Below are 56,683 nucleotides of genomic sequence, written 5' to 3' on the forward strand. Positions count from 1 at the left end.
GGCGCAGCGCGCGCAGGTCGGCCAGAGCGTCGACGCGCCGCTGCCGTTCGGCGGCGAGGTCGCGCCCGGCCCGCGCTACGCGCAGGTCCATCCCGACGACATCCAGCGCATCGCGCACACGCTGTCGGCGGGCAGCCAGCGCGTGCGCGCGCGCTCGGACGACAGCGGCGGCGAGTTCCGCCTCACGCAGTGCCAATGCGATCGATTCACCACGCACGCGGGCGATTTCCTCGTGCTGCGAGCGGAGGAGCAAGGCTGAGATGGCGACCCTCGACCTCACGACCGCCGGTGCCGCGAGCCGCCCGGCCCGCGCCTCGGCCGCCGCGCCGATCTTCGGCGAGGGCGACGGCCACGCCGTGCTGCTGCTGCACGGGCTGTCCAGCTCGCCGCTCGAGTTGCGCTACCTGGCGCGCTACCTGCACGAGGAAGGCTTCACGGTTTGCGCGCCGGTGCTCGACGGCTACAGCGCGGGCTCGGCCGAGCAGCCGATGGAGCGCTGGATCGAGGGCGCGGTGCGCGAGTTCGATGCGCTCGCGGCGCGCTACGAGCGCGTCTCGGTGTGCGGGCTGTCGATCGGCGGGGCGCTCGCGCTGCGGCTGATCCAGGAGCGCCCGCGCGCGCAGGCGCTGGCGCTGCTGTCGCTGACGCTGACCTACAACGGCTGGGCGATCCCGTGGTATCGCTTCATCCTCGACCTGGCCTACTACACGCCGCTGCGGCACCGCTATCGGTACCGCGAGGCCGAGCCGTTCGGCCTGCGCAACGAGGCGCTGCGCGCCAAGATCGCGCGCGCGATGGAGCGCGACGCGTTCAGCGAGGTCGGCCCGTCGGAAATCTCGCTGCCGGCGCTGCATCAGGCCAACCGGCTCGCGCGCCTGGCGCGCCAGGGGCTCGGCCGGATCGAGAACGACACGCTCGTGATCCACGCGATCGACGACGAGACCTCGAGCCCGCGCAACCCGAATTTCATCATCGAGCGGATCGGCGCGAGCTTCCTGCGCACCATCTGGCTCGACGACTCCTATCACATGATCACCTCGGACAACGAACGGGAAATCGTCGCGCGCGAGACCGCGCTGTTCCTCCGCGAAAGCGAGATCACGCACGGCGCCGACAGCGGGGCGAACCCGCCCGTGGTGTCGAAGGCGCTCGCGCGGCGGCTGCGCCAGCTCGCGGCGGTGGCCCGCAAAAGCAAATAAAGGAAGCCCATGCCCCTCTGGAAGACGGCGGCGCCGCTCGCCGCGATGTTGCTTGCCTCGGCCGCGCACGCCGACACGGGCGGCGCGGCGGACGGCAGCGCCGGTGCCGGCACCGCCGCGTCGCCGTGGAAGATCACGGTCGGCCCGGGCGTCTACGTCGCCCCGCAGTATCCGGGCTCGCGGCACCTGAAGGCCTATCCGTTCCCGGCGCTCGACATCTCCTACCGCGACACGTTCTTCTCGCAGGGCCCGGACGTGCTCGGCTGGAACGTGCTCGGCAACGATACCTACCACCTCGGCGCGGCGATCAGCTTCGATTTCCAGTCGCGCGACGCGAAGGACGACAGCCGGCTGCGCGGCCTGCCCGACGTCCACGACGGCCCGAAGCTGAAGCTGTTCGCCGACTACACGGTGTGGGCGTTCACCGGGGCGCTGGCCGTCTATCGCGACGTGGTCGGGTACGGGCAGGGCACCACGGCCAGCGCCGATCTCTACGCCTCGCTGCCGCTGAAGGGCTGGCTGTTCTCGGTCGGCCCGGGCCTGACCTGGGCCAACGGTGCCTACACGCGCACGCTGTTCGGCATCTCGCCGTCGGAGAGCGCCGCCTCGGGGCTGCCGCAATACGGCACCGGCGCCGGCATCCGCGACGTCCACCTGAACTTCTACATGACGCACGACTTCTCGCGCCACTGGGTCGGCACCGTCAACTCGACGCTCGGGCGGCTGCAGCGCTTCGCGGCGAACAGCCCGGTCACGGAGCGCCGCACCGAGTGGACGACGTTCGCGTCGCTCGGCTACCGGTTCTGAGTTCCGGGGCCCGGGTCCCGGGTTCCGGCACGCGGCGCCGGCGCGCGGGCCGGCCCGCTCGCGAACGGGCGCGCGCGGCGATTCGCCGGTAGCATGTGGCACTGGCGGCAGCGGGCAGGGCGCCCGCGCCGCTCGCCGCTCGCCGCCTTGGCCCGATGCGCCCTCGACTCCCGATCCACTGAACGCGATGAACGAATCCCTCTCCCTTGGCCGTCTGCTCGCGCAGGCCTTCACGAGCCACACGCAGATCGACACGCTGCCCGACGCCGTCCTGCCGCGCGACGCGGGCGCGGCCTACGACGCGCAGCACGAGATCGTCGCGGCGCTCGACGACACGATCGGCGGCTGGAAGGTCGGCGCGAAGACGCCCGACGGCCCGCGCCAGGGCGCACCGCTGCCGAGGCACGGCGTCTCGCTCGACGACACGGGGGTCTACACGGCCGACGCGCGCCGGCCGTTCGGGCTCGAACTCGAGTTCGCGTTCCGCTTCGGCCGCCGCTTCGAGCCGACCGATCGCGCCTATCCCGACGCCGAGGTCGAGGCGGCGATCGCCGAGGTCGGCGCCACCATCGAGGTGGTGGCGAGCCGCTTCGCCGGGTTTCCCGCCGTCGATCGCCTGCTGCAGCTGGCGGACCTGCAGAACCACGGCGCGCTCGCGGCCGGCGAGTTCGTGCCGTATCGCGCCGATCTGCAATTCGTCACGCCCGAGCTGTCGTTCACGTTCAACGGCCAGCCGCTGTTCTCGGGCACCCCGGCGAACCCGGCCGGCGATCCGCGCCGCCTGCTGAGCTGGCTCGTCAATCACGCCACGGTCGAGCGCGGCATCGCGATCACGCCCGACCAGCTCGTCACCTGCGGCAGCTATGTCGGCCTCGTGAACGTGGCGGGCAGCGGCGTGGCCGTCGGGCAGATCGGCGGCCTGCCGCCGGTGACGCTGACGATCGCCTGAGGGCCGGCTGCGCCGCCGGCGGCTTCGGCTCCGGACGGGCGGCGCAGGCCTTGCCGGACCGCTGGTTTTCATCGACTCGCTGCCTTTGCGCGCGCCCGGCTTGACGGTTCGCGCGCGCTCCCGCTTCCGTCTCGGTCTGCGTCCGGCCTCCTCCACGACATGACGCGCGCCGCCGCTGTCATGCCGGATCGAGCCGAGTCGCGTCGTGCCGATAAGCATTGCAGCAATCGGGATTTGGCCCGCGCGCGGGTTTGATTACCATCGGCGCTCCGGGCGGACGATCGCGATCGTCCGCCGGCGTCCGTGACCGGTCGAGCGGTACGGCATGGACGTTCCGACGAACCGAACACGGACACCAGGCAACGATGCGACGCGGGCTCCCGACCTCCACCATGATTTCCACGACCGACGAACCGCGCGCCGCGGCCGACGGCACGACCCGGCGCGACTGGCTGAAGGCGGCGGGCGCCGCCGCGACGCTCGCGCTCGCGCGGCCGGCGGGGCTCGCCGGACTCGGCGCGCTGGCCGCGAGCGGTAGCGCGTTCGCCGCTGGCGATGCCGCCACGCTGCGGATCGGCTACCAGAAATACGGCAATTTCGTCGTGCTGAAGGCACGCGGCACGCTCGAGAAGCGGCTCGCGCCGCTTGGCGTGAGCGTGCGCTGGATCGAATTCCCGGGCGGCCCGCAGCTGCTCGAGGGGCTCGCGGCCGGCGCCGTGGACGTCGGCACCGTCGGCGAGACGCCGCCGATCTTCGCGCAGGCCGGCAAGGTGGATTTCGTCTACATCGGCGCCGAGCCGCCCGCGCCGAAGGGCGAGGCGATCGTGGTCCTGCACGATTCGCCGATTCGCGGCGTGGCCGGCCTGCGCGGCAAGAAGGTCGCGCTCAATCGCGGCTCCAACGTCCACTACCTGCTGGTGAAGGCGCTGCAGGCGGCCAGGCTCGACTATCGCGACATCGAGCCCGTCTATCTGGCGCCGGCCGACGGGCGCGCCGCGTTCGAGCAGCACGCGATCGACGCCTGGGTGATCTGGGATCCGTATCTGGCGGCGGTCGAGCGCCAGACCGGCGCGCGCACGCTGGCCAGCGGCGAGGGGCTGGTCCGCAACACGCAGTATTACCTCGCGAGCCGGCCGTTCGCGACGGCGCGGCCCGAGATCGTGCGCGCGGTGCTGGCCGAGATCGACGCGACCGACGTCTGGGCGCGCGATCACGTACCCGAGGTGGCCGCGCAACTCTCGCCGCTGGTCGGGCTCGACGCGCCGACGCTGGAGCTGGCGCTCGGCCGCGCCACCTATCAGGTGGAGCCGGTCACCGACGCGACGTTCGCCTACCAGCAGCAGATCGCCGACGCGTTCACCGCGCTGAAGCTGATTCCGGGCAGGCTCGACGTGACGCAGGCGCGCTGGACGGCGCGCTGAGGCACGGGCTGCGGGTGGGTGCCGGCTTCGTTGCGGATGCAACAAGATGAGGCCGGCGTCCGATGCGCGGGACGGATGAAGCCGGCCCGCGTCATCCACCGGCGCCCGCTCGTGCTGCTTCGCGCGCTGCCCGTCAGGCGCCGGCCGGCTCCGCGCGCTTCGCCGCGAAGTCCCAGCGCTGCGCCTGCCGCGTGTCGACGCGCGCCGGCAGCAGGCCGGCCTTCAGGAACGCGTCGGCGATCTGTTGCTGCTCGCCGAAGTGGTCGGCCGTGACGGCGCGCACCGCGTAGCTGCGCCGCGCGTTGGCGCGCTCGATGGTCGCCGCGTCGAGGCCCCAGATCGGCGCGAGCAGCGCGGCCGCGTCGGCCGGATGGGCGCGCAGCCACTCGCCCGCGCGCGTCAGTTCGTCGAACAGCACTTGCAGCACCGCCGGATGCGCGGCGGCATAGTCGCTCGACGCGAGGTAATAGCGCTGATACGAGGCAAGGCCGGTGCCGTCGGCCAGCACCTTCACGTCGGGGCGGCGGTCCACCGAGGCGACGTAGGGATCCCAGGTGATCCACGCGCCCACGCTGCCGCGCTCGAACGCGGCGCGGCCGTCGGCCGGCGTCAGGTAGTGGACCGACACGTCGGCCGGCGCGAGCCCCGCGCGGGCCAGCGCGGCGAGCAGCAGGTAGTGGCTGCCGGCCGCCTTGGTGGTGGCGATGTCCTTGCCCTTCAGCGCGGCCAGCGTGTCGATGCCGCCGCCGCGCTTGACGAGGATCGCCTGCGCGGCGGGCGACGGCGCTTCCTGCGCGACGTAGACGAAACGCGCGTGCGCGGCCTGCGCGAACACCGGCACCGTGTCGGCCACGTCGGCGCTGAAATCGACGGCGCCCACGTTGAGCGCCTCGGTGAGCGGCAGACCGCTCGCGAACTCGTGCCATTCCACGCGCGTGCGCAGCGGCGCGAGCGCCTGGTCCAGCGTGCCGCGCGCCTTCAGCAGCGTGATCAGCGTCGACGATTTCTGGTAGCCGATCCGCAGCACGCCGGCGGCCGGCTGCTGCGCGCGCGCGAGCGGGCCGGCGGCGGACAGCGCCAGTGCCAGCAGGGAACGGGAGAACGCGCGGCGCGACAGTCGGGACATGAGGCGGATTCCGGATGATCGGGGAAAGGGAATCCGCTACGTTACCGGGTTCGACTGCTGCGGCGAACCGATCATTTCAGCTATCGATTCGAGCGGCGGGACTATCGCGCGCATCGCTCGTCGGAGCCGGGCGCCAGGCTCAGATATCGACCTGGAACGACTTCCACCGATGCATGCGTTCGCGCAGGTCGAAGATCTCGCCGTCGGCGGTGAACGTGCCGTCGCCGCGATGGTGCAGCACGCGGCGCTCGTCGCGCGCGTCGTTGACGCCGGCCGCCACCGCCCGCAGCACGAACAGGTCGTGGCGTTCGGCGAGCGAATCGTCCTCGACCACGCATTCGAGGTTGTAGAGGCAGTCGGCGAGGCGCGGCGCGCGCACGCGCTTCGACGGCGCGGTGGCGAGCCCGAAGCGTTCGAACTTGTCGAGATCGGCGCCGCTGCAGTTGCCGATGTCCACCAGCGCGCCGGCCCAGTCGGCGCCCGGCACCGCGATCACGCATTCGCCGGTGTCGCGCAGCGCCGCGTGGCTGTGGTCCCACGGGCCGATGATCGCGCCGATCAGCGGCGGGGCGTGGCGCATCACCATCATGAAGCCCATCGTCATCACGTTCGGGCGCTCGCCGTCGTGCGTGACGACCAGCACCACCGGGCCGGATTCGAGCATCCGGTAGGCCTTCGACGGATCGGTGTCGCGCATCGCCGGGTCTCCTTGTCGGACGGATGAGGCGAGTCTACGCGCGCGGCGGCGCGCCGGCCTGCCATCGGTGTCGCCACGCAGGCCCGCCCCGGCGACGCCCTCGCTCGCGCAAGGCCGCCACGGCTGGCCGGCGCAGCGCGCCTCGCGCCAGGTCATGGCCGCCGCGAGCATTTCCCGTGCGCCGTGCGAAGGCCCGGCCGCGCCGTGAATCCGCACGCGCGCGATGGTAAATTGGCACCGTTGCGATTCCCGCCTCACGGCCGCCCCCGCATGACCGATCGAACCGACCGCGCGCCGCGGCGTGCCGCCCCGCGGACCGAGGTCCGCATCTGGCGCGCGCCCGAGCTGGCCGCCGAGTTGCTGCTCGGCGACTTTCACGATTTCTCCTACGACGTCCATACGCACGACACGGCCTGCTTCGCGCTGATCACCTCGGGCGCGATCCGGATCCGGATGCGCGGCAGCGAGTTCGTCGCGAAGCAGGGCGACCTCTACGCGATCGACGCCGACGAGCCGCACGCCGGCTGGCCGGTGGACCAGGCCGGCTGGCGCCAGCGCACCGTGTACGTGCGCACCGAGCACCTGCGTTCGCTGCTCTCGGACGAGGCCGGCGGCCGGGCGCGCGGCGCGGTGCTGCGCGGGCCGATCATCGACGATGCGCGGCTCAGCGCGCTGCTGCGACGCGTGCATCACGATTCGGAGACCCAGGGCGGCGACGTGCTGGCGCGCGAGGAACATTACCTGCGCTTCGTCGAGCGGCTGTTCGAACGGCACGTCCACGAGCCGGTCGCGCCGCGCGCGGCGGGCGCCGCGCCGCGTGCCGTGCGTCTCGCGCGCGAGTTCCTCGACCACCGGCTCGACCAGCAGGTGCATCTCGACGAGATCGCGGGCGCGGCGGGACTGCCGATGTTTCGGCTGTTTCGCGCGTTCGAGCGCCATCTCGGCATGAGCCCGCATGCCTACCAGCGGCAGGCGCGGGTGCGCTCGGCGATCGCGCTGATCCGGCTCGGGCGGCCGCTGAGCGAGGTCGCGGCCACCGCCGGCTTCGCCGATCAGGCGCATCTGACGCGTTCGTTCCGGCGCATGATGGGCGTCACACCGGGCGTGTTCCGCGACGCGGCGCTCGGGCGGGCGCCGCGCGGCTGAGTGCAGGTGACGCCGACGGCTTCGGCGCGCCGGCGTCAGCCTTCCTTATTTGAGCAGGCCCAGGTTCGCGACCAGCTTGCCGATCGCCTTGCGCGCGCCCACCAGCGCGATGCCGACGTAGCGCAGATCGGCCGTCGCGACCTCGGCAACGGCGGCGCCGAACGCCGCGTAGTCGGTGGTCTGCTGGCCCTGCACGGGAAAATCGACGACGTCGCAGCCGGCTGCGGCGGCCTTGTCGCGGATCGCGCTCAACGCGTCGGCCTCGGCCGCCAGCACCGTGATGCCGATCGGGATCAGCCCCGGATGCACGAGGCCCGAGGCATCGACGAGCGGCGCGCCGACCAGCGCCGGCTGGCGCTGCCCGACGGTCAGCGCCAGCACGGCGGCGGCGTTGGCCGCGCGGCCCGGCGGCAGCCGGCCGTCGACGACGATCACGCAGCGTTCCGCCAGCAGGGCGGGTTGGGCCGCGGCGAGCGGGAAAACTTCCTGGGTCATGCTTGGGTCCTCCGGAACCGTCTGAAGAGGACGCCATTATTCGGCGCGCCGCGCCGCCGGTCTTGAACGCCATTGCAGCGCCCATGCCGCGCACGCCGTCGCCTGCCGGGCAGGCCGAGGTGGAAGCAAGCGGTGGAAAGCGCCGGGCTCAGTGGCTCCAGAGCTGCCAGAGCAGCGCGACGTTGAGCACGAGGATCAATGCGGTGCAGGCCCAGGTCGCCGCGTGGACCCAGCCGCGTATCCGCCAGCGGCCCATCAGATCAGGATCGGCCGCGAAGCGCACCAGCGGGATCACGGCCAGCGGCAGCTGCAGGCTCAGCACGACCTGGCTCGCCACCAGCAGCTGCGCCGAGCCGTGATCGCCGAACGCGGCCACGGCCACCAGCGCCGGCCCGATCGCGAGCGCGCGCGTGAGGATCGCGCGCCGCGTGGGCGAGATGCGCAGCTTCAGGAAGCCCTCCATCACGATCTGCCCGGCGAGCGTGCCGGTCACGGTGGAGTTGAGCCCGCAGGCGAGCAGCGCCGCGGCGAACAGCAGGCTCGCCCAGCCGCTGCCGACCAGCGGCGCGAGCAGCCGGTGCGCGTCGGCCAGATCGTCCACGCTGGTGTGGCCGCTCGCATGGAACACGGCGGCGGCCACGATCAGCAGCGCCGCGTTGACGACGAACGCGAAACCGAGCGAGCCGAACGTGTCGAAACCGACGCCGCGCATCGTGTCGGCGATCTCGGCGTCGCGCTCGCGGTGGCCGGCGGCGCCGTCGCGCGCGTCATGGCCGCCGCCGGCCGGCGGCGCGTGGCGCTTGACGAGCGCCGAGTGCAGGTAGAGGTTGTGCGGCATCACCGTGGCGCCGACGATGCCGGCCGCGAGCCAGACCATGCCGGCGTTGCGGACCAGCTCGGTGGACGGCACGAAGCCGCCGAGCGCGGCGGCCCAGTCGGGCCGCGCGAGCGCGACCTCGGCCACGAAGCACAGCGCGACGAACAGGATCAGCGCGGCGACGCAGGCCTCGAGCGTGCGGTGGCCGCGCCGCTGCAGCGCGAGCATCGCGAAGGTGCCGACCGCCGAGATCAGCACGCCGGCCAGCAGCGGCACGTGCAGCAGCATCTGCAAGGCCACCGCGCAGCCCACCACCTCGGCCACGTCGCAGGCGATGATCGCGGCCTCGGTGGCGAGCCAGAGCGCGAGCGTGGCGCGCGGCGAGAGCCGTTCCCGGCACAGCTCGGCCAGATCGCGCCCGGTCACCACGCCGACCCGCGCGGCCACCCATTGCAGCAGCACGGCGATCACGCTCGCGAGCGCGACCACGCTGAGCAACTGATAGCCGAACTGCGCGCCGCCCGCCAGCGCGGTGGCCCAGTTGCCCGGATCCATGTAGCCGACCGCGACCAGCGCGCCGGCCCCGGCGTAGCGGGTCCATGGCGTGGGCGGGCGAAGGGGGCGCACGGGCGAGGGCAGGGAGGGCATTAGCGGGTCGGGCATCGGTCGGGGTCCGGCTGCAATCGGAAGAATAGCGGCACGCCGCAGTGAGTTTTGATAATGATAATTATTCTCATTCGTATCTGGCAATGAAAAATATCGATTTCCTCGATAGCGGTGCCGGCATCGGGAATGGGGAGTGATCGCTAGGACGCGCCGGGAGCGGGTGGCGTGATGGGGGAAGCGGTGCCGGGCAGCGGGCGGACGGCGGCGATCGTGGCGGATGCCGGAAATCACGGCGCAAGGCTCGAGCCTGCCGGGGAACGTCCCTCGTCGGATCAATCGAAGGACGGCGCGCGTGCCGGGTAGTGGCGAGGCGGGCGGTTCGCGTGCGTCGCGCGAGCGGCGCGAAGCGGGGTAGCGGGGTAGCGGGGCAGCGGGGCAAGCGCCGGGCGGGCGGCCCGGATGCGCCCGCCCGCCCGGCTACCCGGTCGCGTCAGGCTTGCGCGCGCCGCGCCTCGTAGGCGCAGAGATTCGCGTAGGCCACGCGCAGCAGCGACAGCGTGGTGGCGTCGTGCTGTTCGAGCCCGCCGCGCGAGATCAGGTCGCCCACCACGTGCGCGGCCTCGATCGGCGCGCCGTTGAGCATGTCGCGCAGCATCGAGGCCGTCATCGGCGAACCGGGCGCGTAGAGCATCGCGGTGGCGCGTTCGATGGTGGCCGCGCCGGCCGCGAAGCCGTTGTGGCGCGCGATCGACAGGCATTCGTCGAAGATCGAGCCGATCAGCCGCTTGCCGTCCGGCGCGGCGAGGATCTCGCCGAGCGAGGCGCGGCAGAGCGTGGTGCTGCAGGCGAGCGTGGCGAGGAACACCCACTTGTCCCACATCCGCTGGCGGATCGCCTCGTCGGCCTGCACCTCGAAGCCGGCGCCCGACAGCTCGCCGAGGATTGCCGTCACGCGTGCGTCGGGGCCGCCCGCGAGCGCGCCGAACGTGATCGCGTGCAGTTCGTTCAGGTGCGCGATCTCGTGGCGTTCGTTCAGCGTCGCCGCGATCACGCACTGGCCGCCCAGCACGCGCGCCTCGCCGAACTGCCGGGTCAGCACGTCGATGTGGCGCATGCCGTTGAGCAGCGGCAGGATCCGCGTGTCCGGGCCGACCGCCGGCGCGAACGAGGCGATCGCGCCGTCGAGGCCGTAGGCCTTGCAGCTCAGCACGATCAGGTCGTAGTGGCCGTCGATCGCGGCGGCGTCCACGGTCTTCACGTCGGCCAGCGTCAGGTCGCCGTGCGGGCTGCGGATCACCAGCCCGTCCGCATGCAGTTGCGCGGCGCGGGCGGGGCGCACCAGAAACGAGACGTCGCGGCCCGCGTTCGCGAGCCGCCCGCCGAAATACCCGCCGACGGCGCCGGCGCCTACTATCAGAATTCGCATCGTCACTCCAGGGTGGATCGGTGGCGCCGGGCAGGGCCGGCACCATCGAGGATTGTCGCAGACCGGGCCGGCTCGTGCCGCGAGCTTGGGTGGGCACGAGCGCGGATGCACGACGGGCCCGGGGGGGCAAAGGTGACGAATCCGGTGGTGGTTGCCCGGAAGCCTGCCGCGCTTCCGGCGCGACGGGGAGCGGCCGGGCGGACGGCGAGCGGTGACGACCGGACCAGCTGCGATGACGAAATGCGCCGCCGGCGCAGCCCGGCGGCGGTCCGGTTCGGGCGCGCACGCGTTCAGCGGCGCCGTGATACCGTCTCGACGGGACGCGGCACGATGGCCGGCCGGCACCGGCAGGCGGCGTGCCGCGCGATCGTGAGCGAATGCGGACGGCCGCGCGGCGGCCGGCGGGCAGCGGAGGATGGTGGCTTGATGCGGATCTTTGCGTTATCGGACATCCACGTCGATTTCGACGGCAACGCGGAGTGGGTCGCGTCGCTGTCGCGCGACGACTATCGCGACGACGTGCTGATCCTGGCCGGCGACGTGTCCGACCTGGCCGGCCGGCTCGAACAGTGCCTCGACGCGTTCGCGAGCCGGTTTCGCCAGGTGTTCTTCGTGCCGGGCAACCACGATCTCTGGGTGATCCGCGACGCACCGGCCATGACGTCGCTCGACAAGTTCGAGCAGGTCGCGCGCATCGTCGAGAACTGCGGCGCGACGATGCGCGCCGGCGTGGTGGGCGGCGTCTCGATCGTGCCGCTGTTCGGCTGGTACGACGGATCGTTCGGCCTGCCCGGCCCCGAGCTGACCGACGCGTGGATGGATTTCCACGCCTGCCGCTGGCCCGCCGGATGGTCCGCCGGGCACATCACCGAGCACTTCATCGGCAGCAACGAGCCGGTCGCGCCGCGCGCCGGCGCGCTCACCATCACGTTCTCGCACTTCCTGCCGCGCATCGACCTGATGCCCGACTACATCCCGCAAGCACGCCGCATGCTCTATCCGGTGCTCGGCAGCAGCCGGATCGAGGCGTTGATCCGGCGTGTCGACTCCGACATCCACGTGTACGGCCACAGCCACGTCAATCGCGACGTGTCGATCGACGGCATCCGCTACGTCAACAACGCGTTCGGCTATCCGCACGAGACGCGGATCACGCAGAAGGCGTTGAAGTGCATTCATGAGGTGGGTTGAGGGCGGCGAGCCGGGTCGGCTCGATTACCGGATGTGTAACCAGTAAAATAAATATTGAAAAGTTACTTGATCTGGTTAAAATGGGCGCCTCCTCGGTCGGCGGAGGTGCTTGGACGCTCATGAGGCAATGCCACCGGCATCGCTCGCGGATGGGCTCCGATGCACGCATGCCAATGATCAGGATGACGAAACGATCGATTCGGAGCAGGCGATAAATGGCCGGCACCCGGATCGCGATCCGGCTGATCCGGTGCGTCCGGCGACGACGGACGCCGGATTCCGCGACGATGGCTTCGCTGCCATCGTCGCAACGATTTATCTCGAAATTTTCATCGAACGGAAACGACATGCGCGGCGATCCTCCCACGACGCATTACCCCACCACCCGCGAGGCGGGCGGCGCCGCGATCGCGCCGCCAGTCAAGGCCGCCGAAACGGGTGCGTCCGGCGGCCGGCGGGGCGAATGGAGCCTGATCGTCGCGATCGTGCTGGTGGCGATCAACCTGCGGCCCGGGATCGTCTCGATCGGCCCGGTGCTGCCCGCGATCCAGCACGAATTCGGCGTTTCGCACGCCACCGCCTCGCTGCTGACGGCGATTCCCGACCTGCTGATGGGCCTGCTCGCGCTGCCCACGCCATGGCTCGCGCGCCGCTTCGGCCGCAACGCGGTGCTGCTGGCCGCGCTGGTGCTGCTGTCGATCGCCAGCGTGGCGCGGGCGTTCGCGCCGGACACGTCCGTGCTGCTGGCGACGACGGTGGGCGTCGGCGCCGGCATCGCGATCTCCGGCGCGCTGTTCGGCGGCCTGATCAAGGCGAAATTTCCGACCCGCGCGGCGATGTTGATGGGCCTCTACGCCACGGCGCTGTCGTTTGGCAGCACGATCGCGGCGGCGGCCACCGGCTTCGTCGCGGCCCACGCGGGCAGCTGGCGCGCCGGGGTCGGCATCTGGGGCGTGCTCGGCATCGTCGCGATCGCCGGGGCGCGGCTGGCGGCGCGCCCGGACGGCCGCGACGCGAAGCCGGCCAGCGCCGCGCGCGCGCCTCGGCTGCCGTTCCGGAATCCGAAAGCGTGGCTCGTCGCGCTCTATTTCGCCTGCGACAACCTGCTGTTCTACGCGCTGCTGTCGTGGCTGTCGCCCGCCTGTCGCGAGCGCGGCCTGTCCGCCGAACATGCCGGCCTCGTGCTGGCCGCGTTCATGGCCGTGTTCACTGTCGCGAACCCGCTCATCGGCGCGCTGAGCCGCAAGCACGACCGGCGCGGCTGGCTGCTGCTCTGCGCGGCGTTGACCACGGCCGGGCTGGCCGGCATCGCGTGGCTGCCCGCGGACTGGCCGCTGCTGTGGGTGGCGCTGGCCGCCGCCGGCCTCGCGGGCGGCTTCACGCTCGGCATGACGCTGCCGCTCGACAACACGCACGGCGCCGACGAAGCGAACAGCTGGAACGCGTTCGTGCTTCTGGTGGGCTATCTGATCGCCGCGTGCGGGCCGTTCGCGGTCGGCATCCTGCGTGACCGCACCGGCAGTTTCGATCTGCCGATGGCGTGCCTGGTCGGCGTGGGCGTGGCGATGGCGCTGCTCGCGCCGTTCCTGAAGCCGCGCGTCGCGGGTTGACGGCCGCGTTCGCGCGGGCCGGCGCCGGGCCGCGATCGGCGAGGCCCGTGCGGCGCCATAACTCGTTGCGGATACAACCGGAAACGCTCATGCCGGCATGGCCGTCTCGGCATCGCGCGCGGCCGGCTTCGGCCGTGCCACGCCGGCCTCCACCATGCCGCGCAGGTCGAACCCGGAAGGATGCTGGTAGACGCGCAGCCCGAACTCGGGCAGCACGGCCAGCAGGTGATCGAAGATGTCGCCCTGGATCGACTCGTAGTCGAGCCAGGTGGTGGTGTCGGTGAAGCAGTAGAGTTCCAGCGGAATGCCCTCGGCCGTGGGCGGCAGCTGGCGTGCCATGCAGGTCATGCCGCGATGGATGCGCGGGTGCCGCTGCAGGTAGTTGTCGCAATAGGCGCGGAACGTGCCGAGGTTGGTCAGCTGCCGGCGGTTGCCCATCCATTCGCCGTCGGCGCCGAGCGAGTCGTTCCATTCGGCGAGCGTGTCGAGCTTGCCTTCCAGATAGGTCTTCAACAGCATGAAGCGTTCGAGCCGCTCGATTTCCTCGTGCGCGAGGAAGCGCACGCTGGTCGCGTCGACGAACAGCGAGCGCTTGATGCGCCGGCCGCCCGATTCGGTCATGCCGCGCCAGTTCTGGTAGCTCTCGGTGATCAGCTTCCAGGTCGGAATCGTGATGATGGTGCGGTCGAAGTTCGACACCTTGACGGTGTTCAGCGTGATGTCGATCACGTCGCCGTCGGCGCCCGCGCTCGGCATCGTGATCCAGTCGCCGATCCGCAGCATGTCGTTCGACGAGAGCTGCACGCCGGCCACGAGGCCGAGGATGGTGTCCTTGAAGATCAGCATCAGCACCGCCGACATCGCGCCGATCCCCGACAGCAGCAGCCCGATCTGCTTGCCGGTGACGGTGCCGATCACCACCAGCGTGGCGGTGATGAACATCGCGAGCTTGACGAGCTGCATGGCGCCCTTGAGCGAGAGCGTCGGCCGCGTGCGGGTGGTGCGGTGCAGGTGCTCGACGGCGGACAGCACCGCGCTGACCAGCATCGTGACGAGGAACACGACGATCGCGAACAGCAGCTTGTCGACCAGCTGCGCGGCCGATTCGGGGAGGTTCGGGATGGTGCGCAAGCCGAGCTGGAACACCACGAACGGCACCAGCCGCGACAGCCACTTGAACGCGCCGAACTGGAACAGTACGTCGTCGAAGCGCGTCGGCGAGCGCTGCGCGAACTTCGCGACCACGCGGAACAGCAGGAAGCGCACGGCACCGCCGATCGCGCACGACACGGCCAGCAGGATCAGACAGCCGACGAGCGGCGAAAACCAGGATGCATTCATTGACTTGCTATCGAAACGGATGAAACGGACAGGACGGACGCAGCGCACCGGGCCACGCGGGCGCGGTGGCGGCGGCGAAGGGTATCCGTAATCGACCGCGCGGGCGTCCGCAAGGTTCCGGCTCATCTTTCGAAACGCCGATGCCGCCGGTGTTGTCGCCGCCGCGCCGGTTGCGCCGGCCGTGTGCGGCCCGCGATCCTACCCGGTTTTTCGGCGCGGCTTGCCGGGGCGGCGGGAAGCGAATGGGCGTCCGGCGAATCGGGGGGAGGCGGCGGCATCCGGCAGCACGAGCCGCGCGGTCCGGGACCGCCCGCCGCCTCGAGCGTTGCTTACTTCACGCAGTCGAGCGCGTAGCCGAGCGCCGGCGCCAGCAACCGGCGCCAGACGTCCCAGGTGTGGCCGCCGTCGACGATGCGCAGCTCGGCCGGGCTTCTCGCGCGCCGCAGGCTGGTGTAGAGCGTGCTCGATTCGGCCTGGATCGACAGATCGTCGTCGCCGGCCGCGATGAATACCGGCACGCGCCACGCTTGCGCGAGATAGTCGCGCAGCAACGGCGGATAGTTCAGCGCGTGCCAGACCTGCGGGTCGAACCGGTGGTCGCCGAACACGCCCACATAGCGCGCGGCCGAGCCCGGCGGCGGCTCGTCGGCGTAGATCGCCGGGCTCAGCAGCAGCGCGCCGCAGAACCGGTCCGGCGCCATCAGCGCGAAGCGCAGCGCGCCGTAGCCGCCCATCGACACGCCGCCGATCGTACGGCCCGCGCGCTGGTTCGATACCGCGTAATGGGCCTCGACGTCGGGCAGCAGATCCTCGAGGAACGCCGTCTGCATCGGTTCCTTGCGATCGACGTACCAGTCGGTGCCGGCCTGCGGCATGACGATCACCACCGGTGCGATTTCGTGCCGCGCGATCAGCGCGTCGGCGGTCAGTTGCAGGCGGCCCTGCGTGATCCAGTCGTTCGCGTTGGCGGCGTTGCCGTGCAGCAGGTACAGCACCGGATGGCGTGGCCCGTCGTCGCGATAGCCGGGCGGCAGATAGACCGTGTACGACCAGTCGCGTTGCAGCGTCGCCGAGCGGAACGTGCGCGTGACGATGCTGCTGCCGGGCGGCGCGAGCGCGCCGAGGCGCGTGGCCGCGCGCGGCGCGGGTGCGTTGCCGGCGGCGTTGGCGTGCGCCGGCGCGGGGCGCAGCGCGGCGAGGGCGATCAGCACGATGAGCACGCGTGACGCGGTGGCCGGCGTGGGCCGCAAGGCGCGCCACGTCCCGGCGCCGGCGCGCGCGATCAGGATCCGGCGACGCACGGCACGCAGCAGCGCGGCGCGGCGAGCCCGGGCGGCTCGCCGCGCGATGTCGGAACCGCCGCCCCGCGCCTCGGGCGTCGGCGCCGCCGCGACGCGCGCGCGCTCGGGCCCGGGCGTGCGGCGCGCCGCGCCGCGACGCGGGAAAGGAATGCGCATGAAAGCCATCGCCGCCGCCGCTCAGTGCCGCGAGCCGAGGAACGGCAGCCGCGCGGCGAGCGGGCCGTAGAGCTTCGCGACCAGATAGAGCAGGCCGATCGCGACGGCATCGGCGGTCAGGCCGAGCGGCACGTCGAGGTAGCCGTCGGTCTCCCAGTAGAGCACCGAGTCCACCGACAGCGAGATCGCCGTGCCCGCCACGAAGCAGAGCAGCCCCTGGCGGCCGATCGTGCCGATCCACGGCAGCATGCTCGCCACCTTGTGCATCCAGCCGAGGTGGACCAGCTTGGCCGCGAGCCAGGCGATCGCGAGGAAATTGACGAGCCGCAGCGGGCCGAGGTTCTGCTTGATCGCCGGATCGGTCGGGAACGGCTCGATGCGCAGCCGGTAATAGGCGCCCGCCGCGACCACGGCCACCGCCAGCGCCGTCACCACCACGCCGCGCGGCTGCCGCGACAGCGACGCGTAGACCGGCTGGCAGCGCGACAGCGCCCCGAGCACGAACAGGAACTGCCACGCGAACGGGTTGAAATCCCACGGCATGCCGTCCACGGCCGGCAGGTAGCCGGCGATGCGTCGCGCCGACAGCCAGGCCAGCAGGCTGACGGCCAGCAGCAGCCACGGCTTGTCGCGCGCGAGCGGCAGCGCCAGCGGCACCAGCGCCGCGAAGAACGCGTACATCGGCAGCACCGAGGCCAGATAAGGCTGGCGGCGGAACAGCAGGATGTCGCGCAGCGCCGCGAACGGGCGGTGCATGAGCCCTTCGAGGTCGTTGGTCGGCATGTTCGGGCCGTCGATCGCGAGCGCGCCGAGCACCGCCGTGATCAGCAGCATCAGCCCGGCCGTGATCAGGAACGCGCGGTAGATCTCGAACGCGCGGCGGATGAAGCGCTGCCGCGCGACCGCTTCCGTCTGCCGTTCGGCCAGCGAGTTGTAGGCGATCGCGGTGGCGAAGCCGCCGAGGAACACGAACACCTCGGCCGCGTCGCAGAGCGCGTAGGCGTGCAGCGTCACGCGCGACAGGATGCTGCCGCCGATATGGTCGACCATGATCACGAGCAGCACCAGCCCGCGAAAGAAGTCGAGCTCGGCGAACCGGCCGGGCCGGCTGGCCGGCGGCGTGCTCATGCGGGGCGGCGCCGGGCGGCGCGCGACGGACGAGCGAAGCGGAGCGCGACGGCGGCGCGGCGCGGCGGAAAAATCGGCATGAAGCGGGTGGCGGGGAGCGGAAACGGACGTGATTGTGCCACCGCCGGGGCGGCGTCTGCAGATCGGGCGGTGGTGTGGCGGTGGCATGGGCCGGGCGCGCGTGCGCGGCGGTGCGCGGAAGCCGTGCCGGAGCGATGATCAGGCCGCGGTCGGGCAACGTTCAGACGGCGATCGGGAGCGGGTTGGGCGGTGATCGATGATCGGGCGGCGATTGGACGGCAAGGCGCGGCGGTCGCCGGCGGTCGCGGCAGCCGGCGGCATGGTGGCCGGCCGCCACCATGCCGGTGCCGGGGCCGGTGCCGGGGCGTCGATGCGTCGCGCGAACGCAGCCGTCGGTGCGGCGGTCAACCACCCGGCCACCCGGCCACCCGGCCACCCCGGCCACCCCGGCCACCCCGGCCACCCCGGCCACCCCGGCCACCCCGGCGGCACGCGGCCGGCACCTGCCTGGCCGCGGCAAGCCGGCCGCGCGGGCCGTGACGTGTTGCCGGCTTGACGGCGCCCAATTCGGTGCATGGCAAGTTGGCAATACGCAACGGCCCCGACCGGCCGTTCGAACGACATGGACGGCGCCATCGCACCGTGACACACTTCCCGATCATTGATGGCGCCGCCGCATTGCCGATCGCCTCTCGCCGATCGCGTCGTGGCCGGCCGCCCGATTTCCCGATTTTCGAGGTCCGACGGACGGAGCCGCGCCGAGCGGTCCGCCGCGCGGTGCCAGTTTTCCGGTTCGGAGACTGTCGACGATGAACAAGCACCTGCTGCCCGCCGCCGTCGCCATGGCGATGGCGGCGCCCGTCTTCGCACAGACCAGCGTCACGCTGTACGGCGTGATCGACGAAGGCTTCAACTACACCAGCAACGTCGGCGTCAACGGGACCAACCACAGCGTCTACGCGCTCGCGAGCGGCTATGCGCAGCGCAGCAGCTGGGGCCTGCGCGGTGCCGAAGACCTGGGCGGCGGGCTGAAGGCGATCTTCACGCTGGAAAGCGGTTTCGACGTCAACAACGGCAGCCTTTCCAACGGCGGCCGGCTGTTCGGGCGCCAGGCATTCGTCGGGCTCACGCACGCGCAGTACGGCGCGCTGACGCTGGGCCGGCAATACGACTCGGTGGTCGACTATCTCGCGCCGCTGACGGCCGCCGGCAGCTGGGGCGGCATGCTGATGTCGCATCCGTTCGACAACGACAACGTCGACAACACCGCGCGCGCCAACAACAGCGTCAAGTATGCGAGCCCCGATTTCGGCGGGCTCACGTTCGGCGGCGCGTACAGCTTCAGCAACGGCACCGGCTTCGCGAACAACCGCGAGTACAGCGCCGGCGCGCAGTACGCGTTCGGCGGCCTGCAGGTGGGCGCGGCCTACCTCGAGGCCGACAACCCGGGCCGCACCGCCGACGGCGCGGCCGCCGCCGGCGACACGAACTTCGTCGCCGACCGGATGCGGACCTTCGGCGGCGGCGTGAACTACACGTTCGGCGGCGCGACCGTCGGCTTCGTCTATACGAAGACCGACCTGAAGAACCCGGTGGCCACCGTCTACCTGCCGGCCAGCACGCTGTCCGGGCTCGGCCTGACGGCCACCCGGTTCGACAACTTCGAGGTCAACGGCAAGTACCAGCTCACGCCGGCGTTTTTCATGGGCGCGCAATACACCTACACGAGCGGCACGTTCGATACCGCCGACGGCGGGGCGAAGCCGCATTACCACACGATCGGGCTGATGGCCGACTACAGCCTCTCCAAGCAGACCGACGTCTACCTGCAGGGTGCCTGGCAGCGCGTGGGCGGCGACCATGCCGGCAGCGTCGTCGACGGCGGTTATCTGGTCGGCACCGACGGGCCGTCCGCCACGTCGAGCCAGTTCTCGGTGCGCGCCGCGATCCGGCACAAGTTCTGATCCGCGCGGCGGGATCCCCCCGGCCCGCGCGGCCGGGGCGGGCATGCCGGCCGCTTTTTCCCGATTTCGTTTCGCCTGAAGGCGCGTGCGCCCGCATTCGCTCGACGCGCTTTTTCGAGCAATAAGCAACTAACGGTCTAGCCAAACCAATACCGTCGACGCCGCTGCGCGGCGGCCACCCCGTCCACAGGAGCGAGGCCCGGCCGGCCCGCCTGAGTCGGACTCAGGTAAAGCCAGATGGCGCGAAGCCGCACCGGCCGGCACCATCGCCGCGGTTCCCGTTTCCACTTCTCTTACCGGAATTTCGTCATGGATTCGTCTGGCTCGACGGCGGCCATCGTCGTCGTGGTGTTCGCGCTGGCCGGCGTCGTGAAGGGCATGGTCGGGCTCGGGCTGCCCACCATCGCAATGGGGCTGCTGACGCTGGCGATGCCGCCGGCCGCCGCCGCGAGCCTGCTGGTCGTGCCTTCGCTCGTCACCAACGTCTGGCAGCTGGTGCGCGGCCCGGCGTTTGGCGCGCTCGCGCGACGGCTGTGGGCGCTGCTGACCGGGATCGTCGTCGGCACCTTCGCGGGCGGCCTGCCGTCGCTGGTCCACGCGGCGCCCTGGACGCGCGTCGCGCTCGGCGCCGTGGTCGCGCTGTACGGCGCCTGGGGCCTGGCCGCCGCGCGCCTGCCCGCACCGGGGCGCCGGGAGCGCTGGCTGTCGCCGCTGGTCGGCTACCTGACGGGCGCCGTGACCGCCGCCACCGGCGTGTTCGTGATCCCGGCCGTGCCGTATCTGCAGGCGCTGCGCCTCGACAAGGAGCAGCTCGTGCAGGCGCTCGGCCTGTCGTTCACGGTCTCGACGCTCGCGCTCGCCGCGCAGCTTGCATTGACGTCGGGATGGCAGCCGGTCGACGTCGGGATGTCGGCGCTCGCGCTCGTGCCGGCGCTGGTCGGGATGGCGGGCGGGACGGTGCTGCGCAAGGTGGTGGGCGAATCCACGTTCCGGCGCGTGTTCTTCGCCGGTCTCGTCGCGCTCGGGCTCTACATGGCCGTGGGATCGACGCAGGGCTGAGCGACAGTGATTCCGGTGTTCGCTCCGGGGCGTGACGGCCGTGCGTCCTGGCGGAGCGACCCGGTGAATCGTCCCGGCGATGCGTTCCCGCCAGCCGTCCTTGCCGCGCCGCCGAAAAGCCCGCATCCTTGAGCCGCGCTCGCGTGTCGCGAGCGATTTCATTTCCGGCCGGCGAGACGCCGCCCGGTGGCCGGGCCGCGATCCATGGGTTTTCAGTCGAACGTTTTGCATCTGATGCTGGCCGAGCGCCTGTCGGACGAGATCGGGCAGGGGCTCTGGGCACCGGGGCAGCGCCTGCCTTCTGTGCGTGAACTGGGCCGCAGCCACGCCGTCAGCGTGACCACGGTACTGGCCGCCTATCGCACGCTGGAAGACCGCCGCCTGATCGAGAGCCGTCCGAAGAAGGGCTATTTCGTGCGCGGCCCGGCGAGCCGGCAGACTCCTCGCAAATCCGCCATGGATGCCGCCGGGCCGGCCGCCGGCCTCACGCCCGGCCCGCTCGACCCCGATGCCTTGACGAGCATGGAAGGTCGGCCCGACGTCGTGTCGTTCGGCACCGCGCTGTGCGGCGACGCGCTGTTTCCCGTCGAGGCGCTCGCGCGGGCGATCGCCTCGACGGCGCGCCGCCACAGCGGGCTGCTGGCCGCCGTGTCGTTCTCGCCCGGCGCGCCGCGGCTGCGCGAGAGCATCGCGTCGCACGCCGCCAACTGGAACTGCCATCTCGCGCCCGACGAAGTGCTCGTCACGAACGGCTGCGTCGAGGCATTCGGCCTCTGCCTGCAGACCGTGGCGAAGCCCGGCGAGGCGGTGATCGTCGAGTCGCCCGCCTATTACGGCTATCTGTCGACGCTCGCGCAACTCGGCATGCGGCCGCTGCCGGTGCGTTTCCAGGACCGCGAGGCGGCGGCCATCGACGAGATCGAACGGCTCGCGCGCGAGCACCGGATCGGCGCGTGCCTGCTGGCGACGGCCGTCAGCAACCCGAGCGGCGCGAGCCTCGGCGACGCGACGCGCGCGGCGCTGGTCGAGCGGCTCGATGCACTGGCGATTCCGCTGATCGAGGACGCGACCTTCAGCGACCTGCACGTCGATGCGGTGCAGCGCGCCGCGAAATCGTATGACCGCTCGGGCAACGTGCTGCTGTGCAGTTCGCTGTCGAAGACGCTCGCGCCGGGGTTGCGGCTCGGCTGGGTCAGCGGCGGCCGGCATCATCGCGCGCTCGTCGAGCTGAAGCGCACCATGAGCATCGGGCAGCCGCTGGTCATCCAGGAAGCCGTCGGGCAGTTCCTGCACGGCGGCGGCTACCGGCACCATCTGCGACGTCTGCGGAGCCGATGCCGCGCGCAGGTGGACGAGACGCTCGCCCACCTGCGCGGCTGCGTGCCGCCCGGCACGTCGCTGCGCGAGCCGGACGGCGGCTATCTGCTGTGGATGGGCCTGCCGCCGGGCGTCTCGGCCGACGCACTCGCGCGGCGTGCCTACGCGCAAGGCATCGCGGTGGCGCCGGGCACGCTGTTCTCTCCCGATCGCGACTACGACGACCATCTGCGGCTCAATTGCGGCTACCCGCTCGACGAGCGCCGTCGCGTCGCGCTGACCCGGCTCGGCGAATGGATCGGCGACGCGGCTCGTTAGTCGAGCCGTCCGCGCGAACGATCGAGGTGGTCGTGCAGCGCGGGTGACTCATATGTGATGTGGAGCGCATCACGGCCGAAAGCCCAACCAGTCAAAACGAAACGTATTTCGTAGTATTTCGATTGTGCAAAGATAAGAAACAGTTAGTATTTCGTCCGTAAATTCTGACAATTCAATTTCAACATCATTCCATTTCATTTAATTGAAAATGGAACGATGGGCAATGCGCGGGTGAATGTGAGGGGTTGAATGCCAGCTGATCGATATCTGCGTCAATAAAGTGCGGCGAACAATCGATATTCATATGAGGTGGATCAAAGGACGTAGAGCTCAATCGGGCAAAACTTTCTAATTGAAAGATAACGCTGTCGGCAGAAACACTGTGAGGTGATTTTGATGTTGCTTTCTCTCGATTCCCTTCATCAACTTTCTTCCCGGCTCCGGGTGCTGCCACTCGATTCGTCGACTTGGCATCAAGCCACTCGTCCGAGCCGCGTGTCTCCATAAAAATCTGATTCGCTGCGGCCGCTGCGAAATCAGTCATATCCATTCATTCAGTATGGCTCCCTGCCGCCCCGCGGCGCGGGCGGGGCATGATATTAACGAAGAATGTTGGTGCGACCGACGCGCTCCGTTAATTTCGTGTTGACGAGAGGGTGATGATGATTTGATTCGCGTTTTGAAAATCCATTCCATGGGCTGGCTCGAGAGAGCCGATTATTATTTTTTGTTAAAAAGGGGAATACGATGAAAATCACCAAGCTGGTGACGGCACTTGGCGTGGCCGTGACATTCTACGGAATGGCGCATACGGCAAACGCAGATCCGATTTCGAAGAAGATCACGCTGACGGCACAGATCAACGACGCGATTTTCGTGTCGAAGCCCGACGGCTCGACCTGGTATGACACGGAAGAACTGAATCCGAGCGACTACAAGCAGCAAAAATTCAGTCGGTCACTGCCGGTTCGCGTCTGGACCAAGAGCAAGGACTTCAACATCTCGCTGGCCCAGCCGCTGAAGATGTCGGACGGCAATTATGAAATGCAGAACGCCGTGGTCACGCTGTCGAGCAACGTCGGCGACCTGGAAGTGAAATTCGGCGCCCAGCAGAAGATCACGCAAACCGTGGCTGGCAACGGCGGCTACGACGAAATCCACGATCTGAAGATCAACGTCGATGCGCCGAAGCAGACCGGGGACGTCAGCACCAACGGCAGCTACAGCGGCGATCTCGTCATGATGTTCGAACCGGTAGCCTCCGCCGGTCCCACTTCCTGAGTTGAAAGGCATAACTATTAAAAACTAGGCAAGGAAACTCCATGGTCATGGAGTTTCCTTGCCCATATGGTGCGCCCGTCGCGTCGGTCGCAGAAACTCTTTGACTCAACCAGCAGCGTGCTCATCGATAAACCCTCCGTTCGCTTCAGCAAGCTGTGGCTAGGCGCATTCATATTTTGGTCGTCGCACACCGTTGCCGCACCGAAAGTCATGCGTGGCGTGCAGCAGTCGGGCGATTCGGTGGAACTGATCGACGGCGCGAACTACATTGCAACCTTCAACGGGAAAATACTGCCCGGCCTGATCGGGTATTCCGTCGCGCGGGGAGGCTTTGCATTCGATGAGTCCGGCTACCTCGAAAGCGACATGTCGAGCGACGATGTCAGGAAGCTGAAGCGCATCATTTCGCATCTGGATTACCGGCGCTGCCGCAAAGGCTGTCATCTGGAGGTGAAAAGCTACCGCGTGGTGGCCGACAGGGGTGCCCGCTCGATATTCATCCGCGATCCGCACGGCGACTATCTGGCGTTGCACCGGAGTTCGCGCGCGATCGGTACGCCATGGCTGGCACGGCACGCCGTCTCCAGCGGCGACGTTCTTCCCGCCACGGATCGTGGCCGGCTGCACGCCGGGATCCTGACCACGCCCTCCGCGGGGCCGATCGGGCATCAGGATGAACCGGCGGTGCCGCTGCAGCGAGACGCACGGCGTTCGTCCGCGCACGCTGTCGGCCACGACTCGCCAATATCATCCGTTGCGTCGTTCATTGGCGTCGCCGATCCGGAAACGGGCTCACAGCGTTCGGCACCGAATCCCGGTGTCGGACTTCCGGTTTCCCGGCTGGCCGACAGGCGGGGCATCACGCAGCCGCTCCTGGCGCGAGTCGCCGCGGCGCACGGGAAGGGCAGCGCACGCTACGTCGCGACATACAACGGCAGGACGCTTCCGGGACACGTCGGCTACGACGCCGGCAAAAACGGGCTGCTCATTGATGAGGATGACTATCTAGATAGCGGCATCCCGGCGAGCGATGTCGAGATGCTGAAGCAGATCGTCTCGCAGCTCGACTACAAGCGTTGTCGCGATGGTTGCCATCTGGAGGTGAAAAGCTTTCGCATGGTGGTCGACAAGGGGGCGCGGTCGATCTTCATTCGTGATGCCCGTGGCGACTACGTCGCGTTGCACAAGAGTACCGGTGCCGTCAGGAAACGCGCGCTGGCGTCACGTGCCTCGCCGGGGGAGCCTCGCGCGACGAACGGCAACGAGCGGGTGGACAAGGCGCCTTTGCCGCCAGGCCTCGATGGTTCCCGGCGCGAGCCGATCAAGGTGGCAGTGCATCCGCACGGCGAGCCGCCGGTGCAGCGGAGCGAGGCCGTGCCCGCGCCGGGAGATCGGCTCGCACGTTCGGACGCGTCGCCGTTTGCTGACGGAGAGGCGCCGGACGAGGCGCCAGCCGCGGCCATCGCGGACGTTTCGACCGACAGGTCGCCGAAGTCGGACGCGGCGGAGCCGGCAGGCCGCGCGGGCGATCCGCTGGCGCGAGACGATGGCATGCATCGTGAACCGGCGGCTCCGGTTCGCCGGAGCGACGGGGCCGTTGCCGGAAAGGTGCCGGTCCGGGACGACGGAGCGGCGGCCGACGAGGTCGCGAGATCCGGCCGCGATGGCCATCGGCCCGACTATCGGCGGGATCGGGAAGGGTGTTACCCGGGTGTCAAAAACTGCCGCTTGATGACCCATGACGGCGCGCGGCCAATGTCCATTCGCGATTCACGGGGAGCTTACGCGGTGTCACGCCCAGCCGGGAAGGCCCGGGACGGCGCCGGCGAAGCGACGGCGGGACTGCCCGATGCGGTCGACGGCTTTCGCTCGATGAGCGGCCGCCGTCGTGTCGTCGCTGAAACCGTCGTGCCGCAGGTTCGGGACGCGCAACTTGTGGATCGCGATTCGGATGTGCGCGACGCGAGGTCGTTACCGACTCGAGGAATCGAGTTGGACAGGCAGGCGAGATCCGGCTCGGCAGAACCTTCCCGGCTCATCGAGATCGCCGGGGCCGGGGCGGGGGTGGGTGCGGACGCTGGCGCACGGCGTGGTCAGCTCGCCGATCCCGATTCGCGCTCGCCCGAACCCGTACCGGAAACGTCGCATGAAAACGACCCGGTGGAGAAGGCGAAGCCGGTGTTGCCGGAAGAGGGTCGCCCTGCCGTCGCCAAGACGCGCGCACCGGACAGCGAGCTTGCCGATCCCGGCTTGCACCTTCACGACGGGACACAAACGCTGCACGAAAGCGGAGCGATCGATGAAGCGACGCCTGCCTCCGTGGATATGGCTCGCCCCGACGCGGCGAAGCCGGACACCGGCGCCCTCGCGCAGTTCGGCCAGGCCGCCGAACCGCACGCGCTGCCAGAGCGCGCATCCGACCCGGCGCCCGCATCGGCCGATGAACCGGAATCCGGAACAGCAGCTTCGGCGCACGCTTATCCCGCTACCTTTCGTGCCGAATCGGAATCCGCTGCGAAGTCTTCGATGCGGGCGGACGAGGGTGACGCTGCGGCCACGGTCACGAGAGGCTTGAAAGTCTCCTATGGCGTGCCGGAGGGATTCAGCGCCGCCGAACTCGACGACAGCGCGAGTTATGTCTCGACCTTCAACGGCAGGACGCTGCCGGGGCTCGTCAGCTATTCGCAGACGCGCGGCATGCTGACGTTTGACGAAAAGGCCTATCTGGAAAACGGCATTTCCCGCGAGGACATCGGCGCTCTCAAGCAGGTATTCTCGCACCTGAACTACAAGCAGTGCCGCAAAGGCTGCGACGTGACGATCGCGAACTATCACGTGACCGTCGACAAGCTGGCCCGGTCGATCGCCGTTCGCGACGCGCGCAACGATTACATCGCGCCGCCCACCGGCTTCGGCCTCGTCAACAACCAGACGGTGGATCTGCGGGCCGCCACCGATGGCTATCGCGCCTTCAACGTCACCGGCGGCACATGGGTCGGAATGCCGTCGCAAAGCTTCGGTTTCCTGAGCTGGTACGTGAACGAAACGCACTCGCGCCAGTACAGCAGCAGCAACCGTGGGCTGTCGTCGTACTACCTGCAGAAGAACTTCGCGAGCACCTATATCCGGGCGGGGCGCCAGAGCAGCCTCGACTATTCGTCGAACGCCGTCAGCACGCTGATTTCGCCGAGCTTCGACCAGTTCGTGACGTTCGGCAGCCAGTCGCATCTCGACGTCAACGACAAGGCCGGCTCGCTGATCCTCTATGCGAACGCGGACGGCAACTACGAGTTCTACCGCGACGGCCGGCTGGTCCTGAAGCGGCCGGCCGCCATCGGGCGCAACCAGATCAGTTACGCCGATCTGCCCGGCGGCTATTACTCGATCGAAGTGCGGCTCGTCGACCGCAACGGCAATATCGTCAGCCGTGAAATCCACGAGATCAACAATCTCAACTTCGGCGGCCCGAACAGCGGCAACGCGTGGCACGTGACGGCCGGCAAGGACATGTACACCGGCGGCTATCTGGTCGAAGGCGCCATGAGCCGCAACCTGAAGCAGTTCTATCTGAACAGCTCGATCCTGGTCGGGCAGAGCGGCAGGTGGGCGGCGGAAATCAACATGACACGCCCCACGCGGATCGCCGGTTTCGACATCGCGCCGACGCTGGGCGTCCTGAGCGGCGAACGCAGTTTCGGCGGCTACGCGAACGTATCGGTGTCGCACGACCGCTTCGGCAGCCTGACCATGAGCCGTTATCAGAATACCAACGTCTCGCGCTTCTACCACGGGCAGCCGAGCACGGCGCTGTCGTACAGCCGCGTGATTCGCAAGGCCACGTTCAGCTACAACTATCAACAGTCCAATTTCGGCCGATCCCACCAGGCCGAAGTGCGCTGGAACTACCGCCCCAACGGGTTGTGGGCGACGTTCGCGCTCGGGCTGCAGAAGGGCGGCTTCCAGCGCGGCGGCAACGGCTACGGCGTGTATTTCAACATGACCGTCACGCTTGACAGGGTGCAGGGAAGCTTCGGCGCGGCGCATTCGAGCGGGCAGACCCAGCTCAATGCAGATGTGAGGAAGGACTTCCAGGACAACTTCGGCACGTCGACGGTGGGCTTCAATGCCAACCGCACCGGCAACGACTATGGCATCAACGTTTACGGCAACCGCTCCGGCACGCGCGGCGACGTGTCGCTGAACGTGGGCAACACGCGCGCGGCCACCAACGTCGATTTCAACTATCGCGGCACGGTGGCGGCCAGCAAGGCCGGCATCGCGCTCGGGCGCTACAGCCCGAGCGGCACCGCCATGCTGCTGAGCACACCGAAGATTGGCGACATGCATTACGGCTTCAACGTCGAGGGCAGCCCGGTGGCGGGCAACAGCCGATACGCGGTGCCGTTGAACGCCTATGCCGACGTGTCGTTTGCGCGCGTGTTCAGCAACAGCCACGATCTCGACATGAACATCGAAGTCCCCGCCAACATCGTGCGGGCGCATCCGGGGCAAGTCTATTCGGCGAAGGCCAAGGTCGACATCAACATGATCTACAGCGGTTTTCTCACCGATGCGGCCGGCAAGCCGCTCAGCGGAAGGATCGTCGAGACGGAGGACCGGGTCTACCGGAACGGCCTGTTCTCGATCGTCAGCAAGAAGGTGTTGTCGAACATCACGATCGAAACTGACGGCGGCGAGCAATATCGATGTGATCTCAAGAAGGCGCAGGGCAGCTATTTCCGTTGTGAAAGGTACCAACCGATCGTGAATGCAAAGGCAGGTGAATGAACAAGCTATTGAAGGGTTGCGCGCTGGCCGGCGTGCTGATGGGCGTGGCCGCGGCTGCGCGGGCTGAAGGCCAGCTGATGGTGATGCCGGCCACCACCAAGGTCTACCACTCGCACGATCAGCAGGTCTCGGCGAAGAACATGGGCGACGGGCCGTTGTATCTGAAGATTTCCGTGCTGAAGGTGACCAATCCGGGGCTGGTTCCGGAGAACAAGGTGGCGCTCGGCGACCTCGAGCATCCCGGGATCATCGCGAGCCCCGACAAGCTGACGCTCGGGCCGGGCCAGATGCGGGACATCGTGCTCAAGTCGCTGTTCGTGCCGAAACAGGAGGAACTGTATCGCCTGTACATCGTGCCGGTGCGGTCGCTGAAAGTCGATGCGGCGCCCGCGAACAAGATCACCGTGCCGCTGGCCGTCGCGATCGGTTACGGCGTGCTGGTCAGGCACATGCCGCCGCCGGGCATGCAGCGTCACGGATGGACGCATCGCTGCGAAGGCGGCGGCATGACGCTGGAAAACACCGGCAACGTGCGCGAGGTGTTCACGCACGTCGTCCAGGACGGCGCCAGCTCGGCGGAGACGATCGCGGTGTTCCCGGGCACGCCGCAACACTTCGCGACGAAGCGCATGTCGCTCGACATCGACGGCAAATCGATGAAGCTGGCATGCCCGTGAGCGTTCGCCGGCAGCGGGCGGTCTGGCTGGTGGTCGCGGCGTTTCATTGCGCGAACGGCTGGGGCGCGGGCGTCCTGAAGCTGTCCCGCACGGAGCTGGTGATGAAGCCGGGCGAGCCGACCCCGGAGCTGTGGGTCGAAAACACCGGCGATACGCCGTTGTTCCTGTCCATGGAGCAACAACTGGTCACCAATCCCGGCGCCACGCCGGAGCAGCGGGTCCCGATCGGGGAAACCCGGCATCCGGCGTTGCTGGTGCAGCCCGGGCGCCTCGTGCTGTCGCCGGGACAGAAATACCGGATGACCTTGACGGTGCTCGATGTTCCCGCGCGGCCGCAAGTCTGGCGCCTGACGTTTCGGCCTCGCGAGCGCGTCGAGGTGCATGGCGAGGGGGGCCGGCCCATCACGTCGCCGCTGTTCATCAACGTGGGGTACGGCGTCGTGGTGTATCAAATGCCCGGCGGAGCCGGAAAGGCCGGCGATTGATGTTCGTCGCGGGCGCGCGGCCGGGTGTCCGCGATGATCGATTCGAGGTGAATCATGGTGAAGTTTCTTTGCGTGCTTGTCTGGATACTGGTTTCGACGCTGGCATCCGCGCAGAACATCGTGGTGGTCGGCAAGAACACCAGCAAGATCACGGCCCGGGTCGTCCACACGAACAACCTGATCGTGACCGACGACCAGGGCGGCTGGTTCGACAACGGACTCAAGATGATGCAACTGGGCGGCTGGACCACGCCGTATGAGGTGCAGGCGCGGCTGAAGGTTGTGTCCACCACCGGCATGTTCCAGGTCCGGCTCGATTCGCCATTGGTGATCGCGCATCAATCGAAGCCGTCGCTGGTGTTCCGGAATCCCGCCGTCAAGCTTGGCAACGAAGGCGAGACGCCGAAACTGCTTGCGGTGGGAAGCAACACACAGTTCCGGAACCCGATGCCGTCGACGCAAGGCGTGGATTCCGTCGGGTACTACGAGCTCGATGTGGCGGCTTATCCGCCGGAGGGGACGTTGGAGGAGGTCGGGGGGACGTATAGCGGCGTGCTGTCGATGATTTTCGAACCGGTGATCGACATGCCGAAATCATGAAGCCGCCTCGCAAAGTCATTCATTGTACGGCCGTGTCGCGGTGAACGGACGAGAGCGAAGGTCGATCCCGAAGCCGAGGTGGACATGTCCAGAGATGGTGTGAACGCGAGGCCCGCTGCCGCGTGGGCCGTCCTGATCGCAGCCTGCTGCGGGGTTGCGAAACCGGCGCAGGCGGCGATCGACGTGCTTCCGAAAGTGGTGGAGGTGGAGCAGAGCGGCAAGCCGGTGAAGATCGTCAACCGCGGCCACGACGTGGAGTACGTCAGCATTTCGCTGTCGCGTTTGCTGAATCCCGGCGTCCCGCTCGAAGAGGAACGCCTGCAGTCGATCGGCGATACCGAGCATCCCGCGCTTTATGCCTATCCATTCCATTTGACGCTGGCGCCGGGGCAGAGCAAGAGCGTGTCGCTGAAGCCGCTGGCTCCGGTCGACCGGGAAACGGACTACCGCCTGCGCGTCAAGCCGGAGGTGAGGCTGCTGGGCGGCGAACGCCGCGAGATCGCGGGCGGTGTCGTCGTGAAGCTCGGCTTCAGCGTTCTGGTACGCCAATTGCCGGCGAAGCCGCGAGAGAAAATCTCGGTCGAGTGCGACGCGACCGGGGCGCGATTCACCGCGACGGGAAACGTGCGCTATCGGGTGAGCGGGGTGAAGGTCGACGGGAGCGTGCTGCCCGACTTCAACGTCTACCCTGGCACGCCGATCCATCGGGCCGGCCGGTCGATAGCGGTGCCCGACGCCGGCACGTGCGAGACGAAGGAAAATCTGCCGCCGCGCTCCGGCCGGTAAGGCACCACCACGGCGACGGGGTTGCCGCGCAGCGCCTGCCGCGTGAACACGTCGACCAGGAACAGCGCGGCGTCGACGGCGCTCATGCGGCCCACTCCCGCGCGAGATCGACGAGCACGGCCGCCGCGTGCTCGCAGCCCTCGCGCGTCACGTCGAGATGCGTCGTCACGCGGATTCGCACGGCATCGAGCGCCCGCACGCGCACGCCGCGCGCCAGCGCCCGCGCGGCGAACGCCGGCGCGTCGAGGCGCAGCTGCCGCACGCCGAACAGCACGATGTTGGTCTGCGGCGGGTCGGTTTCGAGCAGGAAGTGCGGGCTTGGCGCGAGCCGCGCGGCGATCAGCGCCGCGTTCGCGTGATCGTCGGCGAGCCGCTCCACGTGATGGTCGAGCGCATGCAGCGCGGCGGCGGCCAGCACGCCCGACTGGCGCATCGCGCCGCCGAGCCGGTATTTCCAGGTCCACGCGTCGCGCACGAACGCGGCGCTGCCGGCCAGCACGGCGCCCACCGGGCAGCCGAGACCCTTGCTGAAGTCGAGCCAGGCGCTGTCCCAGCCGAGCGTGTAGTCGGCCGGCGCGATGCCGGTGGCCGCCGTGGCGTTGAGCAGGCGCGCGCCGTCGATGTGGGCGATCAGGCCGGCCTCGCGCGCCACGTCGCGCACGGCTCGCAGCGTGTCGAGCGGCCAGACCGCGCCGCCGCTGAAGTTGGTGGTCTGCTCGATCGATACCATCGCCGAGCGCGGCGCGGTGCGCGACGGCGCGCGAATCGCGGCGCGGCATTGCTCGGCCGTGAAGATGCCGTCGCGCGTGGCGAGCGGCGCGATCGCCACGCCGGCGATGGCTGCGGCGCCGGCGCCCTCGGTCGCGCAGATGTGCGCGCCGGCGTCGGCGATCAGCTCATCGCCGCGGCGCGTATGGACCAGCGTGGCGACCAGGTTGCACATGGTGCCGGACGGCATGAACACGGCGGCCTCGTAGCCGAGCAGCGCGGCCGTGCGCGCGCAGAGCGCCTCGGTGGTGGGATCGTCGCCGGCCTGTTCGTCGCCGACGGGCGCGGCCGCCATGGCCGCGCGCATCGCGGCGGTGGGGCGCGTCTGCGTATCGCTGTAGAGATCGATCATCGGGGGCTCGTCGGAATGCTCAGCGGGTCTCGGGGAGGCCAGAAATGCCAGGAGGGCCGAACGCTTCGGCGCCGGCGTCGAACGGTGCGTAGAGCGGATCGTCGGCGCTGCTGTCGTGGCCGTCGCTGAAGCGGGCCGGCGTGAGCGCGCGGCGGTTCACGCGCAGCTCGAACACGTCGAAGCGATTGTAATAGCCGACCACGTCCTGGAACTGCTTCGGCACCACGCAGCGGGCGAGATCGATGTCGGCGTAGACGATGCCTTCGTCGTCGCGCAGCACGTCGCTGATCACGCGGCCGTCCGGGCCGAAGATCATCGACACGCTCTTCGGCGATTCCTCCAGCAGGCGCCGCGCGCGCGCGTCGTCGCGCGCGATCAGGTCGATCGCCTCGGGCGGCAGGAAGCCCGAGGCGACGATGTTGAACAGCTTGCCCTCGAACGCATGGGCACCGGCGCGCAGCCGGATCGCGGCCTCCAGGTCGTAGCCGCCCTCGCCGGGCGGGTGGGTCGGCCAGCGCGGCGAGAACGACGAGACGTGGACGTTCTCGCCCTGCGCGAGCAGCGCGAAGCGCGCCAGCGAATTGGTGTTCTCGCCGCAGACCAGCGCGCCGATGCGGCCGATCGGCGTGTCCACCACGCGCAGGCCGCTGCCGTCGCCGTTCGCCCAGGTCAGCTTCTCCCAGTAGGTCGGCACGAGCTTGCGATGGCGGTTCAGCAGCCGGCCGTCCTGGCCGATCAGCAGGTTGGTGTCCCAGACGCAGCCGGGGCTCACCGGCGTCCCCTCGTTGATGCCGATCGAGATGATCACGCCGTGGCGCCGCGCGGCCTCCTGCAGGCGGCGCACCTCGGGGCCGGGCACCGCGATCGCGCTCGACGCGAGCCGGTGGAAGAACTCGTGGACGTCCACCGGCGCATAGACGCCGGACCAGACCGGGAACGCGCTGACGAAGGCCTCGGGGAACGCCACCAGCGCGGCGCCGTGCGCGGCCGCCTCGGCGATCAGCGCGCAGGCCTTGTCGATGGTGCGGGGCGTGTCGAAGTAGCAGGGCGCGACGTGGCAGGCCGCGGCGCGAAAAGCCGGATAGAAGGTCATGGCGGGCAAAGGTGACGGAACGGGGCCATTTTCGGGCGCCGTTCGCGCGCTGTCGATGCACAGAGCCCGGCGAAAACGCTGGAACAGCCGCGCCTCGCGGCGTCGGCCCGGCGCGCGCCTAGGGATTGCGCGGCGCGCCCTCGGTCAGGAACGCCACGAAGTCACGCGTGTACTTCGGCAGTGCCGAGAAATCGCGCGCGCACAGCACGAGCCGCCGGTGCGCCCAGGCGTCGGTCAGCTCCACGGTGGCGAGGCGCATGGTGGCCAGCGCGCGATGCGCCGCGTGCCGCGACACCACACCGATCCCCACGCCGCTCTCGATCACGCGGCAGATCGCATCGAAGCTGCGCAGCTGCGCGCGATAGGCGAGGCGCTTGCCGAACGCCCTGGCCTGTTCTGCCAGATGCGCGTGCAGCGCGCTGCCGTCGGTCAGGCCGACGAACTCGGCGCCGACGATCTCGCCGAACGACACCGAGGCGCGCGCGGCCAGCGGATCGGTCGCCGCGGCCACCACCAGCAGCCAGTCCTCGCGAAACGGCAGCTGTTCGAGGCCGTCGAGCCCGACCGAATCGGCGACGATGCCCACCTCGGCGGCGCGCGCGCGGATCGCGTGGACGATCTCCCCGCTCGAACGCTCCTCGAGGCTGATCGAGATGCCCGGATGTCGCGGCAGATACTCGGCCAGCGCGTCGGGCAGGTATTCGCTGAGCGAGGCGGTGTTGCAGAGCAGGCGGATGCGCGCGCGCAGCCCGTCGCCGAACTGCTGCAGCTCGCCGTGCATCTGCTCGATCTGCTGCAGCACGACACGCGCGTGATGTTCGAGCGAGCGGCCCGCGTCGGTCGGCTGCGTGCCGGTTTTCGTGCGATGCAGCAGCGGCACGCCGAGCGTGTCCTCCATGCCGCGGATTCGCTCGCTCGCCGATTGCAGCGTGATGTGGGTGCGTTCGGCGCCGGCCGTGATGCTGCCGGCGTGGCAGACGTTCAGGAAGAGGCGCAGGTCGGTGAGGTCGAATCGCATGATCGGTTCCGTGGCGGCGTGAAGGCGTGAATGGCGACGGGCGGCGTGGCCGGCAATGTAGCAGCCGCGCGCGCGGCGCGTCTCAGGGATTGCCTGAGGCCGGATTCGCCGGTTCCGGATGGTGGCCGCGCACGCGGCCGCGCATGATGGGTGCCGGGGCCGAACGGTTCGCCGCGCGAGCGCGGCGGCCACGGCATCCGTCAATCACGCACCAGGAGGCGGCAATGCGGGACGATCCCGGCTGGTCCCTGTCGTTCAGGCTCGCGCTGCATGTCGTGTTCCTGTGCGTCGGCCTCGCGCTGGCATGGACGACGCTGCTTGAGCGGTTTGGCTGGGCGACTTGAATGAGCGGCTCGACTGAATGCGCCGCGTCTGCTTGCGGCCGACCGGATAGTCGACGCCGTCCGGCCCGCGGAACTCGAGGTGCGGCGTGTCCGACGGCAGGTGAAACACGTCGCCCGGGCGGTAGACGGTGGCGCCGGCCACGCGCGGCGTGATCCCGCCGGCGACGATCGGCGCCTTCGCCCCGAACGGCCGCGCGAGCCCGGCCAGCGTGCCGGGCTCGCGCCTGACGGCAGCGGGCGCGGCGAAGCCTTCGCGGGCGAGCGCGGCGACGAACGTGGCGTGGTCCATGGCGGGCTCCTCGATGCCGGACGTGGGGAGACCGGCTGTCGCAACGATACCGCTTGCTGGCCGCGGCGTCTCGCGGGTAGGCGGCGCGCCGGCGCGGAGTTTTTGTCATCGTTGCTTGCATCCGGTTACAGGTGCGCGCGGCCAATTTTGAGAAGCTTGGCGGCCTGTGCGCAGACACCCGAATCGGACATGAACGACAACGACGACATCGCATCACGAGGATCGCGCGGCCCCGCCTGGTGCGCCGTGCTCGCGGCCGCCTGCCTGACGGCCGGCTGCGCCACCGACAGGCAGCCGCTGCCGCCGGGCGATACGCTGGCGGGTGCCACGGCCGCCATGCCGCCGGGCGGCGGGCCGACGGCGCTGCCCACGGCCGGCCCGGGCGCGAGCAACGCGCAGCAGATCGTGCGCGCGACGCGCCGCCATGCGCAGCGCGTCGCGCTCGCGTGGCCCGCCGACGGCCCCGTGGTCGCCGATTTCCAGCCCGGCCGCAACCGCGGCATCGAGATCGCCGTGCGCTCGGGCGAGCCGGTGCGCGCGGCTGCCGACGGCCGCGTGATGTACGCGGGCACCGGCCTCAACGACTACGGTTCGCTCGTGATCGTCCAGCACAGCGCCGATTTCCTCACCGCCTACGCACGCAGCGACCGCCTGCTCGTGAAGACGGGCGACATCGTCCGGCAGGGCGAACCGATCGCCGAGGCGGGCGCGCCGGACCGAGCGCGCGACGCGGCCGTCTGGTTCGAGGTGCGTCGCGACGGCAAGCCCGTCGATCCGGTCGATTACCTGCCGGCGCGGCAGGGCTGATGCGGAAGGCGTGCGGGAGCGTGCTCGACGCGACGGCCTGGCGGGCGACGCGAGCCTGGGTGCCGGCCCGGTTCGGCGCGTGAGTGCGCGTGAGTGCGCGGCGCGGGTTCGTGGCGTTTGACCGATCCGCACCCGACGCGATGGCGTGCCGGATGGCGCGGGCCCGGGCGCCGGCCTGGCTCGGCGCACGGGTTCATCGCGTGGGTCCGCGGCGCTTGACCAATCCGCGCCGCGGCGTGCCCCCGGCTTGACATCGTCCGCCCGGCGCAGTGATGCTGTCTGTCGATTCCCGACCTCGCTCCTTCCCGATCCGCCATGGCCCATTCCCCGCTTCGCCGCTCCCTGTTGCTCGCCGCCGCGTCGGCCCCCGTGCTGGCCGCCTGCGCGTCGCCGCGTGGCGGCCCGCCCGCCGTCGAGGCGGGCCGCCGGCAGCTCGCGGCGCTCGACGGGTCGTTCACCGACGGACGCATCGGCGTGGCCGCGCTCGATACCGGCAGCGGCGCGCGCCTGCTGCATCGCGCCGACGAGCGCTTCGCGTTCTGCAGCACGTTCAAGACGATCCTCGTCTCGGCCGTGCTGACGCGCGCGGCCGGCGATCCGCGCCTGCTGTCGAGCGTGATCCGCTATCGCGCGCAGGATCTGGTGCGCTATTCGCCGGTCAGTGAAAAGCATGTGGATACCGGCATGAGCGTCGCGGGGCTCTGCGCCGCCGCGTTGCAGTACAGCGACAACTCGGCCGCGAACCTGCTGATCCGGATGGTGGGCGGCCCGGCCGCGGTGACCGCCTACGCGCGTTCGATCGGCGACCGCCGGTTCCGGCTCGATCGCATCGAAACCGAACTGAACGACGCGGTGCCCGGCGACGAGCGCGACACCACCACGCCCGCCGCGATGCTCGATACGCTGCGGCGCGTCACGCTCGGCGACGCGCTCGACGCGTCCGGTCGCGCCCGGCTGATCAGCTGGATGCTCGGCAATACGACCGGCGACGCGCGGATTCGCGCGGGCGTGCCGGCCGGCTGGCGCGTGGCCGACAAGACCGGCAGCGGCGACTACGGCAGCGCGAACGACGTCGCCGTGATCTATCCGCCGCGGCGCGCGCCGATCGTGCTGGTGGTGTACACCACGCGCGATCGCAAGGACGCGGAGTACGACAACGCCGCGATCGCCTCGGCCGCGCGGATCGTGACGGCGGCGTTCGGCTGAGGCGGCCTGGTTCCGGGCGATGGCGCGGACGGCAGGGACATGGCGCGGGCGCTTCCGGAGTACGTTCCGGCCGCGTTCCGTCGCCCGGGTGACGGCTAGCCCGGATTCCGCCCGCCCGCCGCCCGCTGCCCGCTGCCCGCCGCTGGCCGCTGGCCGCTGGCCGCCCGCCGCTGGTCCGGCCGCTGGCGCGAACCCCGCTCCGGCGGCGGCTCGCCTTATGTTTTCGGATCGCTTATCGTGACGCCTGACACGCCGGCGTCCGCATCCGCATCAGTATCCCGCCGGCGCCTTCGCTTCCCGTTCTCCCGCGCTCCGCACCTCGTCGCCATGCATCGTCTGCCGCCGCTCAACGCCCTGCACGTATTCGTCACGGTCGCGCGCCATCTGAACTTCACGCGCGCGGCCGACGCGCTGTGCCTCACGCAGGGCGCGGTCAGCCGGCAGATCCAGTCGCTCGAGGCGCACTACGGCTTCCCGCTGTTCGTGCGGCGCGCGAAGGGGCTCGCGCTGACGCCGGAGGGCGAGCAACTGCTGCCCGTGGTGGCCGACAGTTTCGCGCGCATCGACGAGGTCTCGCGGCGCCTCACGCGCGAGCGCACCGATCTCGCGCTGAAGGTGCCCACCTGCGTGATGCGCTGGATCCTGCCGAAGGTCATGCAGTTCCAGGCCGAGCATCCCGACCTGCACGTGCAGATGACCACCGCCTGGCGGCACGACGTCGATTTCGCGACCGAGCCGTTCGACGCGGCGATCGTCTACGGCGGCGCGGGCGGCCCGGAGATCTACACGGTGCCGCTGTTCGACGAGCGGCTCACGCCCGTGTGCGCGCCGGAGCTGCTGGCGGACCGGCCGCTTGCCTCGGGTGCCGATCTGGCGCGCCACACGCTGCTGCACCCCACGCGCGACCATCGCGACTGGCGGCAATGGCTCGCCCACGCGGGCATCGACGGCGTCGACGCGGCGCGCGGGCCGAGCTTCGACACGCTCGACCTGGCGACCAACGCGGCGATGCAGGGCTTCGGCGTGGCGATCGGCGACGTGACGCTGGTGGCCGAGGACGTGGCCGCGCGGCGCCTGGCACGGCCGTTCGACGCGGTACTGGCCACCGGCGCGCGCTACGCGTTCGTCTGCCCGGCGCGCAACGCGGCGCAGCCGAAGCTCGGCGTGTTCGGCGCGTGGCTCGCCGCGCATCGCGATTGAACGGGCCGGCCGGCCCCGCCGATCAGCGGGCCCGCGGCTGCCACGAGCGGCGCAGCGCGCATGAATCGGTCGTGATGGCAGAGGTCGTGCGGCGGTCACCATGCCGGCAATCCGGCAATCCGGCAATCAGGCGGACCGCCGGGCGCCGGCGAGGCCGTCCATGCCTACGGATTACTCCGTCTCGTCGAGGTAGTCGTCGGCGTTTCCCGTCCAGAGCGGCATGCGCGGGAATACCGCGCTGGCTGCCAGCGCCGTGTTTTCGGACGACTGGGCGCCGATGACCAGCGCGAACAGCTGGCCGGCGCCACCTGTATAGGTGGCCGATGCCTGCCAGCGCCAGGCGATTTCACCGAGCGCCACCCAAACCCCGCCGGTCGGCTTGAACATCACGTACAGATGGTAGGTTTCGTCGATACGGACGCTTTGCTTGACCAACATCGGCCCGCTGCCGCCCAGCAGACTCGAAGGCGTATCGTCGGTGGTCAGGGTATGGGTTGCGGCGCCGGCCGCCGTGTCGAACGGCCCGTCGCATTCCTCGCCATCGCACTCGAACGGGTAGATGAATTCCCGATCGACGACTTCGCCCGGCGAGACGCCATCGGGAAGGGCCGCGCCATCCGCCGCCGTGCCGGGACGATTGACCCGGAAGGTCTGGGTCATGCACAGCTTTCCCTGCCAGGCAAAGCCGGCCGGCAGGTTGACGGTGGCGGTCGCGGCAATGCCGGGTCTTTGCAGTGCCGTATTGCCGAATGAAAGCGTGCAAACGCTGCTCGCCGGATCGCCTGGAACGCGCAACGGCGCCAGGATCTGGCTGACGCCGGTTTGGGCGGAATAGTGCGCGAGCGCGGGGCTCGCCACGGTCACGGCGATCGTGGTGGTGGCCGCTTGCCCGTTGACGTCGGCGGTCACGACGATCGTCACCGCACCCGACGTCGCCCAATAAAACGTGGCCTGGCCGGCACCCGCGGCGAACGGCGTGACCGCGCCGGCGGTATCGGTCGCCGTGTAATTGCCGACGATGGCGCCGGCGGGCGTGACGTCGAACGACAGCCCGGTGATATTGGCCCCGGGCGTGTTCGGAGAACTGACCGTCCAGGTTTCGCGGCCGCCGATGACCGCCGGATAACCATCGGCCACCGGGCCGGCAAGCCCCTGGACAGCCAGGGCTGGAACGACCGCCGCCGCCGGCGGCGACGCCTGGGCTGCGGGTTGCGCCGCCGCCTGGGCCGCCGGTTGAGCCTGCGCTACCAACGGCGTATGACAGAACGGGCACTCACCCGGAGAGGCGCTGGTATACGTGCAAAACGGGGCATTCTTGCAGACATACATGAGATCACCTCGGTGAATCCGGAATGGGCGGACTGGATTGCTTGAGGCGAGTCTATCGAGTCGAGGCAGGCGGAACTTGAACAAATCGACGAATCTGCTCGCGGGTGCTGCGAATGCGATGTCGGCAGGGAGAACCGGCGAGCCACGCCGGAAAATCCGGCACGGATACGGGAGAAGACGAACGCCGCCGCCGTCAGGCGACGGCAGCGGACCGGGCTCAGGTGCCGCGCTTGCGCACCGCGCCGACGATCACGAGCAGCACGATCGCGCCGATGATCGAGGCGACCCAGCCCGCCCCCTGGCCCGGCTGGTACCAGCCGGCCATGCGGCCCACGTAGCCGGCCACCACCGAGCCGGCGATGCCGAGCACGATCGTCATCACGATGCCCATGCCGTCGTCGCCGGGTTTCAGCGCGCGCGCGAGCAGGCCGACGACGAGACCGACCACCAGGGTTTCGAGGAGATGAATCATGAGCGCTCCTTGCGGGTTGGATCGAAACGGGTGAAATACATTCGCATGGACCGGCCGACGCGCGCACAGTTCGGCAGCAGCACCCGTGCCTGCCCAGGCTCGGCGGCCGGGCGCGTCCGGCCTGGACTCACGCCGATGCCAGGCCGCCGTCGCCACCCGCGGCTTCGCCGCGCCGGTAGCCGCCCGTGGCCGCCAGCAGCGCGCGCGTGTAGTCGCTCGTCACGCGCGCGGCGCGCAGGTCCTCGATCGCGAGCTGCTCGACGATGCCGCCGTGCCGCATCACGGCGAGCCGCTCGCAGAGGAAGCCGACCACGGCGAGATGATGGCTGACCAGCAGCATCGTCAGCCCGCGCTCGCGATGCAGGCGGCTCAGCAGGTTCAGGATGCCGGCCTGCACCGACACGTCGAGCGCCGAGGTCGGCTCGTCGAGCAGCAGCACGCGCGGCTCGACGATCAGCGCGCGCGCGATCGCCACGCGCTGCCGCTGGCCGCCCGAGAGCTGGTGCGGGTAGCGGAACCGGAACGCGGCGTCGAGCCCGACCTCGGCCAGCGCGCGCGGGATGCGCGTGTCGGCGCCGGCGATGCCGTGGATCGCGAGCGGCTCGCGCAGCGTTTCGTCCACGGTGAAGCGCGGATGCAGCGACGCGTAGGGATCCTGGAACACCATCTGCACGTCGCGACGGAACGCGCGGTCGAGCTTGCCCCGCACGGGCCGGCCGTCGATCGCGAGCGTGCCGGCCGCCGCCGGCACGAGGCCGGTCAGCGCGCGCAGCAGCGTCGATTTGCCGGAACCCGATTCGCCGACCAGCCCGAACGCGGCGCCGCGCGCCACCGCGAAGCTGGCCTCGCGCACCGCGTCCACGTGGCCCGCGCGCGTCGCGAAGCGCACCGACACGGCACGCACGTCGATCATCGGCGCGGCGGCGGTCCCGATGTCGGCGGCATCGTCGGGCATGGCGGCGCGCGCGGCCTCGCGGGCCGGCTCGGAGCGGGCCGTCATGACGCCTCCCCGAGCCAGGCCGGATCGAACGCGACCACCGGCAGTTCGTCGGGCGGCGCGACGAGCGGCGGGCTCGCGCCGAGCAGCGCGCGCGTGTACGGATGTCGCGCGTGAACCAGGTCGCGCGCCGCGCAGGTCTCCACCACGCGGCCCGCCACCATCACGGCCACGCGGTCGCAGAACGACATCACGAGCGGCAGGTCGTGGCTGATCAGGATCAGCCCGGTGCCGTGGCGCGCGATCATCGCGTCGAGCACGGCCAGCACCTGCAGCGACACGGCCACGTCGAGCGCCGAGGTGGGCTCGTCGGCGATCAGCAGGCGCGGCCCGGTGGACACCATCATCGCGATCATCACGCGCTGGCCCATGCCGCCCGACAGCTCGTGCGGATAGGCGTCGGCCACGCGCGCGGGCGCGTCGATGCCGACCGCCGCGAGCGCCTCGACGATCCGCCCGCGCAGCGCGCGGCCGCGCAGGCCCGGCTCGCGCAGCCGGAACGCCTCGGCCATCTGGCGCGCCACCGTCATCACCGGGTTCAGCGAATACTTCGGGTCCTGCAGGATCATCGCGATCTCGGCGCCGCACAGACGCCGCCGCTCGCCGGCGCGCATCGCCAGCAGGTCGCGGCCGGCGAAACGCAGCCCGCGCGCGCTCCATTGCGCGGCCTGCGGCAGCAGCCCGAGCAGCGCGCGGCCGGTCAGCGATTTGCCCGAGCCCGATTCGCCGACGATGCCGAGCCGCTCGCCCGGCGCGAGCGTGAGCGAGAGGTCGCGCACGGCGTCGATGAGCGTGCCGTCGTGGCCGCGAAAGCCGATCCGCAGGCCGTCGATCTCGACCAGCGGTGCCGCCTCGCCCGGCGGCGGCGTGGTGCGTGGCGGTGCGTTCATCTCAGGCTCCATGGCGCGGGTCGAGCACGTCGCGCAGCCCGTCGCCGAGCAGGTTGAAGGCGAGGCTCACGAGCAGGATCGCGATGCCGGGCAGCGTCGCCACCCACCACGCGTCGAGCAGCACGCCGCGGCCCGAGGCCACCATGAAGCCCCATTCGGGGCTCGGCGGCTGCGCGCCGAGGCCGAGGAAGCCGAGCCCGGCCACGGTCAGGATGATGCCGGCCATGTCGAGCGTGGCGCGCACGATCACCGACGACAGGCAGAGCGGCACGATGTAGCGCCGCAGGATGCGCCAGCCCGAGGCGCCCTGCAGGCGCGCGGCGTGGATGAAATCGGCCTGCGCGATGCGGATCGTCTCGGCGCGCGCGAGGCGCGCGTAGGCGGGCCACGCGGTGATCGAGATCGCCACCACGGCGTTCACCACGCCGGGGCCGAGCGCGGCCGCGAAGGCGAGCGCCAGCACGATCTTCGGGAACGCCAGCGCGATGTCGGTCAGGCGCATCAGCACGCTGTCGACGAAGCCGCCCGCGTAGCCGGCGGTGGTGCCGATCAGCACGCCGATCGGCACCACGATCGCCACCACCAGGATCGCGATGCCGAGCGTGATGCGCGAGCCGCCGATCAGGCGCGAGCCGATGTCGCGGCCGAGCTGGTCGGTGCCGAGCCAGTGCGAGGGCGTGCCGGGCGGCAGCAGCCGGTCGCCCAGCACCTGCGCGAGCGGGTCGTGAGGCATCAGCAGCGGCGCGGCCAGCGCCACCAGGATCAGCGCGGCGAGGATCGCGAGGCCGAGCAGGTTCAGCGGATTGCGCGCGAAACGGCGCCAGCGGCGCCAGGCGAGGCCGAGCGAGGCCTGCAGGCGCGAGGCGGGCGTATCGGTGAGCAGCCACGCGCGCCGCGTGGGGCGGCCGGGCGGCTTGATGGAGCCGGGAGAGGCGGGGGGCTGGGTCATCGGCGATTCGGGCAGGGCAAGGGCGGCACGGGCGGCATGAGCGAGAAGAGCGAGGAGGGCGGCGGGGTGCGCATGCCGTTCATCGCGCGCGCGGATCGAACACGCGATAGAGCGCGTCGGTTAGCAGGTTGAGCGTGATGAACATCGCGCCGATCACGAGCGTGGCGCCGAGCACCGCGTTCATGTCGGCGTTGAGCAGCGCGCCCGTCAGGTACGAGCCGATGCCGGGCCACGCGAACACGATCTCGGTCAGCACCGAGCCTTCGAGCAGGTTGCTGTAGGTCAGCGCGATCACCGTCAGCAGCGGCACGGCGATGTTGCCGAACGCGTGGCGCCAGATCACGAGGCGCTCCGGCACGCCCTTGGCGCGCGCGGTCACGATGTATTCCTGGCTCAGCTGGTCGAGCATGAACGAGCGCGTCATGCGGCTCAGGTAGGCCACCGAGTAGTAGCCGAGGATCGCGGCCGGCAGCGCGACGTGCGAGAGCGCGTTGCGGAACACGTCCCACTCGCCGGCCAGCGCCGCGTCGATCAGCAGGCTGCCGGTGCGGGCGTCCACCATGCCGTCGTAGGCCGCGTCGATGCGGCCCGGGCCGCCCACCCAGTGCAGCTTCGCGTAGAACAGCAGCAGCCCCATCAGGCCGAGCCAGAACACCGGCACCGAGCTGCCGATCAGGCCGACGAAGCGGGCGAGGTGATCGACCGGCCCGTTGTGGCGCACCGCGGCGGCCACGCCGAGCGGCACGCCGACGCCGATCCCGATCAGCGTGGCGAGCGTGGCCAGTTCGAGCGTGGCGGGGAACACGCGCAGGATGTCGTCGCGCACCGGGTTGGCGGTCAGCAGCGAGATGCCGAGGTCGCCGTGCAGCACGGCGCGCACGTAGATCAGGAACTGTTCGGCGAGCGACCGGTCGAGGCCGAGCGCCGCGCGTTCGGCCGCGTAGGCGGCGGCCGAGGCGCGATCGCCGAGCACCGCCAGCACCGGATCGATCGGCACCTTGCGGCCGATCACGAAGGTCAGCGCGAGCAGCCCGGCGAACGTGACGGCCAGCGTCAGCAGCCAGCGCGCGAGGCGCAGCAGCCGGCGCACGAGCGGCCGGCGCGCCGGCAGCGTGCGCGGCGCGTCGAGCCGCGAAACGGAAGCGGGCCCGGCGGCGGAACGTGAATCGGGCCGTGAATCGGGTGATGAAGCGGGGGACGGCATCGGGGCGGCGGTCTCCGGGTCGGGACGGGTTCGAACGGGGCGGCGGCGATCGGGGCCGCGACGTCAGGATCGGCGCATTGTCACTTCTTCAGCTTGCGGTACGACACGAGATCGTTGATCGGGCCGACCTCGAGGCCGCTCACGCCGGGCGCGGTCGCCACCTGCGCGACCTTCTCGAACAGGATCACGAACGGCGAGTTCGCCAGCAGCGCCTTCTGCATCGCCTGGTAGCGCTTCGCGCGCTCGGCCGTGGACGGCTCCACCAGCGCCGCGTCGGTCTGCTGCGTCAGCGCCGGGATGTTCCAGGCGTTGCGCCAGGCGAGCATCCTGTAGCTGGAGCCGTCCGAGTTGTCCGGGTTCCAGGCGAAGCCCTGCGCGTTGCTGTGCGGGTCGATGTAGTCCGCCGACCATTCGCCGATGTAGATGTCGTGCTGCCGCGCGCGGTACTTCGCGAGCGTCTGCTTGTTGTCGCCGGGGATCAGCGTGAGCTTCACGCCGGCCAGCGCGAAATTCGCCTGGATCGCCTGCGCGATGTCGGTGTACGGATAATCGTTGCGCACGTCCATCGTCACGGCGAAACCGTTCGGCACGCCGGCCTTCGCGAGCAGCGCCTTCGCCCGGGCCACGTCGAGATGGTACGGGTTCGCGTTCAGCGTGCCAAGGAATCCTTCGGGCAGGAAGGTCTGGTGGACGGCGTAGGTGGTCTTCACCACGTGCTGCTGGATGCCCGCGTAATCGACCAGCCACTTCAGCGCCTCCTGCACCTCGGTTTTGGCCAGCGTCGGGTTCCGGGTGTTCAGGCCGAGGTAGAGCAGCGTGGCCTGCGGCGAGGCCGCGACCTTCGCCTTGCCGTTCTTCACCACGGCGGCCAGGTCGTCGGGGCTCAGGTCGCGCGCGGCGTCGACGTCGCCGTTCTCCAGCATCAGCCGCTGGGTGGCGGCCTCGGGCACGTGGCGCAGCACGATCCGGCGGATCGCGAGCGGCAGCCGGTAGCCGTCGTCGCGCTGCAGCACGAGGCTGTCGCCGGCGGTCCACTTGACGAGCCGGTAGCCGCCCGAGCCGGCCTCGTGGGTCTTGAGCCAGCCGTTGCCGTAGTCGTCGCCCTGCTGGTGCGAGAGCAGCAGCTTGCTGTCGACGATCGAGGCGGGCCAGGCGCCGAGCACGTTCAGCACGAAGGTGCTGGCGTAGCGGCGGTCGGTGCGGATCGTGACCTCGTGCTCGCCGGCCTTCGTCACGTTCTGCGCGACGTTGGCCTTCGTCAGCCCGATGCCGGCCAGCACCGCGGCCGGCCCCTTGTCGAGCAGCACCGCGCGCCGGATCGACCAGACCACGTCGTCGGCCGTGAGCGGGTTGCCCGAGTGGAACTTCAGGCCGTCGCGCAGGCGGAACGTGAAGCGCGTGCCGTCGGCGCTCACGCTCCACGACTGCGCCACGTCGCCGTCGAACTTCGACGGGTCGGCGAGGTTCACGCGCACCAGCCGGTCGTAGACGTTGGCCACGTATTCCTCGGGCATCAGCTCGTAGATCTCGGCCGGGTCGAGCGTCGAGAATTCGTCGAGCAGCGTGGCCATCACGAAGATGTCCTTCGGCGTGGCGGCGAGCGCGCGGCCGGCGGGCAGCGCGGCCAGCGCCAGGCAGCCGGTGGTGGCGAGCGCTGCGAAGGCGGCGGCGAGCGGGGGTCTCCAGGGCTTCATGCGCACTCCATCGGTGGCGAATCGGCAGGGGGTGGCGGGATCGCCCGCGACGGCGGAGCGCGGCACGCGCATCGTCGCTTGTCACGGGCGTGCCGTATTAAAGCAGACAATCGGCGGCTATCTAAGTCCGTCAAAATTCGGCATGCTTGCGCGGCGCGGCACCGCGCGGCGAAGCCAGGCAGGCTGGCGGAGGCGGCGGAGCCGGACCGACATCGACAGGCAAGGGGGCAGGCACGATGGACAGGAAGGAAGCGAGGGCGAAGGTGCGCGGACGGCTCGCGGCCGGCGAGACCAAGAGCGAGGTGTTCCGCGCGCTGTCGGGACAGGGCGTCAAGGATCGCGCGCTGGCGTTCCTGATCGCCTCGCATCTCGATCCGCGCCGTTACGAACAGAACCGGATCCACGTCAGGATCGTGATCGCGGTCGCTTGCCTGCAGCTGATCATCGGCCTGCTGACCGGCGCCTATCTCGGCGTGACCCGCTCGCCCGTGGAGGGAAGCATCGTCGGCGGCGTGGTGGTGGTGATGGCCGGCCTGTTCCTGTGGGGCTTCGCCACCCACAACGCGGGCGCCTACAACGCGTTCCTGCTCGTCACGATCGCGCAGTGGGCGCGGCAGCTGCGCGAATTCGCCGTCGATCCGGGCGGCGCGGCCGTGGCGCTCGGCGTCTCGATCGTGATCTTCGCCTACGTCTGGTTCGTGCGCAGCCGGCTGTTTCCCGATTTCGCGTTCATCGGCCCGCGCAAGGCGGGCGGCCAGTACGTGTTTACGGAGTGAAGATATTTCCCGCGGCGGCTGGATGCGCCGGTTCGTCAATATCTATCGATTTGGACGGGTTCGCCATGAAGAAATGGATCGCCTGCCTGCTGGTGGGGCTGCTCGGATGGCTGTTGCCGGCCGCCGCGATGGCCGCCGGTCAGGTCATCGGCAACATCGACGGCTTCCAGTCCGATGCCGCCGGCAATCCGGTGCTCATGGGCTGGGCGTGCCAGGTGGGCAATCCGGCTTCGATTTCGGTCGATCTCTATCTGAATCAACCGTATTCGGCCCAGGCCGGCGCATCGGGCTGGTTCGTCGGCCGCTTCGCCGCGAGCCAGCCGAGCGAGCCCTCGATCGCGTCCCGGTGCGGCACGACGGGGGCCAGCTACCGCTTTGCGATCACGCTCGCGTCGAACCAGTATCTGGCCGGCAGCGCGGTCTATGCCTACGGCATCATCGCCAGCGGCGGTACGCAGATTTCGGCCGGCACGGTGCCGCGGATCCCCGTCAACACGCAGGCCGCGATTCCTCCCGGCACGGTGGCGACCGGCACGCCGCTGGTGGTCTACGACACGGTCAACGATGCCGGCGCCGCCTGCGCGCCGCTGATCGACACGCCGCTCTACCCCCTCGCCTTTGCGTCGCCGGACGGCAACGGCGTGACGATGAAGTTCGCGGTGCTCTCCGACGACGGTAAGGATACCAACTACCTGGTGAGCGGGCAGATGAACGCGGTGGGTTCGGAGGTCCAGCCGTTCCACGTGAGCTGCGCGCCGGTGCTGACGAGCAGCCAGGACCCCGTGAGCGGTGATTTTCTCGGCAACCAATGGCTGGCCGGCTTCACCAGGGACACGGCCGGCAACGTCTATGCGCTGGTGCATGACGAGTACTACGGCGGCCAGTATCCCGACGCGAATTTCATGATTCCGTCCACGCCGGGTTGCAGCCTCGGCCAGCCCGCTGGCACGCCGATCAACGCGCTCGACTGCACCTACGCGTCGCTCTCCGTCGCGACGCTGCCCGCCGGCCAGGCGTCGTTCTCGCTGATCCACGGCGACACGCCGCCCCGGCAGGTCGCGGCGCGTCCGTCGTTCGCGTATGCGCCGAATTTCGGCCGGCCGATGGGCTATTTCACCAACACCAACATCCTGCTGAACAGCGACGGTTTCCGCTATGCGCTCGCGGTCGACAACCTGCCCTCGGGCACCGACCGGCGCTGCCCGATCCGCACCGCCGACCCCACCGATCCGTCGTCGTGGAAGGGCTGGGACGGCGCCACCTATACGGCCGACACGCCGAACGGTGCCGATTGCGCCGACGCGAACGGCCTTGGCGGCGTGTTTCCGTTCTACGTCGGCTACAGCACCTATTTCGGCAAGTTCATCGAGATCGGTGCGGCGCCGGCCAGCAGCGCGAGCAACGCGCCCGCGATGATCGTCTATGCGCTGTCGGGCGACTTCATCCACTGGTCGCAGCCGGTGAGCTTCGGCGTGTCGATCTTCAATACCGCGCCGGCTACCGGCTGGACCGGCAACAACTATCCGTCGCTGGTGGATGTCGCGGCGATTCAGAACAGCGGCGACGTCAATGCCTCGACGGGAGCCATCGTCGGCCAGCAGCCATGGCTCGTGTTCGAGCAGCACTACGTATGCAGCTCGGCGCAGGACCCGGATTGCCCGCCACCGGGCCGGCCGCCGCGCACGCGCTACACGGCGGTGCCGGTGGGATTCTCACGTTGACGGCCGGCCGTCACCTCACTTCTTCAGGCTGCGATACGAGGTCAGGTCGTTGATCGGGCCGACTTCCGGCCCCGTCACGCCGGGCCGCGTGGCGACCTGCGCGACCTTCTCGAACATGATCACGAACGGCGAGTGGTCGAGCACCGACTGCTGCAGCGCCTGATACAGCTTCGCGCGCTTGGCCGGCGACGGCTCGACGAGCGCCGCGTCGGTCTGCTTCGTCAGCTCGGGAATGTTCCAGCCGTTGCGCCAGGCCAGCATCTTGGTGGGCGAGGCGTCGGAATTGTCGGGATTCCAGGCGAAGCCGCGCGCGTTGCTGTTCGGGTCCATGTAGTCGGGCGACCACTCGCCGATGAAGATGTCGTGCTGCCGCGCGCGGTACTTGCCGATCGCCTGCTTCGCGTCGCCGGGCAGCAGCTTCACGCGGATGCCGGCCTGCGCGAAGTTCGCCTGCAGCGCCTGCGCGATCTCGACGTAGGGGTAATCGTTCGGCATGTCCATCGTCACGTCGAAGCCGTTCGCGAGGCCCGCCTTGGCCAGCAGCGCGCGGGCCTTGGCCACGTCGCGGTGGTACGGATTGCGGTCGAGCGCGCCGAGGAAGCCGTCGGGCAGGAAGGTCTCATGCACCTGGTAGGTGGCCGAGATGATGTTGCGCTGGATGCCGTCGTAGTCCACCAGCCACTTCATGGCCTGCTGCACCTCGGGCCGGGCCAGGTTCGGATTCTTCGTGTTGAGGCTCAGGTACATCAGCGCCGCCACCGGCGTGGTGGCGACGTGGATCCTGCCGTCCCTGGCGAGCGCGGCGAGGCTGTCGGGGCTCAGGTTGCGCGCCGCGTCGGCGTCGCCGTTTTCCAGCAGCAGCCGCTGCGCCGACGCCTCGGGCACGTGGCGCAGCACGACGCGCTTCATCGGATAGGGCGTGGGATAGCCGTCGAAGCGCTGCAGCACGAGGCTTTCGTTCGGCGTCCACTTGACCAGCTGGTACGGGCCGCTGCCGGCGTCGTGGGTCTTCAGCCAGGCGTTGCCGAAGTCGCCGTCGCGCGCGTGGCCGTCGAGCAGCTTGCGATCGGCGATCGAGGCGGGGCCGGTGCCGAGCACGTTCAGCACGAAGCTCGGCGCGGTCTTGCGGTCGGTCTGCAGCGTCACGGTGGCGGCATCCACGGCGCGCACCTTCTCCCGCACGTTGTCCTTGGTCAGGCCGAGATCGGCCAGCACGCCGGCCGGCCCCTTGCCGAGCAGCACCGTGCGCTGCAGCGACCAGGCGACGTCGTCGGCCGTGACCGGGTTGCCGGAATGGAACTTGAGGCCGGGCTTCAGCTTGAACGTGTAGGTGAGGCCGTCGGCGGCGACGCTCCACGACTGCGCGATCCGGCCTTCGAACTTCGTCGGGTCGTGCAGATCGACGCGCACCAGCCGCTCGTAGGTGTTCGCGACGTACTCGGACGGCACCTGTTCGTAGATCTCGGCCGGGTCGAGCGTCGAGAACTCGCCGATCTGCGTGGCGATCACGAAGATGCCGGCCGGCGTCGCGGCGGTGGCGGGAACGGCGGGCGCCAGCGCCGCGAGCGCGGCGGTGACGGCGAGCGTGGACAGCAGGCGCTTCATGCGGGCTCCGTCGAATCGGGGAATCCACGATTCTCTCATCCCGGCGCGCGCGTGACGGAAAAATGACGGGTGGCGTTGCGCCGAGCGAAGCGGCCGGCGGCGCCGGTCGGGCCGTCCCGGCGCGTACTACCAGTAGAGCACGAACGCGCCGTCGTCGCGCCGCACGCCGTGGCCCTGCAGCGTGATCCGTTCGATCGCGCCGTTGCAGGCGAGCACGGCCTGATGCGTGACGAGCCCGTCATGCACCACCAGCGCGCCGTCGCGATAGGCGAAGAACTCGGGTCGTTCGGCGTCGCCGGCCCACTGGTTGAGGCCGCTGCCGGGCGGCGTCGATAGCGACAGCGTGAAGCTCACGAGCTTGCCCGGCTCGGGCTCGAACGCGGGATAGACGTCGCGGAACTGCAGGTCGCGATGGATCTGCGCGACCGGGCCGCCGAACGCCGGATGCGGCAGGTAGATGTGGAAGCCGGGCAGCGCGGCGTCGTCGGCGAGCACGGCGGGCGCGCCGAGGCAGCCGGCGAGCGCGTCGGCCACGGTGTCGAGCAGCGGCCGGAACGTGCCGGCCAGCAGCGCGTTGCTGGCGTGGCGCACATCGGCGTCGCGATAGAGGTCGGTGCCGCCCGCGCTGCAGTCGAGATAGGCGGCCAGCCCCAGCGTGAAGAACGGCACGAGCGGATGGCGCTGCCGCCAGTGCGCGCGCATCCGCATCACGTGGCCGATCCAGTCGGCGCGCGCGGCGGCGTCGAGCACGTCGTCGAGATGGATCGGCTCGTGCGGCAGGCGGACGGGCGCGGGGCAGGGCATGCCGTTCATGGCCGGGGCTCCTTCGGATTCGGTCTGGCACGGCGCGCGGGCGCGGGGCGGCCGTGATCGACGATTATCGGAGCAGTGCCGCGCGACGGGGCCGCGAACGCGATCCGGCGTAGCGCGAATGCGAAGCGAGGTAGGGCGGGAGAGCCGGGTGGCCCGCGCCGCATGGCGGGACGCGCGAACGCAAGGCCCCCGGCGGCCAAGCCGGCCGGCTCGGACAGCCTCAGGCAGGACCATCCTGCGGCCCCGGTGCGGCCTGCTGGCGGTGCTCCTCGAGCATCTCCTTCAGCACCGCGACCGCGCCTTCGATCCGCGTCATCGTGTTGGCGATCTCCTGCCGGCTCTTTTCGAGCTTGCGCAACTGTTCCTCGCCGCGCGGCAGCTCTTCCTCGAACGTGCGGATCCGCTCGGCCACCGCGGCCATGTCGGCCTCGCCTTCCCTGATTCCCTTCAGCACCTCGATCGCGCCCTGGATGCGCAGCAGCGTGCGTTTCAGTTCGTCCTGTTTCCGCTGGTTCTCGTGCAGCGCGCGATCGCCCTGGCTCAGGTTTTCTTCGAACTGCCGGAGGCGTTCCAGGATCATGTCTTCGTTCATGTCGATGCGGATGGCAAGGGGTGGAGGGAGGTCGGGATGGCGTGCCGGCATTCAAGGGCGGCCGGCAGGTTCGTGACGGCGAGCCCTGCCATCGTGTATCGAAGTACGTCCTGGCCCATTGATTCACCCCGAGCTTCGAAGGATCCGGCATCGGGGCGGCCGGCAGGCGCCGTTACGCTCGTGCAGCTGCCATCGCGTCGATGTGTTTTCGGCGATGCCGGCAGACGATAGCGGTTATCAAATCGGCGGGCAATGCGTTTTTACTCGGGTCTTTACCCGACTTTCACCGGGTCGAAATGCGATGCCGGGGCGATTGCGGCTTCACGAGGCGTGATAGCGCGCGTCGGCCGGGATTTCCCCGGGCAGCGGCTCGCCGGCGAGTTCGCAGAGCGAGCGTTCGATCTGGCGCGTGAGCGTGTCGAGCGCGAGGTGGTGCGGGCCGGTGCCGAACGGGTCGGCGATGTGGCCGGCGATGGTGTCGAGCGCGATCAGCGTGTATGACACGAACACGGACACGAACGGCGTGGCGAAGCCGATCGAATCGACGAGGCCGAACGGCAGCATCACGCAGTAGCAGTAGATGGTCCGGTGCAGCAGCACGTGGTACGGGAACGGGATCGGCGTGGAGGCGATCCGCTCGCAGCCGGCCAGCTTCGCGCCGAGTTCGTTCAACTGCGCGTCGAGCATCCAGAGCTGCGTGTCGGTGAGCGCGCCGTCGCGGCGGCGCGCGGCCAGGCGCTCGCGCAGCAGCTGCAGTATCGTCACCGGCACGAAGCGCGCGGCGGCGCAGCGTGCCTGGGCCGCCGCGTCGAGATGGCGGGCGAGATCCCCGGCCGGATCGCTGCCGCGCAACTGGTGCTTCATCGCGTAGACGAACGCGATGGTGGTGCGCGCGCAGTCGCGGCCGGCCGGCGTGCCGTCGTAGGCGAGCGCCTGCGAGACCAGCGCGCGCGTGGCGGTCAGCACGCCGCCCCAGAGCTTGCGCGCCTCCCAGTAGCGGTCGTAGCTGGCGTTGTTGCGGAACGCCGCGAAGATCGCCAGCGCGAGGCCGGCCAGCGTGAACGGCGTGGGATTCAGCGGCACCTTGGTGCCGAAGATGCGGCCGTCGGTCAGCAGCGCCAGCAGGCTGATCACCGTCATCACCGCGAGCTGCGGCAGGATCGATTGCAGCACCGAGCCGTTCCAGACGAACAGCATCCGGAACCAGTGTTCGCGCGGACGGATGATCATGGCGGCAACTCCGGTACGACGGGTGAGGCCGGCAACCCTACCAGAACCTGGAACGGGCAACCATGGCGAGCGGGCCGGCGCGGGGATCGCGTTGCGCGCGTGGTGGCTCGCGCGGCGGGGCGATGAAGCCGGGCGGTGAAATCGGGGCGGTGAATGCGGGGCGGTAAAGCGGCACTTGCAAGCGCCGCCGTCGCCCTTCGTCAGGCCGCCGCGCGCGTGGCGCCGGCCGCCGAGCGGTGCATCAGCACCGGGATCGACTTCGAGGTCGGCGTGTTCGCGATGTCGGCCGTGCTGTCGAGCGGCACCAGCGGATTCGTTTCCGGGTAATAGGCGCCGATGCAGCCGCGCGGGATGTCGTACTCGACCAGCAGGAAGCCGTCGGCGCGACGCTCGATGCCGTCGTGCCAGACCGTTTCCAGGTCGACCCAGTCGCCGGCCTGGAAGCCGAGCATCGCGAGGTCGTCCCGGTTCGCGAACACCACGCGGCGCTGGCCGAACACGCCGCGGTAGCGGTCGTCGAGCGCGTAGATGGTGGTGTTGTACTGGTCGTGCGAGCGGGTCGTCATCAGCGTCAGCAGCTTCTCGCCGTGCTGCGCGCGGGCGCGGTGGATCGGCGAGTCGGTCGGCAGCGCGTGGGTGATGAAGTTCGCCTTGCGGTTCGGCGTGATCCAGTCGCGCTCGCGCGAGGCCACCCGCAGGTGGAAGCCGCCCGGCTGCGCGATCCGCTCGTTGTAGTGCTCGAAGCCGGGGAAGGTGGCCTCGATCGCGTCGCGCACGCGCGCGTAGTCGTTCATGTAGCCGTGCCAGTCCACCGTGTCGTCGGGGCCGAACAGCGCCATCGCCATGCGCGCGACGATCGCCGTCTCCGACAGCAGGTTCGGCGAGGCCGGCTTGTTCATCCCGTAGGAGACGTGGACCATGCTCATCGAATCCTCCACCGTCACGCCCTGCGAGACGCCGTTCTGCAGGTCGATCTCGGTGCGCCCGAGGGTGGGCAGGATCAGCGCGTCGGTGCCGTGGATCAGGTGGCTGCGGTTCAGCTTGGTGGTGATGTGGACCGTCAGCGCGCAGCGGCGCAGGCCGTCCCAGGTACGCGGCGTGTCGGGCGTGGCCATCGCGAAGTTGCCGCCCAGGCCGATGAACACCTTCACGCGGCCTTCCAGCATCGCCTCGATGGTCTCCACCACGTCGTAGCCGTGATGGCGCGGCGGCTCGAAGCCGTAGACCTGGCCGAGCCGGTCGAGGAACGCCATGTCCGGTTTTTCCTCGATGCCGACCGTGCGGTTGCCCTGCACGTTCGAGTGGCCGCGCACCGGGCACAGGCCCGCGCCCTCGCGGCCGATGTTGCCGCGCATCAGCATCAGGTTCGACAGCATGTGGACGGTCTGGACCGAATGCTTGTGCTGCGTGATGCCCATGCCCCAGGTGGCGATCACGCGCTCGCTCGACGCATAAAGCCGCGCGAGCGAATCGATCTGCTCGTGGGACACGCCGCTCTCGGCGGTCAGCGCGGCCCAGCTCTCGGCCCGCAGGTCGGCGGCGAACGCGTCGAAACCGGCGCCGTGCTCGTCGATGAAGGCCACGTCGAGCACGCGCGGCTCGCTGGCCAGCACGGCCGCGTCGTCGAACTCGAGCACGCGCTTGGCGACGCCCTTGATCAGCGCGAAATCGCCGCCGATGGTCGGCTGCACGAAGGTGGTGGCGATCCTGGTGCTGCCCATGGTCAGCATCTCGACCGGGCTCTGCGGATCGGAGAAGCGTTCGAGGCCGCGCTCCTTGAGCGGGTTGATCGAGACGATCTTCGCGCCGCGCTTCGCGCATTCACGCAGCTCGCCGAGCATGCGCGGGTGGTTGGTGGCCGGGTTCTGGCCGAAGATCATCAGCAGGTCGGCGTGCTCGAAATCGTCGAGCGTCACCGTGCCCTTGCCGACCCCGACCGTGGCCGGCAGCCCGCGGCTGGTAGCCTCGTGGCACATGTTCGAGCAGTCGGGGAAGTTGTTGGTGCCGAAGCGGCGCACCAGCAGCTGGTAGAGGAACGCGGCCTCGTTGCTGGCGCGCCCCGAGGTGTAGAACGCCGCGTGGTTCGGATCGTCGAGCGCGTTCAGGTGGCGCGCGATCAGCGTGAACGCATCGTCCCAGGCGATCGGCACGTAGCGGTCGCTGGCGGCGTCGTAGACCATCGGATCGGTCAGGCGGCCGTGCTGCTCCAGCTCGTAATCGGACTGGTCGAGCAGCGCGGTGACGGCGTTCGCGGCGAAGAATTCGGGCGTGACGCGCTTCGAGGTGGCCTCGGCGGCCACCGCCTTCACGCCGTTCTCGCAGAATTCGAAGGTGGACGCGTGCTGGCGGTCCGGCCAGGCGCAGCCCGGACAGTCGAAGCCGTCGGGCTGGTTCTGCTTGAACAGCGTGCGGTAGTTGCCGCCCGCCACGCGTTCCTTGATCAGGTTGATCGCCACCTGCTTGACCGCGCCCCAACCGGCGGCGGCGTGGTGATAGGGTTCGATGCGCGGAATCGGAGCTTTCTTCTTCATGGCTGAAGCCGTTACGGGGCCGCCTCTGGCGACGATGGACAAAGCGTACCCGCGGCGTCATGCCTCATGGGTACACACCTGATCTATCGCAAAAAGAGTACAGTTCCGTTTCCAGAACGCCTGACGCCCCTCAACTGTGCTTTCCCCCTCCCTGAAAGGCGCCGCATGACGCGCTACGAAAAGCTGGCCGACGAGATCGACGAGATGATCCGGCGCGGCGTCTACCGCCCCGGCGAGCGCGTGCCGTCGGTGCGGCAGGCGGCGCGCCAGCACGACCTCAGCATCACCACCGTGGTGCGCGCCTACCTCGTGCTGGAGAGCCGCGGCGCGATCGAGAGCCGGCCTCAGTCGGGCTACTTCGTGCGCGCGCGCGAGGCCGCCGGCGGCGAGCCGGCGCTGAACGCGAGCACGCCGATCGCGGTGTCGTCCACGGTGGACGTGAGCCGGCTGGTGCTGTCCACGCTGCGCAGCATCGCGCGCGACGACGCGGTGCCGCTCGGCTCGCCGTATCCCGACTCGGCGCTGTTCCCGTCGCAGCGGATCGCGCGCCACATGCACGCGATCGCGCGCGGGCGCACGCGCTGGGGCGTGGTGGACGACCTGCCGCCCGGCAACCCCGAGCTGATCCGGCAGATCGCGCGGCGCTACGGCGAGCGCGGCATCGCCGTCGATCCGAACGAGATCGTCGTGACGATCGGCGCGACCGAGGCGATCAACCTGTGCCTGCAGGCGGTGGCGCGGCCCGGCGACACGATCGCGGTGGAATCGCCGACCTTCTACGCGATGCTGCACGCGATCGAGCGGCTCGGCATGCGCGCGATCGAGGTGGCCACGCATCCGGTGGACGGCATCGACCTCGACGCGCTGGCGCGGATCCTCGAACGCGAGCCGATCGCCGCCTGCATGGTGATGCCGAACTTCCAGAACCCGCTCGGCTTTCGCATGAGCGACGCGCGCAAGGCCGCGCTGGTCGCGCTGCTCGAACGCCACGACGTGCCGGCCATCGAGAACGATGTCTACCACGAGCTCTATTACGGCGAGGTGCGCCCGAGCGCGCTGAAGTCGTTCGACCGGCGCGGGCTGGTGCTGCACTGCGCGTCGTTCTCGAAGAGCCTGTCGCCGGCCTACCGGATCGGCTGGGCGATGCCGGGCCGCTACCGCGACCAGGTCGAGAAGCTCAAGTTCCTGAACACGCTCGGCACGCCCGCGCTCGACCAGCTCGCGATCGCCGAATACCTCGGCCACGACGGCTACGACCACCACCTGCGGCGGATCCGCAAGACCTTCGCGCAGCAGGCCAACCTGATGGCGGCCATGGTTCGGCGCTTCTTTCCCGACGGCACGCGAATCTCGCAGCCGGCGGGTGGCTACGTGCTGTGGGTGGAACTGCCGCCCGCCTGCGATGCGATCGCGCTGTACCGGCTCGCGCTGGCCGAGCGGATCACCATCGGGCCGGGGCACATGTTCTCGACCACCGGCAACTACCGGCACTGCATCCGGCTCAACTACAGCTATCCGTGGTCGCCGCAGATCGAGGACGCGGTGCGCCGGCTCGGGCGGCTGGTGGCGTTCGCCTCGGACCGCGGCGCGGTGGGCGGCGAGGGGGGCGGGACCGCCCGCGCCGGCGGGCAGGACGGGCAGGGCAAGGACCAGGGCAAGGGCGGCCCGAAGCCGCGCAAACGACCGACGAACCAGGAGGGACACGATGACGAACCGACCGCATGATGGCAGGCCCGACGCGCGGCACGACTACGACGGCCCGGCCGGCGACGCCGCCAACGACGCTGGCGGGCTCGACCCGACCATCGCCGCGGTGCTGCGGCAGTTGCGCGACGCGCTGACCGAAACGCCGGGCCGCGCCTGGTCGCTCGCGAAGCTGAGCAAGCGCTCGCAGGTGCCGATGAGCACGCTGCGACGCACGCTCACGCAACTCGACGCGGCCGGCCTCACGGCCACCGAACTCGGCGACGACGGCATCGGGCACGCGGTGCTGACGCAGGAGGGCATGGCGCTGTGCGAGGCGCTGTTCGGCGCCAACGACTGACGGCAAGGCGGGGCAGTCGGCGTCGGGCGGGCGACCGGCGTGACGCC

50 protein-coding genes (1 of these 50 cut by a window edge) are annotated in these 56,683 nt (G+C 69.9%); 24 read left to right on the forward strand and 26 right to left on the reverse strand.

Going from position 1 to position 56,683, the window contains the following annotated elements; translation table 11 throughout:
* The 5 genes from bpln_RS23400 to bpln_RS23420 form a co-directional block, all read left to right on the forward strand.
* Positions 1-259: the 3' portion of a DUF4118 domain-containing protein gene (locus bpln_RS23400; RefSeq protein WP_055140142.1), read on the forward strand. The gene continues 533 nt to the left of window position 1, outside the view; only the last 259 of its 792 coding nucleotides appear in the window; its start codon lies beyond the left edge, outside the window; it ends in the stop codon at positions 257-259.
* 1 nt (position 260) lies between these two features.
* Positions 261-1,199, forward strand: coding sequence for an alpha/beta hydrolase (locus bpln_RS23405; RefSeq protein WP_042627643.1), 939 nt, complete (start codon positions 261-263; stop codon positions 1,197-1,199).
* A 9-nt stretch (positions 1,200-1,208) separates the two neighbouring features.
* Positions 1,209-2,006 (forward strand): MipA/OmpV family protein, encoded by a 798-nt coding sequence (locus bpln_RS23410; protein ID WP_055140143.1) that lies wholly within the window; start codon positions 1,209-1,211, stop codon positions 2,004-2,006.
* A 187-nt stretch (positions 2,007-2,193) separates the two neighbouring features.
* Positions 2,194-2,955 carry a 2-keto-4-pentenoate hydratase gene (locus tag bpln_RS23415; protein ID WP_042627645.1) on the forward strand — a complete coding sequence of 254 codons (762 nt, stop codon included), beginning with the start codon at positions 2,194-2,196 and terminating at the stop codon, positions 2,953-2,955.
* A 395-nt stretch (positions 2,956-3,350) separates the two neighbouring features.
* Positions 3,351-4,376, forward strand: coding sequence for a sulfonate ABC transporter substrate-binding protein (locus bpln_RS23420; RefSeq protein ID WP_420807384.1), 1,026 nt, complete (start codon positions 3,351-3,353; stop codon positions 4,374-4,376).
* Between the two features lie 133 nt (positions 4,377-4,509).
* On the opposite strand, the gene bpln_RS23425 is transcribed toward bpln_RS23420, so the two are convergent.
* Both bpln_RS23425 and bpln_RS23430 read right to left on the reverse strand, forming a co-directional pair.
* Complete coding sequence (locus bpln_RS23425; RefSeq protein WP_042627647.1) at positions 4,510-5,502, reverse strand: aliphatic sulfonate ABC transporter substrate-binding protein; 993 nt, start codon at positions 5,500-5,502, stop codon at positions 4,510-4,512.
* 139 nt (positions 5,503-5,641) lie between these two features.
* The gene (locus bpln_RS23430; RefSeq protein ID WP_042629354.1) at positions 5,642-6,199 is read right to left on the reverse strand and encodes a flavin reductase family protein; all 558 of its coding nucleotides are present in this window, start codon (positions 6,197-6,199) and stop codon (positions 5,642-5,644) included.
* Between the two features lie 270 nt (positions 6,200-6,469).
* Between bpln_RS23430 and bpln_RS23435 the strand changes: the two genes are divergently transcribed.
* Positions 6,470-7,345 (forward strand): helix-turn-helix transcriptional regulator, encoded by an 876-nt coding sequence (locus bpln_RS23435; protein ID WP_055140145.1) that lies wholly within the window; start codon positions 6,470-6,472, stop codon positions 7,343-7,345.
* A 45-nt stretch (positions 7,346-7,390) separates the two neighbouring features.
* Here bpln_RS23435 and bpln_RS23440 read toward each other — a convergent pair whose 3' ends face one another.
* From bpln_RS23440 to panE, 3 genes are all read right to left on the reverse strand, one after another.
* Positions 7,391-7,840: a DUF2000 domain-containing protein gene (locus bpln_RS23440; protein ID WP_042627649.1), complete on the reverse strand. Its 450-nt coding sequence runs from the start codon at positions 7,838-7,840 to the stop codon at positions 7,391-7,393.
* A 148-nt stretch (positions 7,841-7,988) separates the two neighbouring features.
* Positions 7,989-9,320 (reverse strand): Nramp family divalent metal transporter, encoded by a 1,332-nt coding sequence (locus bpln_RS23445; protein WP_055140146.1) that lies wholly within the window; start codon positions 9,318-9,320, stop codon positions 7,989-7,991.
* Between the two features lie 433 nt (positions 9,321-9,753).
* Positions 9,754-10,689 (reverse strand): 2-dehydropantoate 2-reductase, encoded by a 936-nt coding sequence (panE, locus tag bpln_RS23450; RefSeq protein ID WP_042627651.1) that lies wholly within the window; start codon positions 10,687-10,689, stop codon positions 9,754-9,756.
* 426 nt (positions 10,690-11,115) lie between these two features.
* Here panE and bpln_RS23455 point away from each other — a divergent pair, with 426 nt between their 5' ends.
* Complete coding sequence (locus bpln_RS23455) at positions 11,116-11,880, forward strand: metallophosphoesterase family protein (protein ID WP_055141189.1); 765 nt, start codon at positions 11,116-11,118, stop codon at positions 11,878-11,880.
* Here bpln_RS23455 and bpln_RS36015 read toward each other — a convergent pair.
* Entirely contained in the window at positions 11,840-12,229 is a 390-nt protein-coding gene (locus bpln_RS36015) for a hypothetical protein (RefSeq protein ID WP_148654141.1), read from the reverse strand. The genes bpln_RS23455 and bpln_RS36015 overlap by 41 nt on opposite strands.
* Between bpln_RS36015 and bpln_RS23460 the strand changes: the two genes are divergently transcribed.
* The gene (locus tag bpln_RS23460; RefSeq protein ID WP_175937896.1) at positions 12,228-13,490 is read left to right on the forward strand and encodes an MFS transporter; all 1,263 of its coding nucleotides are present in this window, start codon (positions 12,228-12,230) and stop codon (positions 13,488-13,490) included. The two genes, bpln_RS36015 and bpln_RS23460, sit on opposite strands and share 2 nt — an antisense overlap.
* An 87-nt stretch (positions 13,491-13,577) precedes the next feature.
* Here bpln_RS23460 and bpln_RS23465 read toward each other — a convergent pair whose 3' ends face one another.
* The 3 genes from bpln_RS23465 to bpln_RS23475 all read right to left on the reverse strand — a co-directional run bounded on the left by bpln_RS23465 (position 13,578) and on the right by bpln_RS23475 (position 17,416).
* Positions 13,578-14,831, reverse strand: coding sequence for a mechanosensitive ion channel family protein (locus tag bpln_RS23465; RefSeq protein WP_042627652.1), 1,254 nt, complete (start codon positions 14,829-14,831; stop codon positions 13,578-13,580).
* Positions 14,832-15,160: 329 nt separating this feature from the next.
* On the reverse strand, positions 15,161-16,051 hold the full coding sequence (locus tag bpln_RS23470) for an alpha/beta hydrolase (RefSeq protein WP_063891365.1): 891 nt from the start codon (positions 16,049-16,051) through the stop codon (positions 15,161-15,163).
* A 258-nt stretch (positions 16,052-16,309) separates the two neighbouring features.
* On the reverse strand, positions 16,310-17,416 hold the full coding sequence (locus tag bpln_RS23475; protein ID WP_042627653.1) for an OpgC domain-containing protein: 1,107 nt from the start codon (positions 17,414-17,416) through the stop codon (positions 16,310-16,312).
* A gap of 830 nt (positions 17,417-18,246) precedes the next feature.
* On the opposite strand from bpln_RS23475, the gene bpln_RS23480 reads away from it, so the two are divergent.
* The 3 genes from bpln_RS23480 (at position 18,247) to bpln_RS23490 (ending at position 22,095) form a co-directional block, all read left to right on the forward strand.
* Positions 18,247-19,401, forward strand: coding sequence for a porin (locus tag bpln_RS23480; RefSeq protein WP_055140147.1), 1,155 nt, complete (start codon positions 18,247-18,249; stop codon positions 19,399-19,401).
* 309 nt (positions 19,402-19,710) lie between these two features.
* A complete protein-coding gene (locus bpln_RS23485) occupies positions 19,711-20,460 on the forward strand; it encodes a sulfite exporter TauE/SafE family protein (protein ID WP_055140148.1) in 750 nt (249 codons plus the stop codon).
* Between the two features lie 204 nt (positions 20,461-20,664).
* Positions 20,665-22,095, forward strand: coding sequence for an aminotransferase-like domain-containing protein (locus bpln_RS23490; RefSeq protein ID WP_063891366.1), 1,431 nt, complete (start codon positions 20,665-20,667; stop codon positions 22,093-22,095).
* A gap of 184 nt (positions 22,096-22,279) precedes the next feature.
* Here bpln_RS23490 and bpln_RS36020 read toward each other — a convergent pair whose 3' ends face one another.
* Positions 22,280-22,639: a hypothetical protein gene (locus bpln_RS36020; protein ID WP_148654142.1), complete on the reverse strand. Its 360-nt coding sequence runs from the start codon at positions 22,637-22,639 to the stop codon at positions 22,280-22,282.
* A 203-nt stretch (positions 22,640-22,842) separates the two neighbouring features.
* Here bpln_RS36020 and bpln_RS23495 point away from each other — a divergent pair, with 203 nt between their 5' ends.
* The 6 genes from bpln_RS23495 (at position 22,843) to bpln_RS23520 (ending at position 30,712) form a co-directional block, all read left to right on the forward strand.
* The gene (locus bpln_RS23495; RefSeq protein ID WP_055140150.1) at positions 22,843-23,376 is read left to right on the forward strand and encodes a CS1 type fimbrial major subunit; all 534 of its coding nucleotides are present in this window, start codon (positions 22,843-22,845) and stop codon (positions 23,374-23,376) included.
* Between the two features lie 66 nt (positions 23,377-23,442).
* The gene (locus bpln_RS37920) at positions 23,443-28,164 is read left to right on the forward strand and encodes a TcfC E-set like domain-containing protein (protein WP_244131873.1); all 4,722 of its coding nucleotides are present in this window, start codon (positions 23,443-23,445) and stop codon (positions 28,162-28,164) included.
* A complete protein-coding gene (locus tag bpln_RS23505; protein WP_055140151.1) occupies positions 28,161-28,841 on the forward strand; it encodes a hypothetical protein in 681 nt (226 codons plus the stop codon). Before bpln_RS37920 ends, bpln_RS23505 begins: the two co-directional genes overlap by 4 nt.
* Positions 28,832-29,326 (forward strand): hypothetical protein, encoded by a 495-nt coding sequence (locus bpln_RS23510; RefSeq protein ID WP_042627659.1) that lies wholly within the window; start codon positions 28,832-28,834, stop codon positions 29,324-29,326. The genes bpln_RS23505 and bpln_RS23510 overlap by 10 nt, the downstream gene beginning before the upstream one ends.
* Before the next feature lie 54 nt (positions 29,327-29,380).
* Entirely contained in the window at positions 29,381-29,926 is a 546-nt protein-coding gene (locus tag bpln_RS23515) for a hypothetical protein (RefSeq protein ID WP_042627660.1), read from the forward strand.
* 84 nt (positions 29,927-30,010) lie between these two features.
* Positions 30,011-30,712: a hypothetical protein gene (locus tag bpln_RS23520; RefSeq protein WP_226993769.1), complete on the forward strand. Its 702-nt coding sequence runs from the start codon at positions 30,011-30,013 to the stop codon at positions 30,710-30,712.
* A gap of 82 nt (positions 30,713-30,794) precedes the next feature.
* Here the strand turns inward: bpln_RS23520 and bpln_RS23525 are convergent, their stop codons facing one another.
* The 4 genes from bpln_RS23525 to bpln_RS23540 all read right to left on the reverse strand — a co-directional run bounded on the left by bpln_RS23525 (position 30,795) and on the right by bpln_RS23540 (position 34,576).
* Positions 30,795-31,832: a threonine aldolase family protein gene (locus bpln_RS23525; RefSeq protein ID WP_055140152.1), complete on the reverse strand. Its 1,038-nt coding sequence runs from the start codon at positions 31,830-31,832 to the stop codon at positions 30,795-30,797.
* A gap of 19 nt (positions 31,833-31,851) precedes the next feature.
* A complete protein-coding gene (locus bpln_RS23530; protein WP_055140153.1) occupies positions 31,852-32,925 on the reverse strand; it encodes a carbon-nitrogen hydrolase family protein in 1,074 nt (357 codons plus the stop codon).
* A gap of 118 nt (positions 32,926-33,043) precedes the next feature.
* Complete coding sequence (locus bpln_RS23535) at positions 33,044-33,943, reverse strand: LysR substrate-binding domain-containing protein (RefSeq protein ID WP_042627663.1); 900 nt, start codon at positions 33,941-33,943, stop codon at positions 33,044-33,046.
* Between the two features lie 255 nt (positions 33,944-34,198).
* Entirely contained in the window at positions 34,199-34,576 is a 378-nt protein-coding gene (locus tag bpln_RS23540) for a hypothetical protein (RefSeq protein WP_244131871.1), read from the reverse strand.
* 189 nt (positions 34,577-34,765) lie between these two features.
* Between bpln_RS23540 and bpln_RS23545 the strand changes: the two genes are divergently transcribed.
* The 3 genes from bpln_RS23545 (at position 34,766) to bpln_RS23555 (ending at position 37,789) form a co-directional block, all read left to right on the forward strand.
* Entirely contained in the window at positions 34,766-35,383 is a 618-nt protein-coding gene (locus bpln_RS23545; protein ID WP_055140154.1) for a murein hydrolase activator EnvC family protein, read from the forward strand.
* Positions 35,384-35,698: 315 nt separating this feature from the next.
* A complete protein-coding gene (bla, locus tag bpln_RS23550; RefSeq protein WP_055140155.1) occupies positions 35,699-36,589 on the forward strand; it encodes a class A beta-lactamase in 891 nt (296 codons plus the stop codon).
* Positions 36,590-36,916: 327 nt separating this feature from the next.
* Positions 36,917-37,789, forward strand: coding sequence for a LysR substrate-binding domain-containing protein (locus bpln_RS23555; RefSeq protein WP_055140156.1), 873 nt, complete (start codon positions 36,917-36,919; stop codon positions 37,787-37,789).
* 171 nt (positions 37,790-37,960) lie between these two features.
* On the opposite strand, the gene bpln_RS38205 is transcribed toward bpln_RS23555, so the two are convergent.
* The 7 genes from bpln_RS38205 to bpln_RS23590 form a co-directional block, all read right to left on the reverse strand.
* Positions 37,961-39,118: a hypothetical protein gene (locus bpln_RS38205; RefSeq protein ID WP_148654143.1), complete on the reverse strand. Its 1,158-nt coding sequence runs from the start codon at positions 39,116-39,118 to the stop codon at positions 37,961-37,963.
* Positions 39,119-39,335: 217 nt separating this feature from the next.
* Positions 39,336-39,590: a GlsB/YeaQ/YmgE family stress response membrane protein gene (locus bpln_RS23565; RefSeq protein ID WP_042627668.1), complete on the reverse strand. Its 255-nt coding sequence runs from the start codon at positions 39,588-39,590 to the stop codon at positions 39,336-39,338.
* A 127-nt stretch (positions 39,591-39,717) separates the two neighbouring features.
* Positions 39,718-40,503 (reverse strand): ABC transporter ATP-binding protein, encoded by a 786-nt coding sequence (locus bpln_RS23570; RefSeq protein WP_162492391.1) that lies wholly within the window; start codon positions 40,501-40,503, stop codon positions 39,718-39,720.
* Between the two features lie 83 nt (positions 40,504-40,586).
* The gene (locus bpln_RS23575; RefSeq protein WP_055140158.1) at positions 40,587-41,477 is read right to left on the reverse strand and encodes an ABC transporter ATP-binding protein; all 891 of its coding nucleotides are present in this window, start codon (positions 41,475-41,477) and stop codon (positions 40,587-40,589) included.
* A gap of 1 nt (position 41,478) precedes the next feature.
* A complete protein-coding gene (locus tag bpln_RS23580) occupies positions 41,479-42,426 on the reverse strand; it encodes an ABC transporter permease (protein WP_055140159.1) in 948 nt (315 codons plus the stop codon).
* A gap of 79 nt (positions 42,427-42,505) precedes the next feature.
* Positions 42,506-43,630, reverse strand: coding sequence for an ABC transporter permease (locus tag bpln_RS23585; protein ID WP_244131869.1), 1,125 nt, complete (start codon positions 43,628-43,630; stop codon positions 42,506-42,508).
* An 80-nt stretch (positions 43,631-43,710) separates the two neighbouring features.
* A complete protein-coding gene (locus bpln_RS23590) occupies positions 43,711-45,324 on the reverse strand; it encodes an ABC transporter substrate-binding protein (RefSeq protein WP_055140160.1) in 1,614 nt (537 codons plus the stop codon).
* A gap of 236 nt (positions 45,325-45,560) precedes the next feature.
* Between bpln_RS23590 and bpln_RS23595 the strand changes: the two genes are divergently transcribed.
* On the forward strand, positions 45,561-46,100 hold the full coding sequence (locus tag bpln_RS23595) for a hypothetical protein (RefSeq protein ID WP_055140161.1): 540 nt from the start codon (positions 45,561-45,563) through the stop codon (positions 46,098-46,100).
* A 65-nt stretch (positions 46,101-46,165) separates the two neighbouring features.
* Entirely contained in the window at positions 46,166-47,821 is a 1,656-nt protein-coding gene (locus tag bpln_RS23600) for a hypothetical protein (protein ID WP_055140162.1), read from the forward strand.
* A 15-nt stretch (positions 47,822-47,836) separates the two neighbouring features.
* Here bpln_RS23600 and bpln_RS23605 read toward each other — a convergent pair whose 3' ends face one another.
* From bpln_RS23605 to bpln_RS23625, 5 genes are all read right to left on the reverse strand, one after another.
* The gene (locus tag bpln_RS23605) at positions 47,837-49,426 is read right to left on the reverse strand and encodes an ABC transporter substrate-binding protein (protein ID WP_055140163.1); all 1,590 of its coding nucleotides are present in this window, start codon (positions 49,424-49,426) and stop codon (positions 47,837-47,839) included.
* A gap of 126 nt (positions 49,427-49,552) precedes the next feature.
* Positions 49,553-50,239, reverse strand: a complete 687-nt coding sequence (locus bpln_RS23610; protein ID WP_042627675.1) for a hypothetical protein — start codon at positions 50,237-50,239, stop codon at positions 49,553-49,555.
* Between the two features lie 220 nt (positions 50,240-50,459).
* Positions 50,460-50,882, reverse strand: a complete 423-nt coding sequence (locus tag bpln_RS23615; protein WP_123863733.1) for a hypothetical protein — start codon at positions 50,880-50,882, stop codon at positions 50,460-50,462.
* Positions 50,883-51,152: 270 nt separating this feature from the next.
* Complete coding sequence (locus bpln_RS23620; RefSeq protein ID WP_042627677.1) at positions 51,153-52,061, reverse strand: bestrophin family protein; 909 nt, start codon at positions 52,059-52,061, stop codon at positions 51,153-51,155.
* Between the two features lie 200 nt (positions 52,062-52,261).
* Entirely contained in the window at positions 52,262-54,592 is a 2,331-nt protein-coding gene (locus bpln_RS23625; protein ID WP_055140164.1) for an FdhF/YdeP family oxidoreductase, read from the reverse strand.
* 165 nt (positions 54,593-54,757) lie between these two features.
* Between bpln_RS23625 and bpln_RS23630 the strand changes: the two genes are divergently transcribed.
* On the forward strand, positions 54,758-56,317 hold the full coding sequence (locus bpln_RS23630; RefSeq protein ID WP_055140165.1) for an aminotransferase-like domain-containing protein: 1,560 nt from the start codon (positions 54,758-54,760) through the stop codon (positions 56,315-56,317).
* Positions 56,298-56,636, forward strand: coding sequence for a hypothetical protein (locus bpln_RS23635; RefSeq protein ID WP_055140166.1), 339 nt, complete (start codon positions 56,298-56,300; stop codon positions 56,634-56,636). The genes bpln_RS23630 and bpln_RS23635 overlap by 20 nt, the downstream gene beginning before the upstream one ends.
* Positions 56,637-56,683 lie beyond the last annotated feature (47 nt).

This window comes from Burkholderia plantarii (assembly GCF_001411805.1).
GTDB lineage: Bacteria > Pseudomonadota > Gammaproteobacteria > Burkholderiales > Burkholderiaceae > Burkholderia > Burkholderia plantarii.

Excerpts from the sequence above, each read along its gene's own strand:
- bpln_RS23440 (WP_042627649.1), bottom strand. The coding sequence starts at position 7,840 with ATGACCCAGGAAGTTTTCCCGCTCGCCGCGGCCCAACCCGCCCTGCTG.
- bpln_RS23510 (WP_042627659.1), top strand. The coding sequence starts at position 28,832 with ATGCCCGTGAGCGTTCGCCGGCAGCGGGCGGTCTGGCTGGTGGTCGCG.
- bpln_RS23405 (WP_042627643.1), top strand. The coding sequence starts at position 261 with ATGGCGACCCTCGACCTCACGACCGCCGGTGCCGCGAGCCGCCCGGCC.
- bpln_RS23540 (WP_244131871.1), bottom strand. The coding sequence starts at position 34,576 with ATGGACCACGCCACGTTCGTCGCCGCGCTCGCCCGCGAAGGCTTCGCC.
- bpln_RS23565 (WP_042627668.1), bottom strand. The coding sequence starts at position 39,590 with ATGATTCATCTCCTCGAAACCCTGGTGGTCGGTCTCGTCGTCGGCCTG.
- bpln_RS23600 (WP_055140162.1), top strand. The coding sequence starts at position 46,166 with ATGAAGAAATGGATCGCCTGCCTGCTGGTGGGGCTGCTCGGATGGCTG.
- bpln_RS23455 (WP_055141189.1), top strand. The coding sequence starts at position 11,116 with ATGCGGATCTTTGCGTTATCGGACATCCACGTCGATTTCGACGGCAAC.
- bpln_RS23570 (WP_162492391.1), bottom strand. The coding sequence starts at position 40,503 with ATGATCGACGTGCGTGCCGTGTCGGTGCGCTTCGCGACGCGCGCGGGC.
- bpln_RS23555 (WP_055140156.1), top strand. The coding sequence starts at position 36,917 with ATGCATCGTCTGCCGCCGCTCAACGCCCTGCACGTATTCGTCACGGTC.
- bpln_RS23485 (WP_055140148.1), top strand. The coding sequence starts at position 19,711 with ATGGATTCGTCTGGCTCGACGGCGGCCATCGTCGTCGTGGTGTTCGCG.
- bpln_RS23610 (WP_042627675.1), bottom strand. The coding sequence starts at position 50,239 with ATGAACGGCATGCCCTGCCCCGCGCCCGTCCGCCTGCCGCACGAGCCG.
- bpln_RS23505 (WP_055140151.1), top strand. The coding sequence starts at position 28,161 with ATGAACAAGCTATTGAAGGGTTGCGCGCTGGCCGGCGTGCTGATGGGC.
- bpln_RS23530 (WP_055140153.1), bottom strand. The coding sequence starts at position 32,925 with ATGACCTTCTATCCGGCTTTTCGCGCCGCGGCCTGCCACGTCGCGCCC.
- bpln_RS23575 (WP_055140158.1), bottom strand. The coding sequence starts at position 41,477 with ATGAACGCACCGCCACGCACCACGCCGCCGCCGGGCGAGGCGGCACCG.
- bpln_RS23580 (WP_055140159.1), bottom strand. The coding sequence starts at position 42,426 with ATGACCCAGCCCCCCGCCTCTCCCGGCTCCATCAAGCCGCCCGGCCGC.
- bpln_RS23445 (WP_055140146.1), bottom strand. The coding sequence starts at position 9,320 with ATGCCCGACCCGCTAATGCCCTCCCTGCCCTCGCCCGTGCGCCCCCTT.
- bpln_RS37920 (WP_244131873.1), top strand. The coding sequence starts at position 23,443 with ATGGTGCGCCCGTCGCGTCGGTCGCAGAAACTCTTTGACTCAACCAGC.
- bpln_RS23490 (WP_063891366.1), top strand. The coding sequence starts at position 20,665 with ATGGGTTTTCAGTCGAACGTTTTGCATCTGATGCTGGCCGAGCGCCTG.
- panE (WP_042627651.1), bottom strand. The coding sequence starts at position 10,689 with ATGCGAATTCTGATAGTAGGCGCCGGCGCCGTCGGCGGGTATTTCGGC.
- bpln_RS23595 (WP_055140161.1), top strand. The coding sequence starts at position 45,561 with ATGGACAGGAAGGAAGCGAGGGCGAAGGTGCGCGGACGGCTCGCGGCC.
- bpln_RS23605 (WP_055140163.1), bottom strand. The coding sequence starts at position 49,426 with ATGAAGCGCCTGCTGTCCACGCTCGCCGTCACCGCCGCGCTCGCGGCG.
- bpln_RS23415 (WP_042627645.1), top strand. The coding sequence starts at position 2,194 with ATGAACGAATCCCTCTCCCTTGGCCGTCTGCTCGCGCAGGCCTTCACG.
- bpln_RS23425 (WP_042627647.1), bottom strand. The coding sequence starts at position 5,502 with ATGTCCCGACTGTCGCGCCGCGCGTTCTCCCGTTCCCTGCTGGCACTG.
- bpln_RS23585 (WP_244131869.1), bottom strand. The coding sequence starts at position 43,630 with ATGCCGTCCCCCGCTTCATCACCCGATTCACGGCCCGATTCACGTTCC.
- bpln_RS23535 (WP_042627663.1), bottom strand. The coding sequence starts at position 33,943 with ATGCGATTCGACCTCACCGACCTGCGCCTCTTCCTGAACGTCTGCCAC.
- bpln_RS23630 (WP_055140165.1), top strand. The coding sequence starts at position 54,758 with ATGACGCGCTACGAAAAGCTGGCCGACGAGATCGACGAGATGATCCGG.
- bpln_RS23620 (WP_042627677.1), bottom strand. The coding sequence starts at position 52,061 with ATGATCATCCGTCCGCGCGAACACTGGTTCCGGATGCTGTTCGTCTGG.
- bpln_RS23635 (WP_055140166.1), top strand. The coding sequence starts at position 56,298 with ATGACGAACCGACCGCATGATGGCAGGCCCGACGCGCGGCACGACTAC.
- bpln_RS23615 (WP_123863733.1), bottom strand. The coding sequence starts at position 50,882 with ATGCCGGCACGCCATCCCGACCTCCCTCCACCCCTTGCCATCCGCATC.
- bla (WP_055140155.1), top strand. The coding sequence starts at position 35,699 with ATGGCCCATTCCCCGCTTCGCCGCTCCCTGTTGCTCGCCGCCGCGTCG.
- bpln_RS23625 (WP_055140164.1), bottom strand. The coding sequence starts at position 54,592 with ATGAAGAAGAAAGCTCCGATTCCGCGCATCGAACCCTATCACCACGCC.
- bpln_RS36015 (WP_148654141.1), bottom strand. The coding sequence starts at position 12,229 with ATGTCGTTTCCGTTCGATGAAAATTTCGAGATAAATCGTTGCGACGAT.
- bpln_RS38205 (WP_148654143.1), bottom strand. The coding sequence starts at position 39,118 with ATGTATGTCTGCAAGAATGCCCCGTTTTGCACGTATACCAGCGCCTCT.
- bpln_RS23480 (WP_055140147.1), top strand. The coding sequence starts at position 18,247 with ATGAACAAGCACCTGCTGCCCGCCGCCGTCGCCATGGCGATGGCGGCG.
- bpln_RS23520 (WP_226993769.1), top strand. The coding sequence starts at position 30,011 with ATGTCCAGAGATGGTGTGAACGCGAGGCCCGCTGCCGCGTGGGCCGTC.
- bpln_RS23410 (WP_055140143.1), top strand. The coding sequence starts at position 1,209 with ATGCCCCTCTGGAAGACGGCGGCGCCGCTCGCCGCGATGTTGCTTGCC.
- bpln_RS23590 (WP_055140160.1), bottom strand. The coding sequence starts at position 45,324 with ATGAAGCCCTGGAGACCCCCGCTCGCCGCCGCCTTCGCAGCGCTCGCC.
- bpln_RS23435 (WP_055140145.1), top strand. The coding sequence starts at position 6,470 with ATGACCGATCGAACCGACCGCGCGCCGCGGCGTGCCGCCCCGCGGACC.
- bpln_RS23515 (WP_042627660.1), top strand. The coding sequence starts at position 29,381 with ATGGTGAAGTTTCTTTGCGTGCTTGTCTGGATACTGGTTTCGACGCTG.
- bpln_RS23430 (WP_042629354.1), bottom strand. The coding sequence starts at position 6,199 with ATGCGCGACACCGATCCGTCGAAGGCCTACCGGATGCTCGAATCCGGC.
- bpln_RS23545 (WP_055140154.1), top strand. The coding sequence starts at position 34,766 with ATGAACGACAACGACGACATCGCATCACGAGGATCGCGCGGCCCCGCC.
- bpln_RS36020 (WP_148654142.1), bottom strand. The coding sequence starts at position 22,639 with ATGACTGATTTCGCAGCGGCCGCAGCGAATCAGATTTTTATGGAGACA.
- bpln_RS23495 (WP_055140150.1), top strand. The coding sequence starts at position 22,843 with ATGAAAATCACCAAGCTGGTGACGGCACTTGGCGTGGCCGTGACATTC.
- bpln_RS23475 (WP_042627653.1), bottom strand. The coding sequence starts at position 17,416 with ATGAGCACGCCGCCGGCCAGCCGGCCCGGCCGGTTCGCCGAGCTCGAC.
- bpln_RS23460 (WP_175937896.1), top strand. The coding sequence starts at position 12,228 with ATGCGCGGCGATCCTCCCACGACGCATTACCCCACCACCCGCGAGGCG.
- bpln_RS23525 (WP_055140152.1), bottom strand. The coding sequence starts at position 31,832 with ATGATCGATCTCTACAGCGATACGCAGACGCGCCCCACCGCCGCGATG.
- bpln_RS23465 (WP_042627652.1), bottom strand. The coding sequence starts at position 14,831 with ATGAATGCATCCTGGTTTTCGCCGCTCGTCGGCTGTCTGATCCTGCTG.